52 protein-coding genes, 3 pseudogenes and 1 riboswitch (1 of these 56 running past the window's edge) are annotated in these 57,671 nt (G+C 37.2%); of the genes and pseudogenes, 3 read left to right on the plus strand and 52 right to left on the minus strand.

The annotated features are described in order from the left end of the window. Positions 1 to 532: 532 nt before the first annotated feature. From O3793_RS03905 to uxuA, 11 genes are read right to left on the minus strand one after another with little or no spacing between them, the layout of a single operon-like run. The gene (locus O3793_RS03905) at positions 533 to 1,153 is read right to left on the minus strand and encodes a bifunctional 4-hydroxy-2-oxoglutarate aldolase/2-dehydro-3-deoxy-phosphogluconate aldolase (protein ID WP_371445784.1); all 621 of its coding nucleotides are present in this window, start codon (positions 1,151 to 1,153) and stop codon (positions 533 to 535) included. Beyond that, complete coding sequence (locus tag O3793_RS03910) at positions 1,147 to 1,815, minus strand: HAD family hydrolase (protein ID WP_371445786.1); 669 nt, start codon at positions 1,813 to 1,815, stop codon at positions 1,147 to 1,149. Before O3793_RS03910 ends, O3793_RS03905 begins: the two co-directional genes overlap by 7 nt. Positions 1,816 to 1,826: 11 nt before the next feature. Further along, positions 1,827 to 2,264, minus strand: a complete 438-nt coding sequence (locus tag O3793_RS03915) for a PTS sugar transporter subunit IIA (protein WP_371445788.1) — start codon at positions 2,262 to 2,264, stop codon at positions 1,827 to 1,829. Then, positions 2,264 to 3,070 carry a hypothetical protein gene (locus O3793_RS03920; protein ID WP_371445790.1) on the minus strand — a complete coding sequence of 269 codons (807 nt, stop codon included), beginning with the start codon at positions 3,068 to 3,070 and terminating at the stop codon, positions 2,264 to 2,266. The genes O3793_RS03915 and O3793_RS03920 overlap by 1 nt, the downstream gene beginning before the upstream one ends. Before the next feature lie 11 nt (positions 3,071 to 3,081). After that, a complete protein-coding gene (locus tag O3793_RS03925; RefSeq protein WP_371445792.1) occupies positions 3,082 to 3,585 on the minus strand; it encodes a PTS system mannose/fructose/N-acetylgalactosamine-transporter subunit IIB in 504 nt (167 codons plus the stop codon). Positions 3,586 to 3,601: 16 nt separating this feature from the next. Then, positions 3,602 to 4,465: a PTS system mannose/fructose/sorbose family transporter subunit IID gene (locus tag O3793_RS03930; RefSeq protein ID WP_371445794.1), complete on the minus strand. Its 864-nt coding sequence runs from the start codon at positions 4,463 to 4,465 to the stop codon at positions 3,602 to 3,604. Positions 4,466 to 4,480: 15 nt separating this feature from the next. After that, complete coding sequence (locus O3793_RS03935; protein ID WP_371445795.1) at positions 4,481 to 5,314, minus strand: PTS mannose/fructose/sorbose/N-acetylgalactosamine transporter subunit IIC; 834 nt, start codon at positions 5,312 to 5,314, stop codon at positions 4,481 to 4,483. A 15-nt stretch (positions 5,315 to 5,329) separates the two neighbouring features. Next, positions 5,330 to 6,433 carry an iron-containing alcohol dehydrogenase family protein gene (locus O3793_RS03940; protein WP_371445797.1) on the minus strand — a complete coding sequence of 368 codons (1,104 nt, stop codon included), beginning with the start codon at positions 6,431 to 6,433 and terminating at the stop codon, positions 5,330 to 5,332. Next, positions 6,430 to 7,440 carry a D-isomer specific 2-hydroxyacid dehydrogenase family protein gene (locus O3793_RS03945; protein WP_371445800.1) on the minus strand — a complete coding sequence of 337 codons (1,011 nt, stop codon included), beginning with the start codon at positions 7,438 to 7,440 and terminating at the stop codon, positions 6,430 to 6,432. The genes O3793_RS03940 and O3793_RS03945 overlap by 4 nt, the downstream gene beginning before the upstream one ends. A gap of 15 nt (positions 7,441 to 7,455) precedes the next feature. Next, positions 7,456 to 8,382, minus strand: coding sequence for a phosphogluconate dehydrogenase (NAD(+)-dependent, decarboxylating) (gene gnd / locus O3793_RS03950; protein WP_371445939.1), 927 nt, complete (start codon positions 8,380 to 8,382; stop codon positions 7,456 to 7,458). Next, entirely contained in the window at positions 8,376 to 9,437 is a 1,062-nt protein-coding gene (gene uxuA, locus O3793_RS03955; RefSeq protein WP_371445801.1) for a mannonate dehydratase, read from the minus strand. Before uxuA ends, gnd begins: the two co-directional genes overlap by 7 nt. Positions 9,438 to 9,597: 160 nt before the next feature. On the opposite strand from uxuA, the gene O3793_RS03960 reads away from it, so the two are divergent. Beyond that, the gene (locus tag O3793_RS03960; protein ID WP_371445803.1) at positions 9,598 to 10,470 is read left to right on the plus strand and encodes a MurR/RpiR family transcriptional regulator; all 873 of its coding nucleotides are present in this window, start codon (positions 9,598 to 9,600) and stop codon (positions 10,468 to 10,470) included. Between the two features lie 117 nt (positions 10,471 to 10,587). Here O3793_RS03960 and O3793_RS03965 read toward each other — a convergent pair whose 3' ends face one another. The 17 genes and pseudogenes from O3793_RS03965 to O3793_RS04045 all read right to left on the minus strand — a co-directional run bounded on the left by O3793_RS03965 (position 10,588) and on the right by O3793_RS04045 (position 29,579). Then, entirely contained in the window at positions 10,588 to 11,127 is a 540-nt protein-coding gene (locus tag O3793_RS03965; protein ID WP_371445804.1) for an ECF-type riboflavin transporter substrate-binding protein, read from the minus strand. A 16-nt stretch (positions 11,128 to 11,143) separates the two neighbouring features. Then, positions 11,144 to 12,055, minus strand: coding sequence for a UDP-N-acetylmuramate dehydrogenase (gene murB, locus O3793_RS03970; protein ID WP_371445806.1), 912 nt, complete (start codon positions 12,053 to 12,055; stop codon positions 11,144 to 11,146). 77 nt (positions 12,056 to 12,132) lie between these two features. Continuing rightward, positions 12,133 to 12,831: a 5'-methylthioadenosine/adenosylhomocysteine nucleosidase gene (locus O3793_RS03975; RefSeq protein WP_371445809.1), complete on the minus strand. Its 699-nt coding sequence runs from the start codon at positions 12,829 to 12,831 to the stop codon at positions 12,133 to 12,135. A gap of 15 nt (positions 12,832 to 12,846) precedes the next feature. After that, complete coding sequence (locus O3793_RS03980; protein ID WP_371445811.1) at positions 12,847 to 13,371, minus strand: GNAT family N-acetyltransferase; 525 nt, start codon at positions 13,369 to 13,371, stop codon at positions 12,847 to 12,849. Next, positions 13,364 to 13,840, minus strand: coding sequence for a tRNA (adenosine(37)-N6)-threonylcarbamoyltransferase complex ATPase subunit type 1 TsaE (tsaE, locus tag O3793_RS03985; RefSeq protein WP_371445813.1), 477 nt, complete (start codon positions 13,838 to 13,840; stop codon positions 13,364 to 13,366). The genes O3793_RS03980 and tsaE overlap by 8 nt, the downstream gene beginning before the upstream one ends. An 87-nt stretch (positions 13,841 to 13,927) precedes the next feature. Beyond that, on the minus strand, positions 13,928 to 14,665 hold the full coding sequence (locus O3793_RS03990; protein ID WP_371445815.1) for an amino acid ABC transporter ATP-binding protein: 738 nt from the start codon (positions 14,663 to 14,665) through the stop codon (positions 13,928 to 13,930). Next, positions 14,665 to 15,429 (minus strand): annotated as a pseudogene (locus tag O3793_RS03995) (amino acid ABC transporter permease); the annotation flags it as partial. The pseudogene O3793_RS03995 and the gene O3793_RS03990, both read right to left, overlap by 1 nt. Positions 15,430 to 15,690: 261 nt before the next feature. Then, positions 15,691 to 16,515 carry a transporter substrate-binding domain-containing protein gene (locus tag O3793_RS04000; RefSeq protein WP_371445817.1) on the minus strand — a complete coding sequence of 275 codons (825 nt, stop codon included), beginning with the start codon at positions 16,513 to 16,515 and terminating at the stop codon, positions 15,691 to 15,693. 116 nt (positions 16,516 to 16,631) lie between these two features. Next, positions 16,632 to 16,775, minus strand: a riboswitch (Lysine riboswitch). Between the two features lie 669 nt (positions 16,776 to 17,444). Next, complete coding sequence (locus tag O3793_RS04005) at positions 17,445 to 19,814, minus strand: phosphoketolase (RefSeq protein ID WP_371445819.1); 2,370 nt, start codon at positions 19,812 to 19,814, stop codon at positions 17,445 to 17,447. A 393-nt stretch (positions 19,815 to 20,207) separates the two neighbouring features. Further along, positions 20,208 to 20,642 (minus strand): peptide-methionine (R)-S-oxide reductase MsrB, encoded by a 435-nt coding sequence (msrB, locus tag O3793_RS04010; protein WP_371445821.1) that lies wholly within the window; start codon positions 20,640 to 20,642, stop codon positions 20,208 to 20,210. Between the two features lie 11 nt (positions 20,643 to 20,653). After that, positions 20,654 to 22,564 (minus strand): DNA mismatch repair endonuclease MutL, encoded by a 1,911-nt coding sequence (gene mutL, locus O3793_RS04015; protein WP_371445823.1) that lies wholly within the window; start codon positions 22,562 to 22,564, stop codon positions 20,654 to 20,656. Positions 22,565 to 22,567: 3 nt separating this feature from the next. Beyond that, complete coding sequence (gene mutS, locus O3793_RS04020) at positions 22,568 to 25,123, minus strand: DNA mismatch repair protein MutS (RefSeq protein ID WP_371445825.1); 2,556 nt, start codon at positions 25,121 to 25,123, stop codon at positions 22,568 to 22,570. A 23-nt stretch (positions 25,124 to 25,146) separates the two neighbouring features. Beyond that, positions 25,147 to 25,944: a TIGR00282 family metallophosphoesterase gene (locus O3793_RS04025; protein WP_371445827.1), complete on the minus strand. Its 798-nt coding sequence runs from the start codon at positions 25,942 to 25,944 to the stop codon at positions 25,147 to 25,149. Positions 25,945 to 26,055: 111 nt separating this feature from the next. Further along, entirely contained in the window at positions 26,056 to 26,379 is a 324-nt protein-coding gene (locus O3793_RS04030) for a branched-chain amino acid transporter permease (protein ID WP_371445829.1), read from the minus strand. Continuing rightward, positions 26,372 to 27,070, minus strand: coding sequence for an AzlC family ABC transporter permease (locus O3793_RS04035; RefSeq protein ID WP_371445830.1), 699 nt, complete (start codon positions 27,068 to 27,070; stop codon positions 26,372 to 26,374). The genes O3793_RS04030 and O3793_RS04035 overlap by 8 nt, the downstream gene beginning before the upstream one ends. 74 nt (positions 27,071 to 27,144) lie before the next feature. Further along, entirely contained in the window at positions 27,145 to 29,139 is a 1,995-nt protein-coding gene (gene tkt / locus O3793_RS04040; RefSeq protein ID WP_371445832.1) for a transketolase, read from the minus strand. 191 nt (positions 29,140 to 29,330) lie between these two features. Continuing rightward, positions 29,331 to 29,579: a DUF896 family protein gene (locus O3793_RS04045; protein WP_371445834.1), complete on the minus strand. Its 249-nt coding sequence runs from the start codon at positions 29,577 to 29,579 to the stop codon at positions 29,331 to 29,333. A gap of 143 nt (positions 29,580 to 29,722) precedes the next feature. Here O3793_RS04045 and lexA point away from each other — a divergent pair, with 143 nt between their 5' ends. Continuing rightward, entirely contained in the window at positions 29,723 to 30,346 is a 624-nt protein-coding gene (lexA, locus tag O3793_RS04050) for a transcriptional repressor LexA (RefSeq protein WP_371445836.1), read from the plus strand. A 47-nt stretch (positions 30,347 to 30,393) separates the two neighbouring features. Here the strand turns inward: lexA and O3793_RS04055 are convergent, their stop codons facing one another. From O3793_RS04055 to O3793_RS04160, 22 genes and pseudogenes are all read right to left on the minus strand, one after another. Then, positions 30,394 to 30,888: a PTS glucose transporter subunit IIA gene (locus O3793_RS04055; protein ID WP_371445838.1), complete on the minus strand. Its 495-nt coding sequence runs from the start codon at positions 30,886 to 30,888 to the stop codon at positions 30,394 to 30,396. Positions 30,889 to 30,900: 12 nt separating this feature from the next. Continuing rightward, positions 30,901 to 31,716 carry a MurR/RpiR family transcriptional regulator gene (locus tag O3793_RS04060; RefSeq protein WP_371445840.1) on the minus strand — a complete coding sequence of 272 codons (816 nt, stop codon included), beginning with the start codon at positions 31,714 to 31,716 and terminating at the stop codon, positions 30,901 to 30,903. 128 nt (positions 31,717 to 31,844) lie between these two features. Then, entirely contained in the window at positions 31,845 to 33,350 is a 1,506-nt protein-coding gene (locus O3793_RS04065; protein ID WP_371445842.1) for a PTS transporter subunit EIIC, read from the minus strand. Positions 33,351 to 33,385: 35 nt separating this feature from the next. Continuing rightward, positions 33,386 to 34,078 (minus strand): N-acetylmannosamine-6-phosphate 2-epimerase, encoded by a 693-nt coding sequence (locus O3793_RS04070; RefSeq protein ID WP_371445941.1) that lies wholly within the window; start codon positions 34,076 to 34,078, stop codon positions 33,386 to 33,388. Between the two features lie 184 nt (positions 34,079 to 34,262). Continuing rightward, the gene (locus O3793_RS04075) at positions 34,263 to 34,898 is read right to left on the minus strand and encodes a response regulator (RefSeq protein ID WP_371445844.1); all 636 of its coding nucleotides are present in this window, start codon (positions 34,896 to 34,898) and stop codon (positions 34,263 to 34,265) included. Next, positions 34,898 to 35,959 (minus strand): sensor histidine kinase, encoded by a 1,062-nt coding sequence (locus O3793_RS04080; protein ID WP_371445846.1) that lies wholly within the window; start codon positions 35,957 to 35,959, stop codon positions 34,898 to 34,900. Before O3793_RS04080 ends, O3793_RS04075 begins: the two co-directional genes overlap by 1 nt. Then, positions 35,956 to 36,690, minus strand: coding sequence for a cell wall-active antibiotics response protein LiaF (gene liaF / locus O3793_RS04085; RefSeq protein WP_371445848.1), 735 nt, complete (start codon positions 36,688 to 36,690; stop codon positions 35,956 to 35,958). The genes O3793_RS04080 and liaF overlap by 4 nt, the downstream gene beginning before the upstream one ends. A 149-nt stretch (positions 36,691 to 36,839) precedes the next feature. Next, positions 36,840 to 37,319 (minus strand): transcription elongation factor GreA, encoded by a 480-nt coding sequence (gene greA, locus O3793_RS04090; protein WP_048710963.1) that lies wholly within the window; start codon positions 37,317 to 37,319, stop codon positions 36,840 to 36,842. 163 nt (positions 37,320 to 37,482) lie between these two features. Then, a complete protein-coding gene (udk, locus tag O3793_RS04095; protein ID WP_371445850.1) occupies positions 37,483 to 38,115 on the minus strand; it encodes a uridine kinase in 633 nt (210 codons plus the stop codon). Between the two features lie 3 nt (positions 38,116 to 38,118). After that, on the minus strand, positions 38,119 to 39,264 hold the full coding sequence (gene mltG, locus O3793_RS04100) for an endolytic transglycosylase MltG (protein WP_371445852.1): 1,146 nt from the start codon (positions 39,262 to 39,264) through the stop codon (positions 38,119 to 38,121). Between the two features lie 145 nt (positions 39,265 to 39,409). After that, positions 39,410 to 39,733, minus strand: coding sequence for a DUF1292 domain-containing protein (locus O3793_RS04105; RefSeq protein WP_048710966.1), 324 nt, complete (start codon positions 39,731 to 39,733; stop codon positions 39,410 to 39,412). Between the two features lie 20 nt (positions 39,734 to 39,753). Then, positions 39,754 to 40,179, minus strand: a complete 426-nt coding sequence (gene ruvX, locus O3793_RS04110; protein ID WP_048710967.1) for a Holliday junction resolvase RuvX — start codon at positions 40,177 to 40,179, stop codon at positions 39,754 to 39,756. 1 nt (position 40,180) lies between these two features. Continuing rightward, the gene (locus tag O3793_RS04115) at positions 40,181 to 40,447 is read right to left on the minus strand and encodes an IreB family regulatory phosphoprotein (RefSeq protein WP_048710968.1); all 267 of its coding nucleotides are present in this window, start codon (positions 40,445 to 40,447) and stop codon (positions 40,181 to 40,183) included. Positions 40,448 to 40,615: 168 nt separating this feature from the next. Further along, entirely contained in the window at positions 40,616 to 43,258 is a 2,643-nt protein-coding gene (gene alaS, locus O3793_RS04120; protein WP_371445855.1) for an alanine--tRNA ligase, read from the minus strand. A 262-nt stretch (positions 43,259 to 43,520) separates the two neighbouring features. Then, positions 43,521 to 45,215 (minus strand): sensor histidine kinase, encoded by a 1,695-nt coding sequence (locus tag O3793_RS04125; protein WP_371445857.1) that lies wholly within the window; start codon positions 45,213 to 45,215, stop codon positions 43,521 to 43,523. Then, complete coding sequence (locus O3793_RS04130; protein WP_371445858.1) at positions 45,212 to 45,958, minus strand: response regulator; 747 nt, start codon at positions 45,956 to 45,958, stop codon at positions 45,212 to 45,214. Before O3793_RS04130 ends, O3793_RS04125 begins: the two co-directional genes overlap by 4 nt. A 110-nt stretch (positions 45,959 to 46,068) precedes the next feature. Further along, positions 46,069 to 47,183, minus strand: a pseudogene (msrB, locus tag O3793_RS04135) (peptide-methionine (R)-S-oxide reductase MsrB). Positions 47,184 to 47,199: 16 nt separating this feature from the next. Next, the gene (locus tag O3793_RS04140; protein WP_371445860.1) at positions 47,200 to 47,811 is read right to left on the minus strand and encodes a redoxin family protein; all 612 of its coding nucleotides are present in this window, start codon (positions 47,809 to 47,811) and stop codon (positions 47,200 to 47,202) included. An 18-nt stretch (positions 47,812 to 47,829) separates the two neighbouring features. Then, positions 47,830 to 48,522, minus strand: coding sequence for a cytochrome c biogenesis CcdA family protein (locus O3793_RS04145; protein WP_371445861.1), 693 nt, complete (start codon positions 48,520 to 48,522; stop codon positions 47,830 to 47,832). A gap of 154 nt (positions 48,523 to 48,676) precedes the next feature. Then, entirely contained in the window at positions 48,677 to 50,398 is a 1,722-nt protein-coding gene (locus O3793_RS04150) for a septation ring formation regulator EzrA (RefSeq protein ID WP_371445862.1), read from the minus strand. Positions 50,399 to 50,518: 120 nt separating this feature from the next. Next, positions 50,519 to 52,117, minus strand: a complete 1,599-nt coding sequence (locus O3793_RS04155; RefSeq protein ID WP_371445863.1) for an ATP-binding cassette domain-containing protein — start codon at positions 52,115 to 52,117, stop codon at positions 50,519 to 50,521. A 381-nt stretch (positions 52,118 to 52,498) separates the two neighbouring features. Continuing rightward, positions 52,499 to 54,106 carry an ATP-binding cassette domain-containing protein gene (locus O3793_RS04160; protein ID WP_371445864.1) on the minus strand — a complete coding sequence of 536 codons (1,608 nt, stop codon included), beginning with the start codon at positions 54,104 to 54,106 and terminating at the stop codon, positions 52,499 to 52,501. Positions 54,107 to 54,477: 371 nt separating this feature from the next. On the opposite strand from O3793_RS04160, the pseudogene O3793_RS04165 reads away from it, so the two are divergent. Next, positions 54,478 to 54,648: pseudogene (locus tag O3793_RS04165) on the plus strand (transposase); the annotation flags it as partial. Between the two features lie 101 nt (positions 54,649 to 54,749). On the opposite strand, the gene O3793_RS04170 reads toward O3793_RS04165, so the two are convergent. Together O3793_RS04170 and pepV are read right to left on the minus strand one after the other, a co-directional pair. After that, entirely contained in the window at positions 54,750 to 56,306 is a 1,557-nt protein-coding gene (locus tag O3793_RS04170; protein WP_371445865.1) for an ATP-binding cassette domain-containing protein, read from the minus strand. Between the two features lie 210 nt (positions 56,307 to 56,516). Then, on the minus strand, positions 56,517 to 57,671 hold the 3' portion of the coding sequence (gene pepV, locus O3793_RS04175; RefSeq protein ID WP_371445866.1) for a dipeptidase PepV. It continues 255 nt past the right edge of the window; the window shows 1,155 of its 1,410 coding nt (coding positions 256-1,410); the start codon falls outside the window, past its right edge; the stop codon is at positions 56,517 to 56,519.

The raw sequence follows: 57,671 nt of genomic DNA on the forward strand, positions 1-57,671 counted from the left end.
GCATAAATAAAAAGACGAGTTCATAAGAACTCGTCATACACTTTAATTATTTTCCTGTCTACTTGACAGGGGGCACTTCACTGTAGCATATATGTTACTTTTTGCTTTTTTACTTAAGATTTTTGCACTAAAAAAACGCTATTCAAATAATGAATAACGTCTTTTAAAATTATATAATATTAGTTTTAAAAAGGAGCTGATAATGTACCACTGTTAAAAACTAAACTTTAATTTCTCAGTTTTAACACTTTTCTTCTACTTATCCAAACTAGCTCTGATTATTTGTCATCTTATAATTTATATGAAAACCGGTGTTTTCTATATACTAATTGTACAATTGAAGGAATTATTCTTATTTTCTATAGAAAAATTATTTTTAATTTTTTGAAGCTATTTTGTACCTACTAATCTGTATTCCCCCATATATAGTATGTCCACCGTACAAAAATCAAAATTTTTTCTTGAGTCGTATTCATACAAAAAAGGAATTAAGCAACATCAGTCACTTAACCCCTTCTAACAAAGCGTCGTTTTAATCTAAAGCTTTGATAAACTCTTGTGCTACGCGCGTTACACTTTCGTATCCTTCAGTTGCAACTTTAGCTGAAAGCGCACTACCGATACCTACCGCGCAGGCTCCAGCTTCTTTCCACTCTTTTACGTTTGAAGCTGAAACACCACCAGAAGGCATTAAATTCACTTCCGGAATTGGTCCGTGGATGGCTTGGATGAATCCTTTACCAATCGTTCCACCAGGGAATAGTTTTACGATTTTAGCACCAGCAGCAGTCGCGTTGACCACTTCTGTCACTGTTCCGCATCCTGGAGAATATTCAATGTCATTTTCCACTGCGTATTTTGCAATCTCTGGTGAAAAATGTGGACTCACTAAGAATTTTGCACCAGCAGCTTTTGCTAAAGCAGCATGATCTAAATTCATTACCGTTCCAGCGCCAACGATAACTTTGTTGTCATCTTTGAATTCTTCAATCAATTCCTTGATCACTTCATCTGCTTTTGGTGTTGAAAATGTAATTTCAATGTTATAAATGCCACCTTTAATCGCGTAACGTGCAATATTTTTGGCATCTTCTTTATCCTTCCCGCGAATAACCGCAAAGAAGTAGTTTTCCTTTAATTGTTCAACTAACATACTTGATTCGCCTCCAAAAATGTGTATGTTTCTTCTAAATCTCTGAATAAACCTAAACATTGATTATGCTCGAGTTTTAATTGTTGCCGATATAAGAGTTCACTAACTAGACAAACATCTATACCTGCTGTCACTGCAGCAGTTGCACCAACTATTGTATCTTCAAAAGCAATCGCATCTTTTGAATTAGTGTCAAAACAGTTTAGTGCCGCTAAATAGATATCAGGTGCTGGTTTGAGTTTTTGTACTTGATCTGCACATACGATTGCATCAAAAACGTCACAAGCATCATTTTTAGAAAGTAACTCATTTATTCTCTTTTTAGTTGATGAAGAAGCTAAAATCACTTTAAAACCTTTATCTTTTAAAATTTCAGCAAGCTCTTTAGCAAACTTTCCTAACTTAATTTCACTATTATTTAATTTTTCCTGATAATATTGTTCACGAACAACACGAATTTTTTTTGCTAACTCTGAATCATTTAACAAACTAATAATTTTTGCATCATTAGCCGCTGAACTTTGTCCCGTTAAAGACTCAACAAATCCTTCTGGGACTATAACTCCGTATTCTTTAAAGCCTTGTTTCCATCCTTCAGCATAAATACGCTCAGAATCCACAAATAGACCATCCATATCAAAAATTGCGACTTGCTTAGGCATAAAAATACCCCCTAAAAGTCGTCTTCGTCTGCTTCTTCAACGACAGATTTTTTCCATACATAATCATCAGAGATTGTATAGTTTTTCAATTCATTCACTGCAGCTTCTAAGTCGCTACCAAGGAGTTGTTGGTTAATCCCTTCAAGAACCATTGGTAAGCTTGCTCCAGCAATTAAGCGTACATTTTCAGCACGTTTTTCATCTAATTTATTTACAGAAAGCACTGATTGGTTGTATGGAGAAGCACTTAATAAATCCGCAATAATTAGTACTGATTCATTTTCGTCAAAACCTGCTAATGTAGCATAGATTTTTTCTCCAAATGCTTCTACAGATTCACCTGAGTGCAATCCGATTGTTGTGATTCCTTTGACTTCACCAAAAATCACTTCTGCTGCATCTTTAAATCCAGCAGCTAATTCACCATGCGTTACAATTAAAATTTGCATTATCGTTCCTCCAATATGGTTTCGATTTTTTGACGTTGACGAATTAAAAGTTCGTCATCTATCTTCTCTGAAAGAATAACATTACCTAAAGAATCTAGATCCGGATGGATTTTGAAACTCTTTTGGTTAGAATCTTCCGTCACTGTTAAGGTAGTGTTTGCTCCAACGCTATCTAATTCATAAATTTTTGATTGAGCCTTGACACTATTTCTTAATGCAACAAAACCGATTCCATTCGTGCAACCACCATCAACAACGGCAAAAGCTACTCGTTTATTCTTTTTGTATTTTTCAAGTAAACTCAACACTTCAATAATTGATGAAGTGTTTCTCACTTGCGTCTTGCTGCTAGGTCTACCTTTGACAATTCCATTAAACACATAGAAGAAAGCTAGCGCAAAAACAGTCAGAACTGTTGTGAGTAATGTTCCTTCGAACACTCGCATTAGGAAAAAGAAAATTCCTAAGCCAATACATAAACTAGCAACACTTTCAAAAGCAATTCGAGTCAACGTATTTCGTTTATTCTTTTCAGTATCCGTGAAAGAATAATCGCCAAATGAAACAATTGGCGTATCGAAATACGTAGTGATAATTTTATCCGCCTTAGAAACATCCCCAATATAAATATTGTGATATTTTCTTTTCTTCTCCTCAATTTCGATGACGTTGATATCATCTCGGATGTTCAAGACATCTGAGAGAAACGTTTGAATAAATTTATCCTTTTGTTTGTCAGTATTTCTCTTTTTCAAGAGAAATCCATAACGAACAATCCAATCGTTCATTTGGCGATTACTTTCCATGATTCTACCTCTTATAAACTAAATTTTTTAAGCACATCATCTAATGATGTCTTGCCTGCTGAAGGAGTAGCTTGGAAATAAATATCTTTAACTCCATAATTGTCGCGAAGATCTTTTAAAGTTTCAGCATCTGCTTTATTTAAATGCACAGATTTTGTTACTAACACATCTTCATCATTTTTCTTAGCAATACCACCAATATTTAATTCCTCTACTGGAACTCCATGTTTTACAAGGTTTGCAATTGTTCCTACTGTTTTCGCAATTAAAATACAGCTATAGTCTTTGAATTTGTATTCATCCCAATAGAATTTTGCTTTTTCTTCAGAAATCACAATTGTCTTTTGGCCAGTACGGTTTCCCGCACTCTTATATAAATCCTTCATAAACGGATCTTTTGCAACTACATCATCGACAACGAAGATTGAGTTTACTCCATTTCTTTGCGATAGTGTAATCATTACTTGTCCGTGGATTAAACGTTCATCCACACGTGCTAAATTAACTTTTCCCATTAAAGGCTCCTCCACATTATAGAATTCCAACAGATGCTAACACAATAAGAATTAATGTTAACCATAATAAAGCTTGTGTAACTTTGAGTCCCTTCTTAACGAAGTAATAATACACACCCATTACTACTGCTAATGGTAAAATACCAGGGACGATTTTATCCAGTAATTCTTGAATAACGAAGTTTTTACCAGAAAGTGTGAATTGTAGACTTGAAGTCACTTTGACGTAGTTACCAGCTAAAATCCCCATCATAAACAACCCTAAGATTGATAATAAACTAATCGCATCTTTTACACCTGAACTATGAACTAAGCTTGTTGCATTTCTACCTAAAGAGAAACCTTGACGAGCAAAGAATAATCCAACAAAAAGTTGATAAAGTGCAAAACAGATGAATGGGAATAATGCACCTAGTGCACTACCTTCTTGAGCCCAAGGAATAGCAATCGCAATAAAAATATATTGCATTGTACCTGAGTCAATTGCATCCCCGATACCAGCAAGAGCACCCATTAAACCAGCTTTAGTGTTATACATTAAGTCATCTGTCATTGTAATTTCTTCATTTTCATACTCTTGACGAGCTCTTTCTTTTTCCATTGAAGACATTAAACCAGTGATAACCCCACCACCCCAAGTTAATTGAGTGTTGAAGAAGAGTAATTGTCTCTTATAAGCTTCTTTTCTTTTTTCAGGATCTTTATATAATTTGTTTAAAATTGGCATCATTGCATATAGTAAAGATGCTGAAATATAACGGTCAAATGAGTGTGGAATTTCATTTGCAAAGTGCCATCTTAGATATGCTTTTGTAACGTCCTTTTGAGTAATTTCTTCAGGAGCTAACGCCACATTTTTTTGAGTTGTTTCAGTATTCATTATCTATTCCTCCAATTAAAAATCATCGTCGTCATCATCGTCAAATTGAGCAGTTGATGATCCAGCCGGGCTAGCAGCTACTGGTTGGTTGTTGTTTTTAGTTACCATTACGAAAATAGCAGCAACAAGTACACCAATAATTGCATAAGTTACCATTGTAACATTTAAAGGTTTTAAGATTACACTCATGAAGTATGCTAATAAGAAGAATACTAAGTAATCTTTACGTCCGATAACATAGATTGTTGTAGAGATACCGATTGCGGCTAAACCACCACCGACTACTTCTAACACGTGAAGAACTACTGTTTCTTTTAATTGACCGATAAGATCTGCAATCACTGGAGCACCCCAGTACAATGAAGCGAATACTAATGGTACGAATAGTAAGAATGAAGCAATTGTTGGATACCAAATGATTGAACGTTTGATAGCACCTTCATCCATTTTTTCTACAGCTTTATCTGTATATTTACCTAAAAATGTATTTAAGAAGAATCTGAATTGATATAAATAACTTCCTAATAATCCAACTGGAACTGCAACCCCAATAGCTGCTTCTGGTGTTAAATTCCCTAATAAAGCAACCGGTACGGCAATTGCTGCTGCAATTGCAGGTTCTGAAGGCATTGATCCACCAGGAGAGAACACTCCCATGTAGATTAATTGAAGAGCTGCTGTAACAATCATTGCATTACTAACATCTCCCATAATAATTCCGCAGACTAGACCAGTCATTAATGGCGAGAAGCGAAGTGTTAAGGTCGCACCACCACCAAGCCATCTTGACATAACAGCTGCTACCCATAGAGCAATTAATAAACTTTGTACTACTGATAATGTTTCCATTACCTTTTTCCTCCTTTATTTGTTAGAAATATATTCTTCTAACTCTAATAATTTTTCTTTTAAATAATTAAAATTAATTTCAATTGGTAACAAATGAACTTTAGCTTTGCTATCCACAAATCTAACAACATCATCTATCACAGTTTCATCTTCTGGGTAAATCCCCATATGATGTAAAGATTGAGGTAAATTTAATTCTTCATAATATGGAATCAATTCATCAATCACATTCCATTTATTTTCTAATGCTAATTGGTAGAAAATACCATAGGCTACTTTCTCACCATGTAAAAACTTATGACTTTCATGAATATATTTCGCAATTCCATCATGAATGGCATGAGCTGCTGCATTTCTTGCATATTTGTCACCTAAACCACCTACAAGACCTGCTACCGCAAACACTATTTCAGAACATTGAATAAATTCATCACTAAGGACTTGTTTTTTCATATCTTCGATAGCTTTGTTTCCTTTTTCCATTAATACGTCTTTGGAAATTTTTGCAGTATATCTAGCAAGCGATACGAAAGCTTCTGACTGTAAAAAGTCTTGAGAAGTAATTAAGTCAGATTCGTACCATTTAGCAAGAGTATCCGCAATACCTGCTACGAAATACTCTACTGGAGAATCTATTACTAATCTTGGATCTGTTATAAAGAAGCTTGCTTGTTGTAGAAAATGCTCTGTTTTCCCTTCTGAATCTCCATTTTCCTTGTACATTACAGAAAGTGGTGTCCATGGAGCACAGTTACTTGTCAAAGTAGGAATAACACCAAACGGTACATTTGCTACATTTGCAGCATAACCAACTAAATCAGTTAGTTTACCACCACCAACTCCGATAATAAAATCACAATTCTCGATTTTAACTTTATCTACAATTAAATCAGTTCCATAGTAACTACATTCACCTGTATATTGATGAAAAACAAAACGATACTTTTCTGAATCTAAAAAGGTTAAAAATTTCTTTGCTTTCTTCCATGAAATAGTTCCATGAACTACTAACACTGTTTTGGCCTTATGGGCATCCAAAACATTTACCACTTCATCAATTGCATTAACTGCATAACGATAATATTGTGGACCAACTTTCACTTTTAAATCGTCAATCATTTTACTTCTCCTTTCACATAACTACTTTTACTTTGTACAGATCTTACAGGAAGCTTTCCTTCCACAATCACCTCGCAATCTTCTACACATTTTTCTCCCATTGCCTCTAAACATTCCATGGTATATGCAGAAGTATGTGGAGTAACCACTACATTTTCAAATGCAAGATATGGATGGTTAGCGCGTCCTGGTTCAACTTCTAGCACGTCGGTTGCAAAACCAGCAATTTTACCAGATTTTAACCCCTCTACAATTGCTTTTTCATCAACTAACGCTCCTCTAGCTGAGTTGGAAATATACACATTTGGCTTCATCATTTCAATCTCTTTCTTTGAAATAAAATGATAATTCTCTTCAGTAAGGTTTGCACATAAACAAATAACGTCCGAATTACGAATTAAATCTTCAAATTCTACTTTTTCTGCACCATGCTGTTCGATTTCTAACTTAGTCTTATAAGGGTCATAGGCGAGAACTCTACATCTGAATCCGAATTTTAGTGTTTCAGCAACACAACCCCCAGTATTTCCGATTCCGATAACACCAACTACTTTGTTATAAAGTGAATGGCCAATAAATGACGCTCTTCTTTCCCATTGATTTTCTTCAACAGCGTCTAAAGCACCAACTGTTCTTCTCATAACAGCTAATAAGTTCGTGATGTTATTACCCGCAACAGCATCACGTTCTACAAGCGCGGGGATAATTGAAACAATTGTGTTATGTTTTCTCGCTGCTTCTAAATTAACATTATTAAATCCAATACCATGTCTTGATATCAAAAGTAATTCATCTTTATGTTCAAAGAATTCAGTATCAAAAAATGGTGTTACACTTGCGATGATGATGTCATAGCCTTTCAAATTTTCCGCTAGTTCCTTCCCAGGAATTTCTTGTGGAAAATTGAAATACTCAACTTCACCAATATTTCTTAATCTTTCTAAGTGGTTGGGGAAGATTCTTCCGAAACTACTCGAATTGACAATAGCGATTTTATGATGACTCATGAAATTGCCTCCTCGTTATTTCATCTTCATTTCGTGTCCGCCAAACCCATTTCTTAAAGAAGAAACAAGTTTATTAGAAAATTCATCTGCACCGCAGCTACTATTTCGAACAAATAATGAGTCTGCGATAACTGGAGTTGGAACTCCTAGGCGAAGTGCTTCTTCTAATGTCCATTTAGCTTCACCATTGCTTCCGATGACTCCTTCAATTTTTTCAAGTTTAGGGTCTTTACGAAAGGCTTCTTGTGCCAATTCCATTAACCATGAACGGATGACTGAACCATTATTCCAAACTTTTGCGACTTTTTCGTTATCAAATGTGTATTCAGAATGCTCCAAAATATTGAAACCTTCTCCAATGGCTTGCATCATTCCGTATTCCACTCCATTGTGAACCATCTTCAAGTAATGTCCTGCAGAAGGTTGATCTACAAATAGACAACCATCTTCAATCGCGATTGCTTCGAAGAAGTCTTTCACTTGGTCGAAAGCTTCTTGGTCGCCACCAATCATTAGGCAGGCACCGTTTCTAGCTCCGCTCATTCCTCCAGAAGTTCCACAATCTAGGAAATAAATTTCTTTTTCTTTTAAAGTATGATAGTTATTCAAACTATCTTTATAGTTAGAGTTTCCGCTATCAATGACAATATCTCCTGCTTTTAAGAGATTTGACAATTCATTAACAACTCCATTTGTAATTTTTCCAGCTGGAAGACTAAGCATCACCACTCTGACATCGTCCAAGTTTCCAATCAATTCATCGATGGAATGATTAACAGGTAAACCTGCTTCATGAGCCTTTGCTACTGACTCAGTTGACACATCAAAACCTACGACGTCAAAAGCATGTTCTTTAGCATTAAGCGCTAAATTCAATCCCATTTTTCCGAGTCCAATTAATCCGATTTTCATGTTGCATAGCTTCCTTTCAAGCTTTAATATTGTTTTTCTACTGCTTCTTCAAGACCTTGTAAGTATGAAATACCAATTGCACGGTCATATAATCCGTAACCAGGTCTTGCAACTTCACCCCAGATAGTACGTCCGTGGTCTGGACGAGCGATGCCATCAAATCCGATGTCATGTAACGCCTTCACAATTGCATACATATCTAGTGAACCTTCTTTACTTAAGTGAGCTGATTCTAAGAAATGTTTATCTCCAAGAATTTGTACATTTCTTAAGTGTGCGAAATGGATTTTTCCTTTTAATGAGTGAATAATATCCACTAAATCATTTTCTGGATTTGCTCCAAGTGAACCAGTACATAAAGTTACTCCGTTGTAATCAGAATCAACGGCATTCACGATTTTTAGGATATCTTCTTTATTTTTAGTGATACGAGGAAGACCAAACATATCAAATGGTGGATCATCTGGGTGAATCGCCATCTTCACGCCATACTCCTCACAGACAGGAATCACTCTTTCTAAGAAGTAGCAAAGGTTTTCGAATAGTTTTTCTTCTGTAATTCCTTTGTACATATCTTCAAGTTTTTGGAATTTTGCAAGACGTTCAGGTTCCCAACCAGATAATTGGAATCCAGAAGTTTGTCCGCTAATTAATCCAAACATTTGCTTCGGTTCGATTTGTTGAACCACTTTATCATCATATTCAAGTGTATGAGATCCATCTGGAAGTTCGTACTCTAGATTTGTTTTTGCCCATCCAAAGATTGGTTTGAAACTGTAGCAAATCACGTTTACTCCAAGTTCTCCAAGATTTTTGATGTTTTCTTTATACACTTCAATATAGTGGTCACGTTCAGGTGTCCCAGCTTTAATCGAATCATGAATCGATACACTTTCAATACCTGCTAAAGTAAGCCCTTTTGCTTCTACTGCATTTTTCAGCGCAAGAATTTCTTCTTTAGTCCACAAGTCTCCTGGTAATTTTTTCACAAGAGTTCCAACAACACCGTGCATATTTGGGATTTGTCGAATGTGGTCTAATGTGATAGGGTCATTGTCTCCATACCATCTAAATGTCCATTTCAATTTTTTCACCTTCTGTATACTGTTCTAAAGTTAACTTATACTAAAAGTATAACATTAAATTTTATTTTGTAAACCCTTTTATAAAAAAATATTTTTTATTTACTTTTTTTATTCTCTATGTTATTATTTCTGTAAATAAAGGGAAACAGGGAGGCTTCTCATGCAAAACATTTATTTATTAAACATCATTAAACAAAATAAAAATAAATTTAGTTCCTCTGAAGATTCTCTAGTGGACTACTTTTTACAATTAAAAAACGATGAGCTCGTTAATAAAACCTTAGCTGATATGGCAAACGAAACAGATATTTCACAAACAACGATTTATAATTTCGTAAAAAAATTAGGTTTTAATGGATTTCAAGATTTCAAAATTAAACTAGCTTCTAATTCTATCATCCCTACTCAACCAGAACGTTTCGTAAACTATACTGAGATTGATCCTTCGGACTCTTATATAGAAGTTGCTAAGAAAACCATTCATTTTAATCAACAATCACTAGAAAACTTGATTAATTTTTTAGACGAAAAAACTTTACATCGCATAGTTCGTTTACTTGAAAAGAGTCATGACGTATACTTCTTTGGTCAAGGAGGTTCTTCCGTTATTGCATTAGACTCTTATCATAAGTTTCTTCGTACAAAACTAAATTGCCACTATGTTTCTGATTACCATATTCAATTGAGTATTTGTAGTAAATTATCAAAAAAAGATTGCGTATTTCTCTTCTCCCACTCAGGTGATTCGTTAGAAACGATTAATCTTGCTAAAATTTTACAAAAGAATGGTTGCCCAGTTATTTGTATTACAGGAAACCCTACTGGTAAAATTCTTAAACTTGCAACAGAATCCGTTATTGCTTTCTCACAAGAAGCAAAATACAGAACAGAGAGCCTGACTTCACGCCTACTATATCAAACTGTCATGGATATACTTTACACCATCATTATGTTCAAAGACGAAGAGGAAAATGAAAAGGTACTAAAGAGGATAAGAAGTGCAATCTCACTTTCAAAAACGAGTGAGGATTAATCTTCCACTAACAATGTTTGCCAAAAACGAAAGGACGGTAGATTTTCAACCGTCCTTTCCCTATATATACAAAAATCCCGAAATTCACTTATAAGTGAATTTCGGGATTTCGCATTTTTACTGTTTATTTTGTTTCAATTTATAGTTTGCATATAGCTTCAACGTAATCGTTCCAAAGATTGCTACTGTCAATAAGTTGATGATACTTGCAATCCAGCCTTGCGTAAATACAACTGCTGTGGAACTTTGATAGAACAATACATCTAACGTTGGCGCAATCAATCCGAAAATGGCAATATTTACGGCTGCTTGCACCACATTAAATCGTACCATATCGTGCTGTGAAAAGACTCCTTGACGTAAGCTGTTGCGACGAATCGCAAAGCCAAATACGAAGCCTAATGCTCCCGAACTTAGCGCCCAAGAAAGCCACAAGTGATCCGTATAGATTAAATCAAATAATACATGCCCAGTAAAACCGACAATGGCCGCTGGAATAGCGCCAGCAACACCTGCAAAGAGTGCAAGGTAGCCATATGCAAATTGAATATATACTCCCTCAAATGGTGTTGTAATCGACGTTAATGTCATTATCGTTGTCATAATTCCAATCCCAATAATGGTGTAGAGAATTGTTTTAAACAGTCCGTCTTTCACAATACCCCTCCTTTACCTATTTCGATGTTGGCTCTTCTCCAATAATACGTACTTCTGGTTCTAGCGCAACGCCGTCTTTTTCTAAAATCACTTTTTGAACATAACGGATTAAATCCATATAGTCCGTTGCTGTTCCGTTATCAATATTCACCATAAATCCAGCATGCTTTTTAGAGACTTGCACGCCACCGATTTGATGTCCTTGAAGTCCAGCGTCTTGAATTAGTTTTCCTGTAAAATGCCCCTCTGGACGTTTAAACACGCTCCCACAAGACGGATACTCAAGCGGTTGTTTGCTTTGGCGTAAATGGGTTAATTCTGCTACTTTTTGGTCAATCTCTTCTTGAACGCCTTTGGTTAGTCGGAATCCAACTTCAATCACAAGATCACCTGTTTTTTGAACATGGCTATGACGGTAGCTAAAGTCTAAATCTTCGTTTGTGTAAGTTTTGAATTCCCCATCTGGAGTAATCACTTCCACGTACTCAACGACTTCACTCACTTCACCGCCGTATGCTCCAGCGTTCATGAAAATCGCTCCGCCGACACTTCCTGGAATGCCACAAGCAAATTCTAAGCCTGTTAATCCATTTTTCGCAGCTTCTTTTGAGACATCAATTAAGGCTACTCCGCCTTCAGCGACGATTTGTGTATCCGATACAGTTAAATGAGACATATCGTTTAACATAATCACCGCACCGCTAATTCCGCCATCTTTAATAATGACGTTCGATGCGTTTCCTAAAATCGTCGTTGGAATATCTTTTTCGCGAAGCCAATGCATCACTGCGCTTGCTTCTTTTTTATCTTTTGGAAAAATCAGAATGGCAGCACGGCCACCTGTTTTTGTAAATGTATAATTTTTAAGTGGTTCGTTGTAAAAAACTTTTACATCCGGAAACTCTGTTGAAAATACAGTATAATCCATATTCTTCTCCTTATTCGTAATCCTTTTAATACTACTATTCTAATACGATTACGTCAACTATTAGGAAGTAGTCTTCCTTACGCATCCCATTCTTGTAATAGTTGATGGACCATTTGAGCTGATCGTTTTCCAGCTTGAACGATAAACGTATCAAAATCGACTGCAGATGTTCCGCGTTCTGGAATATCTGAGATGGCACGAATTACGATAAATGGCACTCCAAACGCGTGACAAGCTTGCGCAATCGCTGCCCCTTCCATTTCCGAAGCCATCACATCTGGGAAGTGTTTTAAAATATGTGTTCTTTGTTCACTAGTATGAATAAAGCTATCTGAAGAAACGATAAGTCCCGTATGGCTCTTTAAATCCACTTTAGCAATCGCTTGTTCAATGGACGGTGAAAAGTCTTGATTCATGGTAAAACGCGCTGGCATGCCCGGCATTTGCCCGTAAACGTAATTAAAGGCTGTCACGTCAGCATCACAATACGCAAGTTCTGTTCCAATGACAATATCTCCGATTTCTAGAGTTGTGTCAAAACCACCAGCAGACCCCGTATTAATGACCAAGTCTACTCCGAAACGGTCGATTAAGATTCCTGCAGCCAGTGCAGACATGACTTTTCCGATTCCTGATTGGACAAGGACAATCGACTTTTCTTCAAGTGTGCCTTCAATAAATTCCCAGTTGGCAACGGTTGTTCTCTTTTCAATCGTCATCTCTTCTTCAAGGAGACGCTTTTCTTCTTCCATTGCGGCAATAATTCCAAATTTCATTCTTTCACCTCATTATTATCGTTCGATCTGTTTCGCCATTAAGACGATATCTTCATATCCGTCACCGATTTTGACGCCGTTTTTAAGGCGACCTTCTTCTTCAAATCCACACTTCTCATAAAGTCGGCGTGCTTTCTTATTCACAGCTACGACCTCAAGTTCAACACGACCAAGCCTTGAGTATTCTGCCACCCAAGCCAGCATTTCTTCCATCATTACGGTCGCAATACCTTGCCCCCAGTAGGACTTCAATACGCTAATTCCTAATTCACCACGGTGTGAGAATTTAGGATGCAAACTTCCCGCAATCGAACCTACAGCAATAATTTCGTCCCCGTCTTTTGCTAGTAACATATATTGATTTTCATTCTCGTAGAGCGATTCAATAAACAACTCTTCTTGAGCCACAGAATACTTCAACCCTTCTGGTCCAAAGGAAAGAAAATCCGTTTCACTACCTACTTTTTTACTATAATCTAATAACGCTTTAGCATCGTCTTTTTCTGGAAGTGCAAATGTAATTTCTCGTTCTTTACTCATCTGTTGCCTCCTCCAATTTGTTGATAAATTCTTCGTACTCTTTTCCGTGTGGGACTAAACGAATCACACGTTCAGACTCTCCGTCTCCTACACGGTCGATTTGAATCTTTAAGAATGTCGAAGGAAGTTCATCTTCGATATACTGCGCCCATTCAACGACGCACACACCACCCGCATAGAAGTACTCTTCAAGGCCAACTTCGCTTGCGCCACCACTTTCTTCAATACGATACATATCCATATGAAATAGCGGTAAGCGGCCTTTACGGTACTCGCGAATCAATGTATACGTTGGGCTCTTAATGACACGGTCGATCCCTAAACCAAGGGCAATCCCTTTTGTAAGAGTCGTCTTTCCAGCGCCTAAATCTCCTTCGAGAATCACGCAGCTATTTTCAAATAACGCCTCGCCTAGACGCTGCCCTAGCGCCATTGTCTCCTCTTGTGATGATGTATGTCTAACAAACATGATGCTACTCCTTCAAACTTGTTTCTGTTGTCTGGCATAAAAAAAGAGCCAAGACAAACTGTCTTAGCTCATTATAGCATATTTCGCTTATTTTAGAACGCGTCCTAAAAATTCTTTCGTACGGTCCACTTGTGGGTTTTCAAAGATTTGTTCTGGAGTACCTTCTTCGGCGATAACTCCTTTATCCATGAAGACAACGCGGTCGCTGACTTCTTTGGCAAATCCCATTTCGTGTGTGACAACAATCATTGTTAGCCCTGTGTGCGCTAAGCTTTTCATTGTTTCTAACACTTCGTTTACCATTTCTGGGTCAAGTGCTGACGTTGGTTCGTCGAAAAGCAATACATCTGGTTCCATTGATAATGCACGTGCGATAGCTACACGTTGTTTTTGTCCACCTGATAATTGACGAGGTTTTGCATTAATGTACGCAGCCATTCCTACTTTTTCAAGGAATTCTTTTGCGATTTTCTCTGCTTCCTCTTTTGATTTTTTCAATACTTTCATAGGTCCAACAATACAGTTTTCTAACACGTTTAAGTTGTTAAATAAGTTAAATTGTTGGAAAACCATTCCTACGTGAGTACGGTATTCGTAAATACTCTTGTCATGTTCAAGAATATTTTGGCCATCGTAGTAGATTTCGCCTGAAGTTGGTTTTTCAAGTAAGTTTACACAACGTAAAAGTGTTGATTTACCAGAACCACTTGAACCGATAATCGTTACCACTTCCCCTCGTTTTACTTCAAAAGAAATATCTTTAAGAACTTCATTAGTACCGAAAGTTTTACTTAAGTTTTGAATGGAAATTACTGCTTCGCTCATTATGCATTTCCTTTCTGTCTAGTTTTTTCTTCGACTGCTGACATTGAGTTTGAGTTCAATGGATCTGAATAAATCACTTCATAGTTATCAGGACCATCTAATTTACGTTCGAAGTAACGTAAAATACGAGTCACTGTGAATGTCATGATGAAGTATAAAATTAATGTGACAAAGAATGTATCGAAGTAACGGAAGTTTTGTCCCGCAACTGTTTTTGTCGCAAAGTACAATTCTGATACAGAAATTACGTTCAATACAGAAGTATCTTTGATGTTGATAACGAACTCGTTTCCTACTGCTGGAAGGATGTTACGGAGTACTTGTGGGAAAACAACATAGCGCATTGTTTGCCAGTGCGTCATCCCGATAGCTTGGCTGGCTTCAAATTGTCCTTGGTCGATAGAGATAATTCCACCACGAACGATTTCTGACATATAAGCCCCTGTGTTAATTGATACGATGAAAATCGCAGCGAATGTCACATCTAAATTGATACCAAACATTAATGCTGTTCCGTAGTAAATTACCATCGCTTGTACGATCATTGGTGTTCCACGGAAGAATTCTGTATAGCAGTTTAAAATAATAACTGCAATTTTTAAAAGGATACGTTTAGGTCCTTTTTCTGGTAGTGGAATTGTTTTAACAAATCCAATGAACATCCCGATTAATGTCCCGATAATTGTACCAATAATTGAAATATATAGTGTAATCCAGGCACCTGTTAAGAACATTTGCCAGTTCTGTTGAATGATTTTTACAATCCAATCAATACTCATTTATTTTCCTACTTTCTGTATTTAATGTGTATGTATACGCCACACGAGGTGGCGGTGTGTTATGTTTGTTTTCTATATTCTGCGATTGCCTTGGCGCAGTGGTGAATTCAAGCTCACATTCTGTGTAGTTGAACTCGGGCTCACAGGACTGACGTCCACTTCCCGAAAAGTACGCAGAACGTTACACGTTCCTTCCGTCGTTTCGGTCCAGTGATTCAGTCCTGAGCGTTTGCCCTCGTATCCTTGTTATTCCGCTGCAGGTTGGTTTTTAATTGCTTCTTGCATGATTTGTTGACGTTCTTCGCTAGAGATTGTTTTTAATGCTTCATTGATTTGTTTTGTTAATGTGCTATCTTTTTTAACACCAACAGCTGTTTGTGTGTCTTCTGGTGATGTTTTGAAGCCATCTGTTAATTTAACCATTACGAAGTCGCTGTTTGCTGCTTGAGCAGAAATTGCTTCTGGTAATTCAGAAACGTAAGCGTCGATTGTTCCTGCTTGTAAAGCCACACGCATTGCTGGGAAGTTATCCATAGCAGCTTGTTTGTCAACACCTGTAATTTGGTCGATTACTGAGTAGTGGAAAGTGTTTAATTGAGCTGTTACTTTTGCACCAGCAAAATCTGCTAATGAAGTAGCGTTTGCATATTTAGAACCTTTTTTAACCACTAATACTAATTGTGAATCATAGTAAGAATCTGTAAAGTCGATTGTTGCTTTACGTTCTTCTGTAGGACTCATACCAGCAATGATCGCATCTATTTTACCTGAAACAAGCGCTGGTGTTAAGCCATCCCACTCAGTTTTTACAATTACTAATTCTTTTCCTAATTGTTTAGCCACACGTTTCGCGATTTCAACGTCGTAACCGCCAGCATATTGGTCAGTTCCTTGAATTTTCACAGCACCGTTTGAGTCATCTTTTTGAGTCCAGTTAAATGGTGGGTATCCTGCTTCCATCCCAACCACTAATTGGTTTTGGTTTGCTGTCCCTTGGCTAACAGGTGTGCCACACGCTGCTAATCCTACTGTCATTGCTAAAGCTGCAATTGCGCCTAAAATTTTTTTCATTTTCTTTCTCTCCTTCTCGATTATCAAACTGGTTCTCTCATAACACACAAAAAAGGAACCACGAACAAAAGCCGTGATTCCTCATAAAAAGTCATAAGTAGTCATTCTTTTGCCCGGTAATTGATTGCACTTCATGAGTATCTGGGCAGATATCATGACAGTGACTGACCTATTATGACCAGCCCCCAACGTTTTCACGTTTCGGCGAAATCCCCTTTCCAGTTTCCTGTACTCTTGTCATTCGCACCTCAGTTCAATAACCATTTGATTTAATTGATGAAAATAAATTAACATACATTTTCTTGAAAGTCAACACATATATTTTCATTTTTTTGAAAATGACTAACAAAAATATAATTAATATTATATTTCAAACGAGACTCGCTTACATACTTATACGCAGTAGCTGATTGGATAAAGCCTCATCACTCGTGATTTGCTTTATCCTAATCAGCCTTGCGGGGGTAAGACTACGAAGAAAATAGGACTCACACTGTGAGTCCTATTTTTTCTTCTGTCTTACTCCCAAAGGTGAGAGACTCATAGAGGCTCGAGCCGGTACAACATTACAGCTATTATAAAAAAATCCGCAAGGATTTGGAGTAATTACTTTCTCCTTTCCTCCTCCACTACCAGGTTGCCTTAGAAATGATCATTTTTCTGCACTAAAAAATAAATGATTACGAAGGAACTTCGAGTTTCTATAATCGCAGTGGTGGGGAATCGTATCAAATGCGAATTAGTAGGAGTTAGGAATTTATTCCATACTCTTACTTTGAGGCTTTGAAGGTGAGAGACTTCAGGCTCGAACCGGTACCCCACTACAGCGATTATAAAAGAAACCGAAGGTTCCGAAGTAATCATTTATAAAATATCTTTTTCTAAGCACAAAAAGAGTGCCTCATTTCTGAGGCACCCTGTTAGATGAATTATTTATTCACGTTTTCCCATTGCCAGTTCACAACTTCAGGAATATCTTCCCCGTGTTCACGGATGTAGCTGTGGTGGAATTCCACAGTTTCGTCCATTTTCGCAGCAAATTCGCTAGCTTTGTCGCCGTATACAGCAACTGCAGCGTCTTTAGCAACGTGGAAGCGGTCCATTTCAGATAATACACGCATATCGAATGGAGTTGTGATATCTCCGTTTTCACGGTATCCGTGGATATGAACGTTATGGTTGTGACGATCGAAGAATAAGTCACGAATCATACCTTCATAACCGTGGAAGCAGAATACGACTGGTTTGTCAGTAGTAAATAATTTGTCGAATTCTTCATCAGATAAACCACGAGGGTCCACTTTTGGAGAACGTAATTTCAAGATATCTACTACGTTGATGAAGCGAATCTTCAATTCTGGGAATTGTTTGTGCAAGATTGAAATACCTGCTAATGCTTCTAAGTTAGGTTCAGTACCTGCAGCAGCGATAACTACGTCTGGTTCTTCTCCTTCTTTCACTGTTGAAGCCCAATCAATTACTTTGTAACCTTCACGTACTAATTCTTTAGCTTCTTCTACTGAGTAGAATTGTGGACGTGGGTGTTTTGAAGAAACGATTAAGTTAATTTTATCTTCTGAACTTAAAGCTTCAGCCATAACAGCCATCAAGCTGTTTGTATCCGCTGGTAAGTATTCACGAACGAATTCAGGTTTTTTCTCAGCTAAGTGTGTTAATAAACCTGGATCTTGGTGAGTATATCCATTGTGGTCTTGTTGGAACACTGTTGATGTTGCAATCAAGTTTAATGATGGATAGTTTTTACGCCATGGAGCGTGAGTTTTAGCTTTACGTAACCATTTGAAGTGTTGAGTGATCATTGAGTCAACTACACGTAAGAATGATTCGTAAGATGCGAAGAATCCGTGACGACCTGTTAATACATACCCTTCTAAGAATCCTTCAGCTTGGTGTTCTGATAATTGTGAGTCGATAACACGACCAACTGGTGAAATCCATTCATCGTAGCTTTCGTCACGACGACCAACCCATTGACGGTTAGTTGCTTTGAAGACTTCGTTTAGACGGTTAGATTTAGTTTCGTCTGGTCCAAAGATACGGAAGTTATCTGGGTTAGCTTTTACTAAGTCAGCAGCAAATTTACCAAATTCAATCATATCTTGTTTTTGGATAGCACCTGGTTTAGATGTATCGATTGCATGTTTAGTCCAATCAGTAATTTCCATTGGTTTTACAACCCCTGCGTTAGTGATTGGGTTCATGCTCATACGACGTGGGCCTTTTGGAGAAATTTCAGCAATTTCTTCTACTAATTTACCATTTTCATCGAATAATTCTTCTGGACGGTATGATTTCAACCAGTCAACTAAAGCATCGATGTGTTCCATAGCTTCTCCAGATACTGGAATTGGAACTTGGTGAGCACGGAATCCGCCTTCGATTGGTTCATGGTTCCATTCTTTTGGACCTGTCCAACCTTTAGGAGTACGTACTACTAATACTGGCCAATGTGGCATTGTAGCTTCTTCGGCGCTCTTAGAACGAGCTTCTTTTTGAATCGCTTGGATTTTTTCAATAGCTTCATCTAATTTAGCAGCCATTAATGGGTGAACTTCTTTAGGATCTGTTCCTTCTACGAAGATTGGATCCCATCCTAAACCGTTGAAGTATTGAGTTAATTCTTCATCAGTACGACGAGCTAAAATAGTTGGGTTGTGGATTTTACCACCGTTTAAGTAAAGGATTGGTAATACTGCACCATCGTTTACTGGGTTGATGAATGTGTTTGAGAACCAACCAGCTGCTAAAGGACCAGTTTCTGCTTCTCCGTCACCGATAACTGCTGCTGCAATTACGTTAGGATTATCTAAAACAGCACCTGTAGCATGTGATAATGAGTAACCTAATTCTCCACCTTCGTGAATTGAACCAGGAGTTTCTGGAGCAGCGTGAGACGCAATTCCTCCAGGGAATGAGAAGATTTTACATAATTGTTTGAACCCTGCTTCATCTTGAGTGATTTGTGGGTATAACTCTGTGTAAGATCCATCTAAGTAAGAGTTAGAAACCATTACTTGTCCACCGTGACCTGGTCCTTCAATGTAGAACATATCTAAGTCATATTTATTAATAGCACGGTTTAAGTGTGCGTAAATAAAGTTTTGTCCTGCGATTGTTCCCCAGTGTCCGATTGGATGAAGTTTAACGTCTTCTTTTTGGATTGGACGACGTAAAAGTGGGTTATCTTTTAAGTACATTTGAGCTACTGAAATGTAGTTCGCTGCACGCCACCAAGCATCCACTTTTGCTAAGTATTCTGGTGTATCAAATTGTGTCATGTGTATTTGTCTTCCCTTCTTATTTTTGGCTTCTAAAGAAATTCGAAAATGGCGTTTCAAAAATCCTTCTTTTATTTACCGCAAAGTATTTACCATACCGAATTACGGGTGTCAAGAAGAATAACTAAAACGGTCATTGTTTTGATGTTTTTCGATTATCTTTAGGAAATATTCCTGTTTTTAGACCGTATTTCTACTAATCCAAAACGTTCATAATCACATTTATTTGACTATTTCAACTCGAATATTGATCATAACTCATCATCGAGTACTCTATTTTACCATTTTTTATGTTCATTCTGCAATAAAACGTTCATAAAAAGTCAGATAGGATCAAAAAAACCGAGGTGAAATTCCTCGGTTTTTCTATCTCAATAAGGCTCATTAAGATTTTTATTTAAAATATTGTAGAAATTCTCCGTATCCCTCTTCTTCCAACTTAGCAACTGGAATAAAGCGAAGAGATGCAGAATTGATGCAATAACGAAGGCCGCCTAATTCTTTTGGACCATCTTCGAAGACGTGTCCTAAATGCGAATCTGCTTGACCACTTCTCACTTCTGTTCTCTTACGGTTCAATTTGAAGTCTTCTTTTTCCGTTAGCGTTGTATTGTCAATTGGTTTTGAAAATGATGGCCAGCCGCAACCAGCATCAAATTTGTCTTTTGAACTGAAGAGCGGCTCTCCGCTAACGATATCTACATAGATTCCATCTTCATAGAAATCATCATATTCTCCTGAAAAAGGTCTTTCTGTGGCTTCATTTTGAGTCACTTCATATTGAATTTCTGTTAAACGTTTTTTTAGTTCTTCTTTTGAAAATTCCATCGTGGTTTCTCCTATTCAAATTGTTGTCGTTTCGACTGATGTGGATCTTGAATTCTCTTGAAGAGATGTTCCAAGTCCTTATTCGTTAAATGAACGAGTACGGGTCTTCCGTGCGGACAGTTATACGGATTGTTACATTTGGCTAAATCCACTAATAACTGACGTGCTTCCCATTCACTTAAATGATGGTTTGCCTTAATCGAACCTTTACAGCTCATCATAATCGCTGTAGCTTCTCTTAATTTAGCAACCGTAATTTTCTCGTCGGCCAAGATAAAATCGATAATTTCTTCGATAATCGCCTTTTCTTGCCCCTTCTTAATCCACGCTGGATGCGATTGAATTTGGAATGTGTTTTGCCCAAATGGCTCCATCTCGATTCCAAACTCTTCCACAAGCGATAATCGCTCTTCCAACTTCACGCTGTCCTTCTTCGAGAATTCTAGCAAAATTGGTACCATCAATGGCTGACTGACTCTACCGACTTGACCAATCTCCACCTTAAACTGCTCATACTTGATTCGTTCTTGAGCGGCATGTTGGTCAATCATATATAAGCCTTTTTCGTTTTGTGCAAATAAGTAAGTCCCATGCATTTGTCCAAAATAATGCAATTCTGGGAACTCTTTTTCAAATGATTGAGAGTTGATTTTCTCAGCCAACTTCAAGTAATCTGCATGGTCATCATGGCTATCCACGAGTTCTTCTTGCTCCACAGGTTCAACTGTCTGACTTACTTGAACCGGCGCATCATCGTTTGGAAGAACTTCGACTTCTTCTCTTACATTTTCAGTAAACGAAGGTTTTTCTATGCGATTAGATTCCGCAATAGGTGTCTTCAATTGCCACTCCAATGTTTGTTGGACTGGTTTTGGAGCCTCTACACGATTTTCTTTACGTTTGAAGGACAAGTCTTCAATCGATTCAGGAATGCGTTGGACGCCCTGTATTGCCTCTCTAATGGCTTTTTGAATCACCTGTGAGAGTTCTTGCTCTTTACTGATTCGCACTTCTTGTTTCGTTGGATGCACGTTCACATCAACAAGTTGCACGTCCATTTCAATCGAAATAATCGTAATCGGGAATCGTCCCACCATTAAGGTTGAGCCGTATCCAAGTGTAATAGCCTTTGCGATTGCCATATTGCGGATTGGTCGTCCATTAATGAAAATCGATAAGTAATTTCGGTTCGAACGTGTGAGTTCTGGGAGCGACGTATATCCTGACACTTTGAAATCTTCGTCTTCTCCACTGAAAGGTAACATCTTACGAGCGTTCACAGGACCAATATTTCCAGCGACTGCTTGAAGTAAATCCCCTTTTCCAGAAGTTTGTAACAACAGATTGCCGTCATTTTTTAACACAAAGGCAATTTCTGGGTGACTAAGAGACGCCTTACTCACGACATCGGTAATATGCGCTAATTCCGTTTGCAATGTACGAACGAATTTCAACCTAGCTGGTGTGTTATAAAATAAATCTTCAACAAGGAAAGTCGTTCCTTTTAATGGCGGAACAGTCTTCTCTTCTTTGATTTCACCAGATTCAATCTTCAACTCCACGCCGCTGTCTTCTCCGGTTGAAGTCGTCAGCGTCACTTTCGATACGGCTGTAATACTCGCCAAGGCTTCCCCACGGAACCCGAGTGTACGGATTCTAAAGAGTTGTTCCGGCGAATAGAGTTTACTCGTTGTATGACGTTTAATCGACATACGAGCATCCTCTTTCGTCATCCCGATTCCGTTATCTTGGATGCGAATCTTGCGAAGGCCACTCTCTTCGATGTCAATCTCGATTCGAGTACTTCCAGCGTCAATCGCGTTTTCGAGTAATTCCTTTACCACAGACGAAGGACGTTCGATGACTTCCCCTGCTGCAATCTGGTTTGTCAGTAATGTACTTAATTCTTTAATTGTTCCCATACACTACTCACCCTTTTCCATTTGTTGCCATTTATACAGGATGTTCATGGCATCCATTGGCGTCATGCTCATTAAGTTTAATCCTTTAAGTTCGTGAACCCATTCAGGAACCGTCGCTGTGTCTTCTTCAAAGAGCGACACTTGTTCTACAAAGGTGCTATTGTCACTTGCAGCCCCTTTAGCTTCTAAATGATTTAAAATCGTGCTGGCATTTTTCAATAGCTCTGTAGGAAGTCCAGCTAGTTTCGCCACATGAATCCCGTAACTCTTATCGGCTGGTCCTTCTAATACTTTATGCAAGAAGACCACTTCGCCATTTTCTTCAACGGCTCCCACATGCACATTGCGTAAATCTGCGTATTTTTCGCTAAGTCTTGTTAACTCGTGATAGTGTGTTGAGAATAATACTTTTGCAGATAAATGCTCGTGAATATACGTGATGATGGCTTCAGCAAGCGCCATTCCATCATACGTAGCTGTTCCACGTCCGATTTCGTCAAACAACAATAAGCTCGTTTCGTCTGCATTTCTGAGTGCGTGGTTTGTCTCCATCATCTCTACCATGAACGTACTTTGGCCAGAAATTAAATCATCGGCTGCCCCAATACGAGTAAAGATTTGCGTGAAGACTGGAATCGTTGCACTCTTTGCAGGTACAAAGCATCCGATTTGCGCCAAAATCACGCAGAGCGCCAATTGTCTCATGTAAGTTGATTTACCGGACATATTCGGCCCAGTAATCAGAAGAATATGTTCGTCTGGGCTCATTGAAATGCTATTTGGCACATACGTTGACTGTCCCATGACCTTTTCAACAACCGGATGGCGACCATCTTCAATCCAAAGTCTACGGTTCTTCATCGAAACCGTAGGCTTCACTAAGTGATAACGTTCGCTCACCACACTGAAGGCTTGTAAGACGTCGATGGTTGCGACAGTTTTAGCCAATTGTTGCAACTGGGCGGTATAGTGTTTCACCTGTTCACGCACTTCTACGAATAATTGATATTCGAGTGCACTTGATTTTTCTTCCGCTTCTAAAATCAGCGTTTCTTTTTCTTTTAATTCAGGCGTAATAAAACGTTCCGCATTCGCCAGCGTTTGTTTACGCTCATAGCGGCTGCTATCGAGTTTTGATAAATTCGATTTGGTCACTTCGATATAGTAGCCAAACACCTTGTTAAAACTAATCTTCAATGAACTAATGCCTGTTTGCTCACGTTCTTGTTGTTGGAGCGCGGCAATCCATTCTTTACCATGTTTCATGGTATCGCGATACGTATCGAGCGTCGCGTTATACCCTGAACGGATAATATTTCCATCTGAAATTGTAAGAGGTGCATCCTCGTCGATGGCACGGTCGATTAAATCATATAACTCAGGAATGTCGAATAAGTTTTCTCCAAGAGCACTCCATTCTTCTGAATCCAAGCTATCTACAATCGATTTAAAGATTGGCACTTGTCCAAGTGTTTGTTTGAGTTGCAAGAGGTCACGCGCATTGGCGGTTCCAAATGACACTTTCCCAACAATCCGTTCTAAGTCGTACACACGTTTCAATGTTTCAATAAAGTCTGTACGTTCAAAGTAATGTTGGTTCAATGTTTCCACAAGGGCATGGCGTTTTTGAATCGCTCCTTCTAATACAAGTGGTTTTTCAAGCCATTGTTTAAGGAGACGTCCCCCCATGGCTGTTTGCGTCTCGTCAAGGAACCAGAATAATGATCCATGTTTTTGATTGGCACGAATGGTTGTTGTTAACTCTAAGTTACGTTTTGTCTCATAATTCATTGAGAGATAGAACTCGCTTTGATACGCTTGCGCCTTTTGTAAGTGCGAGAAACTTCTCTTTTGAGTGAGTTTCAAGTAGCTGAGTAGATTTTGAACGCATCGGATAGAAGCTTCATCTTCTAGTTCTGAGACTAAGTCTGTGCAGTCTTCGCTGTCAATTTGGTCTTTTTCAATGGTTGAAATTAAGATTTGCATGCTTGTAAAGAGATGGCGAAGTTCTTCTGTTACATCACTATCGACAAGAACGACTTCACGACACATCAAGCTTGAGCATTCGCTACGCACTTCTTCCAAGTTCTCGAGTTGTGTCACTTTCAATTCCCCTGTAGACACATCCACATACGACAGTGCGAATCGTTTTCCAACAAGAGGTAAAATTGACACTAAATAATGGTTTTGATTTTGCGCTTGGTATTCTGTATACGTCCCTGGCGTCAAGACTTGAACAACGTCTCGCTTCACCATTCCCTTTGTCAGCTTTGGATCTTCCAACTGCTCACAAATGGCTACTTTCTTTCCAAGTTCAATCAGCGTTTTAATATATTCTTTTGCGGCATGATGAGGAACCCCACACATTGGAATTGGGTCCTCTGCATTTTTATTTCGACTTGTTAGTGTAATTTCGAGAAGTCTTGCTGCTTCAATCGCATCATCATAAAACAATTCATAGAAGTCACCTAGTCGATAGAACAATAAGCAATCAGGATACTTTTCTTTAATCGAAAAATACTGTTGCATCATCGGTGTGTGTTTCGTTTTTTGTGGCATTTCTGACTCTCTTTCTAATCTTTTTATTCAAAAAATGGTGCATCTGGAGTAATGCGAATCGGTTGAATCGATTTCGCTTTCCCCGTTTTGTCATCAATATCAATTAAACAAGCACTTAATTGGCCTTCATCGTCTTCAGCCACTTCAAATCGTGCTGGTAATTGATTGAGGAACTTCGTAATAATAATATCGCGTTCCATTCCGAGAATTCCGTTATACGGACCAGTCATTCCCACATCACAAAGGAAGGCTGTCCCCTGTGGAAGAACGCGGGCGTCATTTGTTGGGACATGCGTATGCGTTCCAACAACGGCTGATACTTTCCCGTCTAAGTACCAAGACAATGCTTGCTTTTCACTCGTTACTTCGGCATGGAAGTCGATAAAGATAATCGGTGTTCTCTTTTTAGCTTCTTCAACTACCTCAGTGATTTTGGCAAAAGGATCGTCCAACGGATTCATAAAGACACGGCCTTGCAAGTTAATCACTGCCACTTCTTTATCGTTACATTTTACATAAACGATTCCTTTTCCTGGAACTCCTGCTGGATAGTTCAGTGGTCGTACCATTTTTGTGGCATCTTCAATGAAATCAAAAATCGCTTTGTTATCAAAGGCATGATTTCCAAGTGTTACAACGTCTGCACCAGCCTGCAATAACTCCTTATAAATCTTCTCCGTAATCCCTTTTCCGTGGGCAGCATTTTCCCCATTAATGACGGTGATTTGTGGTTTATATTTTTTCTTTAATTTTGGGACGTATTGTGTGACCATCTCTCTTCCAAGAGAACCGACAACATCGCCAACGAATAATAATTTCATAAGAGTGCCTCTTTCTAAATCAATGTAGCTCTATTTTACCATAAAACAATGCTAGAAAATACCTAGATACAACCATGCACTAGATAGCTTAAATTAACATATATGTTAATTTCACATAACTTGTAATAAGACCATATAAATGACCGTTGGAACAAAGATGCTGAGCAGTGTATTCTCCTTCCACCATTGCAACAACACTACGATTGCGACTGCAATGATTTCTGGAATTCCAAAGGGTGCTTTTACAAACGAAATATCCTTTAGACAATAAACGACTAGAATTGTAATGATAGCTTGTGGAAGAACCGCAGAAATAAACTGCATGCGGTTCGATAAATTCGTTTGATTGCGGAGTACTAGAAATGGGAATAATCGAATCGCGAAAGTCACGACTCCACTCGTAACAAGAGCAAGAAAAATATACGTACTACTCATTTTCTTCCTCCTTCATTTGTAGTTTCTCACGTTCGAAGATTGCAATTAATCCAATCATCGTCGTGGCTAATGCGCACACAAGAAAATACTGTTTTCCAACAAAAATCAACCAGAAAATCGCACTCACTCCCCCAATGATAAATGGGAAATAGCGGTCTGCCTTTTTCAATTGGTTCACGAGAATCACCACAAAGAGTGCCGTCATAGAAAAATCGATGCCCTTTGTTGAAAACGGAAGGAATTCGCCGATAACAACTCCAATGACTGTGCCAAGAATCCAATAGAAATGGTTCAAGAGCCCAACATAGACCATAACGTTCTCATTGCCTTCAGTTTTTGTTTGTTTCATCCCCACTAATAACGAGAATGTTTCATCCGATAAGGCGAAGATTAAATAAAAAGCCTTCCACCCCAACTTTTTAAATTCCTCAATAAAGCTAACGCCGTAAAATAGCATTCTGGCATTAATAAATAAAGTCATTAAGGCAATCATCCAAAAACTCATCCCTGCACTCATAAATGAGACAAGGGCAAATTGCATGGAACCAGCATAAACAAATAGACTTGAAAAAATAGAAGCCCAAGCAGGAAATCCTTCTTGAGACATCAGAAGTGCAAATGCAATTCCTAAAAAGACATACCCGAAACAGATGGGTAAACTAATTGTAAATGCCTGTTTTAATTCTTTCATACATTCTCCTAAAAACAAAAAAAGATTGAAAGCCTGATATACCCAGACCTTCAATCTCTTATTTTAACTTATTTTTATAAAGATTTAAATGTATTCACTACATTTTCTACAGTGAATCCTAATGTTTCCATGACTTTGTTTCCGTTACCTGATAAACCGAAACGGTCGATTGTCACAGTTGCCCCATCAAGGCCAACGTATTGACCCCATCCGAAACTTGCGCCCATTTCAACGGCTACACGTTTACGAACATCGCTTGGTAATACTGATTCGCGATATTCTTTTGGTTGTTCTTCGAACAAGTTCATGGATGGCATTGATACAACAGATACATCAATCCCTTCTTCGGCAAGAACTTTTTGCGCTTCAATGGCAAGCGCCACTTCAGAACCTGTCGCAATCAAGATACCTTCTGGAGTATCGCATTTTTGTGGGCTAACCACATATGCCCCACGTTTCACACCTTCGTAAGCTAGTTCTTTTGAGTGTTCAAGAACTGGTAAGTTTTGACGTGAGAATACTAATACTGTTGGACGGTCTTTTGCTTCTACAGCTACTTTCCACGCAGCAGATACTTCGTTACCATCAGCAGGACGAATCACGTTTAAGTTTGGAGTTGCACGGAACGCTGCTAATTGTTCGATTGGTTCATGCGTTGGTCCATCTTCCCCAACCGCAATCGAGTCATGTGTATACACATAAATAGCTGGTAAGTGAGAGATTGCCGCAACACGCATTGCTGCTTTTAAGTAATCTGCGAATACGAAGAATGTACCTCCGTATACACGGTTACCACCATGAAGAAGCATACCGTTCATCGCAGCTCCCATTGCAAATTCACGAACCCCAAACCAGATGTTTCTTCCACCGTAATTTTCGTGTGAGAAGTCGCTGTCTGCTTTGTTCATTGTGTTGTTTGATGAAGAAAGGTCCGCAGATCCACCCCAGAAGAATGGAATGTGTTTTCCTAATTCTTGAATCGCAGCTTGACTTGTTACACGAGAAGCCATTGCTGGGCTACCAAATTCGTATGAAGGTAATACTTTTTCTAAGTCGACTTCGATGTTTTCTGCAAAGCTATCTTCGAATTCCTTTGCAAGTTCTGGATAAGCTTGTTTATAGTCGTCGAATAAAGTTTTCCATTCGTTGTAGTCATTTTCACCTGTTTGCACTAATAATTTGTCGAAACGGTGTTGCACTTCTTCTGGCACTTCAAATGGGCCATATTCCCATCCGTAGTTTGCTTTTGTAGAAGCAATGCCGTCAGGTCCTAAAGGAGCTCCGTGAACTTTATTTGTTCCTTGGTTTGGAGCACCGTAACCAATGATGGTTTTCACTTCGATAATCGTTGGTTTTTCTTTTTGGCATTGTGCTTCTTCGATAGCTTCAGCGATTTCGTCTAAATCATTTCCATCTTCAACACGGATATAATTCCAGCCTAAACCTTTGAAGCGTTTCTTCACGTCTTCAGTGAACACTTTATTTAATGGACCATCTAAGCAGATGTCATTTGAATCGTATAACACGATTAATTTGTTTAATTTCAATGTTCCAGCTAAAGATGCTGCCTCATAAGAAATACCTTCCATTAAGTCCCCGTCACCACATAATACATAAGTGTGGTGGTCAACTACTGGGTAGCCTTCACGGTTGAATTTTGCAGCTAGGTGCGCTTCAGCCATGGCCATCCCAACAGCATTAGCGAACCCTTGGCCAAGGGGACCCGTTGTTGCATCTACCCCATCCGTGTCATGTACTTCTGGGTGTCCAGGTGTTTTACTTCCAAGTTGACGGAAGTTTTTCACATCTTCAATCGATAAATCATAGCCTGATAAATATAATAAGGCATATAACATTGCAGATCCATGACCTGCTGATAATACAAAGCGATCGCGATCGACCCAAGTAGAACGTTTTGGGTTAACTTTCAAATATTTAGACCAAAGTACATAAGCCATTGGTGCCGCACCCATTGGAAGACCAGGGTGTCCTGAATTCGCAGCTTGAATCGCATCCATACTTAGTGTACGAATCGTATTCACTGCTAGTTGATCGGTTTTATCAAACATACAATCACTCCTTAAATATTTTTTCCTTAATCGGAACTTACTCTTCTATTTTACTAATCCAAGACTGCTTTTGCAACCGTTATTTTTATGATAAGGAAAACATAGTAACCCCTTGCAAAACACATATTTCTTTCATGGTTTTAGCATATTTTGCAAAAATAAAAAGGCTGAAATTTTCAGCCTTCTCTCGTCTATTCTTCGTCTCGGTTATGCAATCCTTTTTCTTTTTGAATCGCTTTTAGTTTATCTGGAGTCACGTCATTTCCTTCTTCATCAACAATTTTCAATCCTTCGATATGGTTACGCATTCCACCACGAAAAGCTTCCAAATACTCTTGGCGTAAAAGTTGTTGTTCCTTTTCTTCCGTTGGAGTCAATTTTCCTTCTTTTTTCTTTTTCGCTAATTCATTAATACGGTTTAATTTTTCTTCTGATAACATTTTTGTCATTCCTTTCCTTGGCTTCGTCTCCTAGTGTAGCACGAGACGACATTTTTTCCTAAAAATCTGACTACCATGCGAACATTTGTTTGATTTCTGTTTACAAAGTGTGTTACACTAGTCTCAAAGAAGGAGATGTTCCGATGACAAATTTAAAAGATTCTAGACAATTAGATGTATTACAGTTTATTTATAAAGAAGTTCAAGAGCACGGTTATCCGCCAACAGTGCGTGAAATTTGTAACGCCGTTCAACTTTCTTCGACTTCAACCGTTCATGGTCACTTATCAAGACTTGAGAAAAACGGCTTAATTCAACGTGACCCAAGTAAGCCACGTGCCATCGAATTAACAATGGCAGGTCTAAAGGCCATTGGTGCTAAATCAACGGCGATTCCAATGCTTGGTGTGGTAACAGCCGGTGAACCAATTCTTGCTGTAGAAGAAGCAAGTGACTTCTTCCCAATCCCACCAGAATTACAAAACGATGCAGACGATTTATTCATGCTTCGTATTAAAGGAGACAGTATGATTAATGCCGGTATCTTTGATGGCGATTCCGTCATTGTCCGTAAACAATCAACTGCCTCAAACGGTGAAATCGTCATTGCGATGACCGAAGAAGACACTGCAACTTGTAAGAGATTCTATCTCGAAAGCGACCATGTGCGCCTAGAGCCAGAAAATGACACGATGGACCCTATCATCTTACCGAACTGTACGATTTTAGGAAAAGTGGTAAGCTTATACCGCAGTCGTATTTTCTAAACCAAATGAAAATCTCCGCTCAAATTTGAGCGGAGATTCTTTTTTTATTAAGCTTTTAATGTTACTTTCCCTACTTCTGTTTTTCCTTCAACAGTTCCTTCTGTAGCTATCACAATTGATTCCACTTTATCCATATTCGTAAAGAGAACCATCATTGCAGTATCCTTACCAGCTTCTTTTAACGCTTCTAGGTTCACTGTAGATAACACGGTATGTTCATCTACCTTTTGGCCAACTGTTACTGTCGTTTCAAAAGGTCCCCCTTTTAATTCAACGGTATCAATTCCCATATGCACGAGTACTTCTAATCCGCCAGCAGTTTGAATGCCTACAGCGTGAAGTGTTGGAAAGACATTCACCACTTCCCCTTTTACTGGAGAAGTAATCACACCACTTGAAGGAATAATTGCAAATCCGTCACCCATCATCTTACCTGCGAACACTGGATCATTCACTTGTGTAATGGGAACAATTTCTCCACCAGCTAGTGCAAATACTGGCACTTCTTTTTCTACTTGATTCTTTTTAAAAAATCCAAACATTTTATCGTCTCCTTATTCTGGTTGAATGGCATGTAATGTATTTGAGAAAATCGAGCGTTTGCGTTCCTTATCGATTTCCTTGTAGTAACTATATAAAATATCGACAATGACAAGAACTGGGAATTGCGGTGTAATGGTCGTTCCTTGCTCTAAGGCATTCTTCATCGCGATGAGCACTAATTCGTCACAATCCTGTTGCAACTCTTCACTCTTCTTGGAGGTAATTAGAACGGTTTTCGCTCCTTGAAGTTTTGCGATATTCACGGCATTCACAACACTTTCGTTGGCCGATACCGTAATCCCAATCACAAGACAATCTTCATCGACTAATACGCGGTTCATCAGCATCGTATGTAAATCCGTAATCGCCTCGCAAATCATCCCGAGTCGCATGAATCTGAATTTCATCTCCAGCGCTGCTAACCCGGAACTTCCTTGTCCGTATATATACACGCGTTTGGCCTTACTGAGCATGTCGCACACATGAATCAGCTGGGCTTCATTAATGAGCGAGAAGGATTTCGTTAAGAGGTCTGCATAATCGTCTAACACAATTTTGGTTAAATCATTATGCAAGTTTGTCTCTTCTTGCTTTCCCTTTTGATAATCATAAATGAACTGTCGATATCCTTTATAGCCACACTTTTGAGCAAATCGTGTTAAGGATGGAATCGATACGAATAATCTTTTAGATACTTCTTGTGCGGATAACGATTCATTTTCCGGAATCACACCCAAGAAATATTTCGCAATCGTTTTTTCAATCGGTGTCAACGTATCATAAATCGATTCAATCATCGGTGCTACTTTTTTCTCAAATGACAACATCTGCTTTTCCCCTTTGCATTGTTACATTCATTATAGCACAGGTTTCTAAAAAGATTTTGCCTTTTTTCAAAAAATAAAAGATGGACTAATCGTTAAGACTAGTCCATCTTTTGAGTGAGTTTAAACGACTAATCGTCTACACCTAAAATTTCATTAATATTGTTCTTGTAAAGAATTGCTTTCGCACCGTAAATGGCTTGAATACCACCTTTTACTTCAAGAACATCTACTGCCCCGATTTCTTTCAAGGTTGCTTTGTTGACTTTATCAACTTCTTTAACAGCAACACGTAGACGAGTGATACAAGCATCCACGTCTTCGATATTTTCTGCTCCACCTAGAGCTTCAATAATACGAACGCTGTCTTGTTTCAAGCTATCGCGTGTTTCAACAACTGGTTTGTCATCTGATAACATATCATCTTCAATACGTCCTGGAGTTGCTACGTTAAATTGAGTGATAAACCATCTGAATACTACATAGTATAGACCACTCCAGATTAAACCAAATGGAATTTGTAATAACCAGTTTGTCTTATCGTTACCTTGTAATACCCCGAATAATGTGAAGTCAATAACCCCACCAGAGAATGTATTACCGATTGAGATATTAAGAATATCCGCAATGAAGAAACTTACCCCATCAAGGAATGCGTGAACAACATATAATACTGGACTTACGAATAAGAACATGAATTCGATTGGTTCTGTAATCCCTGTAATGAATGAAGTTAATGCAACCCCTAAGAATAAACCTGCATATTTTTTACGACGATCTTTTGGTACACAGTGATACATTGCTAAGCAGGCAGCTGGAAGACCGAACATCATTGTTGAGAAACGACCAGCGAAGAAACGAGTTCCTTCAGTAAATAGACCTACGTGGTTAGGATCTGCTAATTGAGCAAAGAAGATTTTTTGTGCCCCTGCAACTGTTTGACCAGCTACAACTTCAACACCACCTAGTTCAGTAAACCAGAACATTGGATAAATCATATGGTGTAATCCAACCGCTCCACATAGACGCATTAAGAATCCATATAAGAATGTACCCACAGGACCCGCTTGTGAGATATATCCACCAGTTGAAACTAGTAATTGTTGGAATGGTGGCCATACTACGAAGAAGATAGCTCCAACAAAGATAGCTGCAAATGAAGTAATGATTGGTACAAAACGGCTACCACCAAAGAATCCTAATACTTGTGGTAACTGAATATTGTTATAACGGTTATGTAACCAAACAGCGATGGCCCCTACTACAACAGCTCCGATAACCCCTGTATCAATCGAAGCATCTTTACCCATATATAATCCTACAAGAGCTTTGATTGTTGCAGTCATTACTAAGTAACCAGTCACCCCAGCAAGTGCTGCAGTTCCTTTGTCACGTTTTGCTAAACCGATACATAAGCCCACACAGAGAAGAAGTGAAAGGTTTGCAAAGACAACTTCCCCTGCTTGGCTCATTACTTTAAAGATAGCTTGTAATACGTCGTTATTTAATACAGGATATGTTGCCACAGTTACTGGGTTGGATAAAGCTCCACCAATCCCTAATAACAAACCTGCTGCCGGTAAAATGGCAATCGGCAACATAAAGGCCTTCCCAATTTTTTGTAAAAATTTAAACATGTGGTTTTCCCCCTTAAACTATAAATAAGTGATGTTTAATCTTTTTCTAATTGTTGAATCGCATCAACAAATTTTTTCGTGATGAGTTGCGGACGAGTAATCGCTGATCCTACAACGACACTATACGCGCCTAACTCAAGCACACGTTTCACCTTTTCAGGTGTATCAATATTGCCTTCTGCAATAAGTGGATGTTTGATTCGTTCTAAAACTGTTCTCAAGATTTCAAAGTCATTTTCTTCAATTTTGTCGCCTTTACTTTGTTTGGTATAACCTACTAAAGTACTTCCGATAAAATCAAAGCCGAGTTCATCAGCATGAATCATTTCTTCTACCGTTGAACAGTCTGCCATCAGTAATTGGTCTGGATATTTCGCTCTGATTTCATGGTAGAAATCATCAAGCGTTTGTCCATTTGGACGAGTAGATGTAGTGGCATCGAGAGCAATAATCTCTGGTTTCACCGTCATCAATTCGTCAATTTCTTTCATCGTAGCGGTAATAAAGACGTCGGCATCATCATAATCACGTTTAATAATTCCAATAACTGGTAAATCGACAGCCTCTTTAATCGCTTTGATGTCAATCACTGAATTGGCACGAATTCCTTTCGCTCCTCCTTCCTGTGCAGCAACTGCCATACGAGCCATAATATAATCACTATGTAATGGTTCATGCGGCAATGCTTGGCATGATACAATTAATTGACCTTGTAATCTCATAAACAGCCTCCTTCTATTTTTAGTAAACCCTTACATTTTTAGTATACCTACCTTAGAAAACATTTTCAACATTACAACTATTTTTAGTAACTACTTTCAAGATAAGGTGAAAAACACGACTCCCTCAACCCTTTATAGAAATTACTTTCATCAAAAAAGCCACTCTTGCAAGAACAAGAATGGCTTTCCGTTACATTTTAATCAATTGATGTTTGAACGCGTAAATTGTTGCTTGCGTTCTATCTTCTACTTCTAATTTCGAGAGAATATTTGAGACGTGCGTTTTCACTGTCTTTAATGTGATAAACAACTCGTCGGCGATTTCCTGATTCGATTTTCCTTGAGCGATTAAGAGTAACACTTCTAATTCACGCTGTGTTAAATCTTCATGCAAGAAATGTTGTTGCTTCATTTGGATACGGTTCACGAGTTTATCCGTTACTTGCGGTTCAAATACCCCATCCCCTTGATAGGTATCTCGAATGGCTTTTGCGATTTGAGAAGCAGAAGCCGTCTTTAAGATATAGCTCTTTGCTCCGGCGTTAATAGCTGGAAAGACTTTCTCATCATCAATAAAGCTTGTTAGGATGATGATTTTTGCTTGCGGCCACTTGTCAAGAATTTCTTTTGTCGCTTCGATTCCGTCCATCTCTGGCATCACAAGGTCCATTAGAATGATATCTGGTTTTAATGCGAGTGCTTTCTCAACACCCTCACGACCATTCTTAGCTTCATCAATCACTTCGATATCATCTTGCATCGATAGATAGGAAGACACACCAAGTCGTACCATCTCATGATCGTCTACTAGTAATACATGTATCATTATTCACCCTCCATGTTACGACTGAGCGGAATCTTAATTTCAATTGTCGTCCCTTGATTTGGGAAGCTGACAATTTTCACTTGTCCACCGAGTCCTTGCACTCTTTCTTTCATATTATTAATTCCATAGCTTCCTGGAAGAATTTCCTCCGTATTAAATCCTACTCCATTATCTTCTATTTTAAAGAGAACATTGGAGTCTGTTTGACGTAAGTACACTTCTAATGTGGTTGCGTGCGAATGACGCAATGTATTCGATAGAAGTTCCTGTGCGATTCTAAAGAGATGATCCTCGACCCCTTCTGGTAGTTGAACGTCTTCGATATCCCAATGAATTTTCATCTGTACTTTCGTTTGCAATTCAACGAGTAATCCTTCAATACCTGCTTTCAATGATTTATTTTCCAGTGAAATCGGTCTTAAGTGTAGAAGCAATGCTCTCATCTCCGCTTGCGCTTGTGAGAGTACATGTTCAATCATCTTCAGTTGCTTTTGTTCTTTCTCATCAAACTTGTCTGCACGTTCATTTAACGCAGAAATCATCATCATTGCTGCAAACAACTGTTGACTCACAGAATCATGTAACTCACGAGCGATACGGCGTCTTTCTTGTTCAATGACCTGCTCTTTCGTTTCAGTCCCTAAGAACTGTGGTTTACTACCTAATTGTTGCAATTCGAGAGATAAGTTTTCTAAGCGTTCTGAAATAGCCGCTGTCTGTTCATAAAAGACATTTAAATCTACAACAGTTGCTTCATTAATCCAGTTGGGTTGTTCTTCTTCTTTTACTAATGAATATTTTGCTCTTTGAATCATGAGTAATTGCTCACCCATTTTACGTTCTGCTTGACGATTCAAAATCATCATTGCACTAGCTGTAATCAAACCGAGGAATAAGATTAATAATAAATACAACGTCATCGTCCCAAGAATCTCTTGAATACTCAGTGTCTCAACTAATTCATAGCGAATCCATTTTCGAAACAGGAATAGGAAAATGGTACTAACGAAGCTATACACTGCTGAATAGAGCATCCAGCTTTTAAAGAGGCGTTGCTTCATGCTTCAATCACCTCAACCTTCCCTGCGACGATGGTTGTATAAATCTTAACCCGTTTCGTACTGCGATTATAACCTGCACTATACAGTTGAATCGATTCATTACTTAGTGTATAGGTTTGATTCTCAAATTCAACTTGTCCACCAAAGCCATGATGATGAATCATCACCCCAACACCATACGGAACAAGAATTCGAACACGACCAAATCCTTTTCTGATGACGATCACATTTTCCTTGGCAGGAAGAATCGTATTTCCTAAGTCGATAATCGTATCTCCAGCAAATTGTCCCGCATTAATGTCATTCCATTCGTACGGCTCGTCTCCTATCACTTGAGAACCAAGCCAGTCATAACGATGTATTGAGCCAGGTTCAGGAGTGTCTTCACGCGAATCTACAAAAATATACTCTTGCTTCTGTCTCTTTGAAAATAAGCCCGAAATGGAAGACATCGAGAAATCATTTTTATCAAATAGTACTACGAGTAATGCTCCAATCATTCCAAGCCAAATTCCAGAAGTCGAAAGTAAGGGTAAGAGAATAAATAATGCTCCAAAGCACATTCCACTATTTCTTAAAAATTTAACGCGTTTAAAAACAACAAAACTAGATAGAGTAATTGCCACACCAATTGCAAAGAAGATGAATAGGCCGATTCTAGATGTAATCTCTAAAGCAGATACAATAGTCCCGATTAATAAAATAATTAGGATTAGTTTAATTTTCCTCATCTTCTCACCTCCATTACAGGTATTAGTATACCATCTTCTCACGTTCAATCCTATCATGAATTCAAAACTCGTCCATCAGACTTAAGGATGAAATCCAACAAAAAAGAGCTAGGACATTTCCTAGCTCTTCTCTATTTCAAATGAATAGATTACGCAGATTGAATATCAATAATTCTGATCTTCATTTCTCCGCCTGGTGTTGGAATCACCACTTCTTCATTTAATTTTTTACCAATAATTCCTTTGGCAATTGGAGAGTCATTTGAAATCTTACCTTCAACTGGGTTTGCTTCTGCACTACCCACGATTGTGTAAGTTTCTTCGTCTCCATCTGGTAATTCGATAAACGTAATTTTTCTTCCTAGTGAAACAACATCTTTTTCTACATTGTTATCATCGATGATTTCCGCAAAACGAATCATTTTTTCTAACGTTGAAATACGTCCTTCTACGAAAGCTTGTTCATCTTTAGCTGATTCATATTCAGAGTTTTCAGATAAGTCACCGTAACTACGAGCAATTTTGATACGCTCTACGATTTCTTTACGTTTAACGACTTTTAATTCTTCTAATTCTGCTTCAAGTTTTGCTTTCCCTTCAAGCGTCATTGGAAATACTTTTTCAGTCATACGATTCTCCCCTATATCGTTTTTTTAGATTATCTAAATCTACAATGCTAAAACTTTAACATTTTATAACCGAGATTGCAAGTCTTAATTTGAAATTTAATTCGATTTTAAAATTTTATTCCATAAAAATCCCCTAGGATAAGCTTTCCTAGGGGTTAACAATTTAATTTAAATGAGATAAAATTGAAGCAATTTTCGTAGTCATTAAGTCAATCGCAACTGTATTTGAACCACCTTCTGGGATAATAATATCCGCAAATTTTTTCGTTGGTTCAATAAATTGGTGGTGCATCGGTTTTACAACGGACATATATTGGTTGATGATGGAATCGAGCGTTCTACCACGTTCTACCATGTCTCGTTTAATACGGCGAATAATACGAATATCATCGTCTGTATCCACATACACCTTGATGTCCATTAAATCACGTAACCGTTCATCTTCAAGAATTAAAATCCCTTCAATTAAGATGACATCTTTTGGTTCTTGATGGATGGTTTTATCACTTCTTGTATGATTTTCGTAATCATATACTGGTTCTTCAATCGATTCAAAATTGATTAATTTATTCATATGTTCAATTAATAAATCTGTATCGAATGCAAATGGATGGTCATAGTTTGTTTTTAAACGTTCTTCAAACGGCATATGACTTTGATCTTTATAATAGTAATCTTGATCAATTTTACAAATCGTTAAATCTGGAAAGTTCGCCAAAATTTTACGACTCACACTTGTTTTCCCACTCCCAGAACCACCTGTAACTCCAATGACGATTGGCTTTTTCTTTTCCATGACCTACTCCTTATTATCAATATACTTAGCTTTTAACTCTAAATGTTCCTCATACGTCTTCGCATAATAGATTTCTTTTGTCTTAATATCTGCTAGGAAGTATAAGTAGTCTGTTTTCTCTGGTTCTAATGCTGCGACGATTGCATCTTCACTTGGACTGTTATAAGGTCCAGGTCCTACGCCATAGTTTTGATATAAGTTATATGGAGAATCTACTTCTAAATCTTCTAAAGAAAGAGCTTCTTTGTGTTCGCCTAACGCGTATTGAACAGATACGTCTGTTTGAAGCTTCATATTTTCTTTAATACGGTTATGGAATACGCTAGAGATTTTCTTACGGTCTTCTAGTTTAGTCCCTTCTTTTTCGATTAAAGAAGCCATTGCCATAATTTCTTGCAATGTATAGTCACTTGCTAAAATCTTATCGTAGTATTTCGACATGACTTCATCTGTTTTAGCAACCATTTCTGTAATTAACATTTGAAGTGTTTTTGAGTCATTCATATCGTATGTCGCTGGGAATAAGTATCCTTCAAGCACATATTTTACTTGGTAACCGTTATATGATTGAGTCAATAATTTCGGAAATTTTTGAACTAAATAACGTAAGAAGTCTTCGTCTTGAACTTTTGCCATGAAATCTTCGGCAGAGTATTTTGTAGATTTCTCAACTTCTTTCGCAATTTCTGTTAATTGTTCCCCTTCACGAATCAGAACTTTAGTCGCGTTTTGATCTTTATCTTTTCCTTGACCAGAAAGTTCCGCGATAATTTCGTCGAGTGTCATACTCTTAGAAACATGGTACAATCCTGATTTAAATCCAGAAACGTTTTTGAATTTCAAATAGAAATTAAAGAGTTTCGAATTACGGATAATCCCTTCTTTTTCAAGTGCTTTTGATACTTCTTTGACAGATGCGCCTTGTTCAATTTCAAATGAAACAAGTTCTGTTTGAGCTGTATCAACTGGTTGTGTTTCTCCTTTAATGTAATTCCAAGTAAAGAATCCCCCTACTAGGACAATTACTAAAAGTGCAATCATAAAATATTTCATTATCTTTTTGATAATAGAAGTTTCCTTTTTACGAATATCGCGTTTCGTATCCGTATCAGAAATTAAGGAATGTTTTTTATGTTCTTCTTGAGACATTGTCTTCCCCCTTAAATTGGCATCAAATGATACCCATAGTTGTAGTTATTATACCTCATTCTTATTGAAAAATGAAGAAAGTCTATCATAAAGAGTGCTATTATAACAAAAAAAGCTTGAGGTTTCCCCCAAGCTCTATTGTTGATTATAAATCTTCTTCAGCTAAGAATGTGTTTAATACTTCTTCAACCATATCCCATTCAGCTTCTGTTTCGATTGGGTTTAATTGGCCGTCAGTACCATCTTCGCCTTCAACATATGAGAATGCTTGTAATTCTACTTCTTCTCCTTCAGGAATTCCTGCTGGATAGCATAATACATATGATTTATTGAAATCATCTGATTCGAAAGTGAATAATACTTCGTGTAAAATTTCGTTTCCTTCTTCGTCGATGATTGTAATATGTTCGTGACCTTCGTGGCCTTCTAAGTGATCATGTTCATGATCGTGATCGTGATGTTCTGTCATTTTCTTTCCTCTTTCCTTTGTTATTGATTTCCATTTAAATCTAAATAGTTTTGCAAAATCATGACTGCAGCTAGCATATCAATGACTTGTTTGCGTTTCTTTCTTGAAACATTACCCTCTTCGACAAGCATTCGTTCCGCCTGCATCGTCGTGAGTCTTTCGTCATGATAGACGATTGGAATTTCTAGTCGTTTCTCTAGGCTTGCACCATAACGACGGGACGCCTCTACACGTGGTCCTTCCGTATTATTCATGTTCTTTGGTAGACCGATGACAATTTTTTCAACGCCATACTCTTCCACTAACTCGACAACACGTTTGAACCCGAATTCTGAAGCATTCTCATTAATCGGAATTGTTTCAACCCCTTGAGCAGTCCAGCCCATTAAATCACTAACGGCAACGCCCACAGTTTTACTTCCGACATCTAATCCCATTAATCTCATACTAGGCATCTCTTCCTGTTGAGCGGATATAATGTCTAATGAGTTCTTCCAAAATCTCATCTCTTTCGTGGCGACGAATTAGGTTACGTGCATCACGATGTCTTGGAATATAAGCTGGGTCTCCAGATAACAAATATCCTACGATTTGATTAATCGAACTATATCCCTTCTCATTCAACGCATCATAAACGATGGTTAATGTTTCTTGAACGGTTTTTTCGTCCTTTTCATTAAATTTAAATAGGACTGTTTCATCTATTGAACTCATAGCGACACCTCATTTCTATATATATACTTATTTTACAGGATTTTGGGTGAAACTACAATCGATACTTACCGATTCTTAATATTTAGAAAGCCTTTCCTTTGCTTATAAAACAAAAACCTTCCTTAAAACTCACTCAGGAGTCTAAGGAAGGTTTCATCATTTCCATCATTATTTAGCTAAATATTCTTTAAGCAATTCGAATGCTTGTGGAATACCTGCAGGGTTCTTACCACCTGCTTGCGCCATATCAGGACGGCCTCCGCCTCCACCTTGGATTGCTGGAGCAATTGCCTTAATGATATCGCCTGCTTTTAATCCTTTTGCATTTGCATCTTTCGATACGGCTACTAAAAGATTTGCTTTATCCGCAGAGGAGGTACCGACTACAAAGATATCGCTGGCACCTTTTTGTCTCCATGTATCTGCTAATTGACGTAATTCATCCATCTCTTTATTTTCAAGAGCTACAGTGATAAATGAAGTTCCGTTCACTTCTTCAACATTATTGAAGACATCTGCTACTTCAGATTTCATGATTTTAGCTTTTAGTTTTGCAATTTCGCCGTTTGCTTCTTTCAATTCTTGGCCTAAAGTCGCAACGCGTTCTACAACAGTATCTAATTGAACAGCTTTTACTTCACCAGCTACTTGTTTTAGTAAGCTTTCGTGATGGCTTAATAAGTCAAAGGCTTCTTTACTTGTAACAGCCTCGATACGACGAACGCCAGCACCGATACCAGATTCAGAAACAATCTTGAATAATCCGATTTCTTGAGTGTTTCCAACATGGATACCACCACAGAGTTCGATTGACCAGTCCCCAATGTTCACCATACGAACTAAGTTGCCGTATTTCTCACCAAAGAGCGCCATTGCCCCACGGCTCTTCGCATCTTCTAGTGTCGTTTCAATCGTAACCACTTCTAAACCAGCCCAGATTTTCTCATTTACGATACGTTCCATTTCAGCTAATTCTTCAGTAGTAACTTGTCCAAAGTGACTGAAGTCGAAACGTAATCCAGTTGGTGTTACAAGAGAACCTGCTTGGTTTGCGTGAGTTCCTAGAACATCTTTTAATGCTTGGTGTAATAAGTGAGTTGCTGTATGGTTTTTAATGATTTTCGCACGTTCAGATGGATCTACCACTAATGTGTAAGTTGCGTTTACTTGTAAGTCGCCTAACACTTCAACTGTGTGTAATGGTTGTCCGTTAGGAGCTTTCTTCACTTGTAAGACATTCGCTACAACTGTACCATTCGCATCTTGGATTGTACCATGGTCTGCTAATTGTCCACCCATTTCAGCATAGAAAGGTGTACGGTCGAATACTAATTGAGCATGCGCATCTTTATGTGCAGATTCAACTAATTCATCATCCACAACAATCGCTTTTAACACGCCTTCTTCTGTTGTTGAAGCATATCCAACGAATTCACTTTCTACAGTGATATCACGTAATACTGCAGATTGTACGTTCATTGATGTTTCTGTATTACGAGCAGCACGCGCACGGTCTTTTTGTGCTTGCATTTCTGCTTGGAATCCTTCTTCATCGACTGTGAAACCATTGTCGCTTGCGTATTCTAATGTTAATTCATATGGGAATCCGTAAGTATCATATAATTTAAACGCATTTTCGCCAGAAAGTGTTGTTTCGTTTGCTTCTTTCATATCCGCAAAAATAGTTTCTAAGATGGCTAAACCATCGTGGATTGTTTCTTGGAAACGATCCTCTTCGTTGGCAATCACTTTTTGAATGAATTCCATGTTTTCAGTTACTTCTGGATAGTAGCTGTGCATAATTTGAGCCACTGTTGGAACTAATTTAGTTAAGAATGATCCTTGAATTCCTAAACGTTGTCCGTGCATTACTGAACGACGGATTAAACGACGGATGATATATCCACGACCTTCGTTTGAAGGAAGCGCGCCATCGCCAATCGCAAAGCTTACTGCACGAATGTGGTCAGCGATAACTTTGAATGATACATCCGTTTCTTTAGATTCATTGTATTTCTTACCAGCGCTTAAGCTTTCTAATTGCTTAATAATTGGCATAAATAAGTCTGTTTCGAAGTTTGTTGGTGTATCTTGGATAACAGAAACGACACGTTCAAGACCCATCCCCGTATCGACGTTCTTATGTGGTAATGGTGGATAAGTTCCGTCTGGCATATGGTTGAATTGAGAGAATACTAAGTTCCAAATTTCTAAGTAACGTTCGTTTTCTCCTCCAGGATAGTTTTCTGGATCATCTTCTGCTAAGTTATTATATTTTTCTCCACGGTCGTAGAAAATCTCAGTATCCGGACCACATGGACCTGCACCGATATCCCAGAAGTTATCTTCTACTGGAATGATGTGATCTTCAGGAAGACCTACTTTATCCATCCATAATGCTTTTGTTTCTGGATCTTTTGGATAGTAAGTTACATATAGACGGTCTGGATCAAGTCCTAACCATTTTTCGCTTGTTAAGAATTCCCATGCCCATGGAATTACTTCTTCTTTGAAGTAATCCCCGATTGAGAAGTTCCCCATCATTTCGAATAATGTATGGTGACGAGCTGTGTGCCCTACGTTTTCGATATCGTTTGTACGAATACTCTTTTGAGCATTTGTAATACGTGGAACTTCTGGCGTTTCAGTTCCATCGAAGTATTTCTTAAGAGTGGCAACCCCTGAGTTAATCCATAATAATGTTGGATCGTTTACAGGAATTAAGCTCGCACTTGGATGCACCTTATGTCCTTTTTCTTGGAAGAAATCAAGGTACATTTGACGAATTTCGCTACTTGATAATTTTTTCATCTTCATTCTCCTTCTTTTTGTAAATAAAAAAACTGCCCCATTGCTGCAAGGGCGTCCTACCGCGGTACCACCTTGCTTACAATGAAACAGCTGTTCATTCATCTCTAATTCCGATAACGCTGGAAGGGCGTTTGTATTTCTACAAAGTTTTCAATCGGGAGCACGATTTTGATGGCTATTTTCACCAGACAAGCCTCTCTAATAAGTAAAATCTCAATCCGATTGCTTACCTTTAGAAGTATACGAAAAGCGTCTAGTTTTGTCAACTATTCGCATGTCCTTCTTCTTTTAATGGAAGGTGTAAATACACTTTCGTATATGCATTAGGCTCAGATTCAATTTCCATCGAAAAAGCTTCTCCGAAAAAGAGCATCAATCGTTCTTTGATATTCTTAATACCAACTCCACCAAGTTCTTTTGTACTCGTTGTATTTTCTTTTATTCCTACCCCATTATCCGCAATACAAATATCTATAAAAGTATCTCTTTTAGACACAGTAATCGTAATTTTTCCAGGGCGTTCTGACTCTTTAATGCCGTGATAGATTGCATTTTCTACGAGTGGCTGCAAAACGATTTTTGGAAGCTTGATATCAGGAATATCATCAGGTTCGAAAATAGTATATTCCAATTTGTCTCCATATCGTTCCTTTTGAATAAACAAATATTGACGGACATGCTCGATTTCTTGGCGTAAGGTCACTATTTCTTCTCCAGCATTCAAGGAAAGTCTAAAGTAATTAGAGAGCGCCTTCGTAATGTCTACTACCTTTTGATGGTCTTGAAACTCTGCCATCCAAATAATGGTATCCAGCGTGTTATACAAGAAGTGCGGATTAATTTGACTCGTTAACGCCTTTAATTCATAGATGCGGGTCAATGCTTCTTGCTCTTTTTCATCCTTCATTAAAGTCTCGATTCTCTCGAGCATCTGATTAAAGGTTCCTGCTAGCGCTTGGAATTCTTGAGCACCTTTTTGTTCTGCTCGAATGGTCGTATCGCCTTCTTCTACTCGTTTCATCACTTGCCCTAGTTTTTTTACAGGTAGTAATTGATAACGTATCAATGTAAAAATACCCAACATACAAATAAGTAAGCTAAGCACTCCAACAACACTGACAATCCCAAGGAGTTTTACAGAGTCTTCTTTAAACCGACTAAATGAGCTAACACCCACTAAGATCCAATCGCTATTTTCAATAGGGCTTTTATGAACAAAAAAATCATCAGACACCATTGAATCCATCGGACTATTTGATATCTCTTGTACCGACATTTGCTTATCAACTGACTCGAAAGCCTCCGAATCCGGATGATAAATAAGTGTACCGTCCTTTTGAATGACAAAGGCATACCCATTTTCCCCAAGAGAAAGTTCTTTCACATATTTTTCTAGTTCGTGGTAATCCACATCTAAGCGTATAACGCCAAGATTTTCTCCTGCGTTGCTTTTCACTTCCTGACTAATAGAAATCACGATTTGATTATTTTGATTCTTGATAGACTGAATGATTGGGACATTCGAGTGTTCTAGAGCATCTTGATACCATTTTTGGGCCATCATATCCGCTGAAGTCACCATTTCCTCTTCCATTCCGGTCGTAATTAATCTTCCATCTTTGGTGACCAATCGTATCGATAAGAAATCCGGATGACTCTTCAACATTGTCTCAAGCCATTCATGGATTGCCGCTTCATTTTCTGCTGTTGTTTGACTGGCAAAGTCCTTAATCGCCTGCGACTGTGATAAAGATCTTGAAGTAGATTTTAAATTCGAAACGTACTGTTCGATATATTTGGAACTTGTATCAATCTCATGAATGGTATGGTCTTCTACTTCACGATGAAAAACTTCGCTACTTTTTATAAAATAGAAGCTTCCAATTAAAACGACCATGGCAAAAAGCATGATACTTAAATAGGCAAATAATCTTGTTGCAAGGGACTGTTTTTTCATATTTTGGCCCCACTTCTAAAGCTTTTAGGGGAAACGCCGACAATCGACTTAAATCGATAAGAGAAATAGTTCATATCTTCTATTCCAACGGCTAAAGCCACCTCATAAATCTTCATGTCGGTTGATAATAAGAGACGCTTTGCTCTTTGAATCCGTTGCTGAGTCACATACTCTTGAAAGGACGTTCCAAGTTCTTTTTTGATTAAAAGGCTAAGGTAGTTCGTACTGAATCCTAATTGCTTTGCAAGTTCACCTAGCGCTAAATTTGGATTAGATAATTGCTCTAAAATCAGCTTCTCGAAATGCTGAGTTCCCGAAGAGGAGTCCTCTTCACTTGCTAATGCCAATAGTTCTCGTTGGCGCTTTTCTTCGTTGAGTTTGGCAACCACTTTCACCAATAAAGCTTCGATTTCTGATTTCGTTACTGGCTTTAAAATATAATCTTCTACTCCAATTTTCACTGCAGATAATAAATAATCTACATAATCATACCCCGTTAAGAAGATAATTCTCATTTGCGGATATTCTGTTCTAACCAACTGCGCAAGAGTAATGCCATCCATTTTCGGCATATTAATATCTGTCAGTAAAATATCCGGCGCTTCTTCTCGTATTTTTTCCAGTGCTTGCTCCCCATTTTCTACTTCCTGAACCGTTGAAATGCCCAGTGATTTAAAATCAATTAAAGAAGCAATCCCTCTACGAATAATTGGTTCATCTTCAACTATTAAGATTGAATACATCTTATTCCCCTCCTTTCTCTATTATACTTCTATTTATAACGGTTTTAAATCCATTTTTCACTAAAAAAGTGCTTCTCTAAAGGAGAATAACTTAGAGAAGCACTGAGTGGTTATTTGACGAAATCGACTAAATAACCATATCCCTTTGCTCCATCTCATTGAGTGGGATGAATTTGATGGAAGCACTATTGATACAAAAACGAAGTCCACCTTTTTCTTTTGGACCATCTTCAAAAACATGTCCAAGGTGTGAATCGGCTACCCTACTTCGAACTTCAACACGTTTCATATTGAAACTATTATCCTCATGATAGGTCACAACTTCTGAAGAAATTGGTTTTGAAAAACTTGGCCAGCCGCAGCCAGAATCAAATTTATCTTTGGAAGAAAAGAGCGGTTCTCCGGTAACTACATCTACATAAATTCCTTGTTCATGATTATCCCAGTATTCATTTGAGAATGCTCTTTCCGTTTTATTTTCACGAGTAACTGCGTATTGTTCCTTCGTAAGTGTTGCTTTTAGAGTCTCTTCGTCAGGTAGTGGATAAAGACTAGCATCAATTACAGGGTCACTCGCCTTTTTAACGTCAATGTGGCAATATCCATTTGGATTCTTCTTCAAGTAATCTTGATGATAATCCTCTGCTACCACAAAATTTTTCAAAGGTTCCGTCTCAACGGCTAATTTCTTACCAAAAGATTCTTCTTTTTCCTTCATGACTTGTTGAATAATGGCGCTATCTGCCTCATCAACATAGTAAATACCCGTACGATATTGTCTTCCTGTATCATTTCCTTGTTTATTCACAGAAAATGGATCAATGACTCTAAAGTAATACAATAATAACTCGCGAAGTGAAATTTTATCAGCATCATAAGTAACATGAATCGTTTCCGCATGGTCTGTATCATGAATGAGCTTATAATTGGTCGTTTCGACCTTTCCATTCGCGTATCCACTCACAACATCAATAACACCATTAATTCTAGAAAAGTATTCTTCTAATCCCCAAAAACATCCGCCTGCTAAATATATCTCCTTCATATGTTCACCTTCCTTTTTCATTTCACTAGTAGTGCTATCTGTTTCCATTAATTTTGTTACCTTGTTTGAGATTTCATCAGCTTTTGAATCCTTTGCAAGGGTACCTCCTTTGGCAAAATAAAGCACTCCTAAAAGAATGATGACTACGGCAAAGAGTGTCACCACTAATTTTTTATCCATAGAAAACTCTCCTTTCTTATAGGCTTTCTAGCGTTTTTACGATATCGTCATTAGAAACGTGACCGGGTTGAACTCTGACAACTTTTCCATTAGCATCGATAAATGCTGACGTTGGATAGCCAACAACTCCAAGTTTCTTCAAGAATTGACCGTCTTTATCTACGAGTACTGGTAATGAATGGTAGTCTACCCCGTCAAACCATTTTTTGAAGTCCTCTAAAGATTTCTCGCGATTCACACCAGGTGCAATGACAGTTAGGATCACTGAATCTTTTGGTGGCATTTCAGAAAGTTGTGTGATGTCCGCTAGTCCAGATAGACAAATTGGACACCATGAAGCCCAAAACTTCAAATATACTTTTTTCCCTTTATAATCTGCTAATGAAACTTCTTTCCCCTCTAATGTTGTAAAGGTAGACTGTGTCATATCGTCCATTTCTCCCATCTTATTGTCCATCTTCTCATCTTTTGAACTCATGTTATCCATTTTATCCATTTTTTCACCACTCATCGTGCTCATCATTTCAGTGGTTTCTTTCATGTCTTTAGTATCCATGCCCATTTGTGAATTTTGACAAGCTCCTAAAAGCAATGTACTAAATAATGCAATCATCAATTTTGTTTTCATCTTTATTCCTCCTAATTTTTAATGGAAAACTTGTGACAGTTGAGAAAGGATAATCGATGCTCCCATCAAAACAATCACGAGTCCTCCGATTTTTTTAAGTAATAATAATCGTTTTTTTGCAAGGTTAAACCATTTAAACGCTACGGTTGAAGCAGCTGATAAGATTAAAAACGGAATGGCCAATCCTAATATATATAAGCAAAGTAAGAAAATACCATAAGTGATACTGGCTTGTTGCGTGGAGATAAGCGTTAGGACCGCACTTAGTACTGGTCCCACACAAGGTGTCCATCCGAAGCTGAAGCTGAGTCCTAATAAGTAACTACTCCATAGCGATTTTTTATCTTTGATTTCAAACTGAACTGTTTTTTGTTTTTGTAAAAATAGTAAATGGAACAGTTCCATTTGGTGCAATCCCAATAGCACAATCACGACTCCCAGTGTGATATTAAACCAAGGATTGTAAATCAGACTTCCTAATGCAGTTGCCGCAAATCCTAAGAAGAAAAAGACTGTTGAAATTCCAGCGATAAAGATGACTGTACGAATCATTGGCTTCCAATAGATCTCTAATTTACCAATCTTCAGGTGAGGTCCGTCCTGTTCACTCATTAAAACACCAAAATAGACTGGAAACAGCGGTAGCACGCACGGAGAAAAAAACGAGAATAAGCCCGCTAAAAATACGCTTCCCCATAATACAAAATCCATAAAATCCCTCCTTCATTTGTATCTTTAGTATACTTCTGGAAGAATCGTAAAAACATAGATTTTCCACACATAAAACTTGATTATGATACGATGATTCAAAAGAAAACAAAAAAGCCACGTGGGTTTTCACCCACGTGGCTAAATCATTTATCTATTAGAAGAATAAGCTATTATTCTTTTCTGATTGATAGTTTTGACGGACACGGTTACCAGCACCTGGTTCCACTTGTTCTAACGCTGACTCAATAATTTGTAATGATTCATCGTATTTGAATGTGTGGTTGAATAGGTCAAGCGCACGACCAATCGCTGTTTCGATTTCAGGATGTGATAAACGGTAACGGTTCGCATGTTGAATCATATACTCCGTTAATTGTGCATTATCAACAATTTGTTCTGTGAAGATATCTAATTTTTCAACATCTTCTTCAATCACGTTGTTTGCCGCGTTAATTTCAGTCATATCTAATTTCACACGGTTCATCTTTTGCCATAATTGTTCAATACGGTTACTTGTTGCAAAGAATAATTCTAAGTACTCTTTTGGAAGACCTGGTAAGTGGTACTTCTCAATCGTACGTTTCATATTACGTAAGTCTAATTCGAAGACATCTAATCCGTCGCGAATCGCTTTTTCTTGGCTACGTAAATCAGATAATGTGTTGACTAAATCAGTTTGATCTTCATCAATACTGTTTAATTTATCAAGAACGAGTTCGTAGTGTTCTTTGACTACTGAGTAAGGCACTTGATGATTTTCCATCGCCTTGCTGTAGTATTGGACTGCTTCTTGTTCTTTTTCTAATTGTTCCGCAAATTCTTGTACACGAACGAATTCGTTATTTGACAAGATATAGTTTTGAGATACACGGTCAACCTCGATATTCACATAGCGATTGCTTTGTAATACTTGGTTCAAGCGTTTTTCAACTTGCGCTTTGTTGCGGTATACAAATTCACGAGCTTCGATTTCAGCTTCCATCACATCATAAAGTTGGTCGATTTCACGAGCCACTTTATCTAATTGTTGACGAGCTTCTTCTAATTCTGTAGCAGCGATATGTCCGCGTGCCACTTCGATTGTTTTTTCAATCTTTTCAATTTCATCAGGAATTGAAATTTTAGAGAATTGGTAATGCTCTTCGACCATGCGAGCATATCCTTGTTTCAAGTCTTCTACTTGTTCATTGTACTCAGTTTCGATTTCTTTTAATAATTGAGGAACTTGTTCAACGATTGACTCAAATTCTTTCATTTCGTTTTCGATACGTCCAAGTACTTCTTTAGCTTCTAAGTGGTCGCCTTCGTTTGTTAATGTATTAAATTTCGCGAAGTCTAATTCTAAATAAGCTAAACGTTTTTCTAACGTTTCTAGCGCTTCGCCGAATGAGAAACTATGTGCTAATAAGTCTTTGCGCATTGAAGCATAGCGTTCTTGTAATAAGTCTAGCTCCGCGCGGTTTTGTTTTTCACTATCCAATAATTTTTGTAATGCTGAGTAAATTTTATCAACTTCAGCTTTTGTTTCTTCAATCAAGTTTTCAGCTTGTTGTGTTACTTGATTTCCTTTGATGAAGTTTAATTTTTGGATATATTGTTCTGCACTGACTAATGCAGCTTCGATTTCAGGGAATCGGAATCGTGTGATTGTTTGCCATGTAGCTTGCCATGTTTCATACGTTCTCTTTGTTTGTCCTGTTAAATTCAAGTTTTTCAAAGTATAGAACGTGTCCGCAATCGGCACTGCCATTAACTTATCCTTTTTCTCTGATAATTCTTCAATTACTTTAGTTTGTTTCTTTGTCATGAATATTGCTGTTGCATAACCTGCGGCACCAAGTACCACAATTAGCAATAGAAAGATTACAAATCCCATGCTATAGCCTCCAAATATATATATTTACAGTTTTCACACATAATATCATTAGTAGTATAGCATGTTTTATAGCGATTTAGCAAAAACTTCAAGGTTTCAAAGGGATTTTTTTATAAATGATTAGTGTATTAATCGACCAGACTCCAAAGTGTAACGCTTATTGTATAAGTCAATATCTTTTGGCACCCTATGTGCTATCTCTACAAATGGAATGTTATCATTAATGAGAAGCTTCCTAATCATCATCGTTGTATCTTCATCAATAGCAGAAGAAAACTCATCCAGTAACAGCAATTGGTATTTTCTAAGTAATAGACGTGCTAGACAGATTCTAGCTTTTTCTCCTCCGGAAAGTGATTCATCAAGATTTACTTCTGCGTTATGTAGCCCTATTCTATCGACTAAGTAACCTAGCCCTACTTTTTGAAGAACAGACGTAACTTCACTATCAGAATACTCTTCTCCTAGAGAAATATTAAATTTCAGCGACTCATAGAATATCCTTGATTCCTGAGTAAAGAATCCAATGTGTTTCTTTAAATCATCTCCTGAAACTAATTGTCTCTGAATTCCATTATACTTTTGAACTCCATCTTTAGATACATAGAGTCCGTATATTAATTCCAAGAGTGTAGATTTTCCAGAGCCTGATGGTCCCATAATCAGTACTCTATCATTCTCATTAATTTCTAAATCAATTTTGTCTAATATAGTCATTTTTTCAATTTGAACATTACACTGCTGTAACTCAATCGGAAATACTGTACGAATACTAGATTGACTTTCAGAATTATCACATTCAAACTCTGTATACTTTTCTACTCTTTCAATTACAGGAATAATTGAATTAAATCTTTGATAATAATCGATTGCATTGAGTAAAGGTGTAACAATACGATCGCTAGCTAAATAAATTGCAATAACGGTGGCTAATTTAGTCTCACCAATAATAACTAAATATACCCCAATAGCTAACGGCACAAATGAACTTAATCCTGAAAGTAAGTTTGCTAATAACTTCGATGCAAATCGAACATGATTCATTTGAAAATAGGCTTCTTCTGTTTGATTCAATGTTCCCATCAACTTATTCAAGAAGATTTTTTCTACAAAAAAGTTTTTAATGATCGACTTACTTTTCAAATATTCTTGTTGTTGCAAGATACTTAATTGGTTCACTTCAGCCCATCTCTTTGAGTGCTTTCGAATAGATTTAGCAAATAATTTTGGAACTAATATCGGTAAGAACGATAACGTAATAAAGAGTGCTGCTAACTGTAAATCTATAGCAGATACATACAACAAGGTAACCAGCGCAAATACGAGGCAATAGAAAAATCCCATGATAGACTTGATTCCCTGTTCTTCTAATAGTTTTAATTCACTAAGCACTATTGACTCTACTTCTTGTTGGTTAAACTTTCCGTAAAAGAATGCTGTAATGATTTTTTCTTTAAGCGTTAATGTTAATTGTTTTATCATCCTTTGTTGAGAATCTTCCCATATAAATAATCCAAGTCGAATAAGTGAATAACTAAGAATACCTATGATTGAAATTTTTACTAAATCCTCAACTTTTTGAGTGGATGAAACATCTATTAAACCTGAGATAAAGGAAGGAATAATAATACCGTCTAAAGCCGTTAAAGACATACCAATGGCAATTAATACTAAGTATTTACGTGGTAACCACTTCAAAATTTTCTTCATATAATCCATCATTTCACTTCCCTACCTACAAGATTCTAATCAAATTTATGAGTTATTCTTATACTCTCAACTATCATTCATATTCATTATTAACTTCAGTATAGGATATTTGTGAAAAAATCAATAACTAAAACGATTGAAGTCCCCGAAATACATTCTTTTTTTGGATAAATGCCCGATTTTTTATACCTGCTTAGTTTTTATCTAGAAAAAGTATTTTTTATTTAGATAGACAAGATATATGGGTTCTATAATTTATAGGGTTGATGGAGAAAATCCACCAACCCTATAAATTATAGAACCATTTGATCACCATCAGGATTTTTTGTATGCAATAAAATCAGTTCTTCCAATCACAAAAATTATCTAATTACACTATTTAACTATTAATTACTCTACTAACATATTATTTATAACTAGATGATTGTCCTTGATAGTAATGATTTTATCATATCCAACCATCATTTCCTCTGAAATGTGATGTTCTATATCAATAACTGCTCCAGAATAAGTTTTTATCAAATCATTCAAAATTTTTGAACTCTCATCATCCAGCCCTGATAAAGCTTCGTCAACAAGTAAGCATGGTTTTTCAAATAATAATGCTCTTGCTAACTCTAACCGTTTTAATTCTCCACCAGACAGAGAATGTAATTGTTTATCCATTTTAGTATGTAACATCTCTTTTGTTGCTAAATGTTTCATTCCTACTCTTCTTAAAACTTCAATGACTCTTCTTTCATCGATTGGACTATCAAACGTCAGATTAAACAGCAATGTTTCGTCAAAGAGAAATGGGTTTTGAGAAACAACAGAAAAAAGTTCAATTCCTTGTTCTTGCCCATAATTGATAGTACCAGATAATACCTTCGTTTCCCCTAAAATAGTTTTTAAAAAAGTACTCTTTCCTGAACCTGAAGGTGCTTTGAATAATATCTTATCACAACTTCCAAGTGAAAAATCAATATTTTTAATCAATTCATTATCTTGATATCCTACTGTAGCTTGTTTAAATTCTAAGATAACTTCTGTATTTGTTGGTAACTCTAGCAGTTGCTCATATTCTTCGGCTTTACTATTAAGAGTTAGCACTTTATTCAATACTGGATCAATTGATTGAATCACATTATATGTAGAAGCAACAGTTATTAATGGAGATACAACCCTATCAGCTGCCATATAAATAGTAAGCAAACTCCCTACTGTCATATATCCATTTTGAACAGAACTTATTCCCAGCATTAATGCTATCAATAATGAGCACACATATAATAAACTAATAACGGTATTAGCGATATTCTGATTAAAATCCATCTTAAAATAATTTTTTTCAGATACTCCTAACTTCTCATTCAGCTTTTTTAGTACATTATTTACCACACCAAATCTTTTCATCAACGGGCGTGCCTCTAAAAAATCTGTTAAAAATCCTATATATTGATCATTGGCTTCTTGCCAACGTATAGTTCCTTTCTTTAACCATTTTTTAGTTAACTTAGGAATTAGAGCAGGTATAGCTCCCAAACTAACAAAAAGTAAACCCACTAACATATTGATATTCATCAAAAATACAAATGTAACAACACCTTGAAGTGTACACAAAATCATAGTAAATACATTATTGATAAATTTTTGTTCAATTTGCTGGACTTCACTAGTAATACTAGTTATGTAAGAACTTGGTGATTGCTGTAAATTCTCTTTTCTAACAGAATTTACTGCATGTATATTTTTTAACTGATAATTTACATTTTGAATAAACTTTCCTTTAAAGAAACTAAATAGAAATTGTGATAAAACAATTAACAGTAAAAAAATCAGCCATAAAAATACTGTATGTATACTGCTATTAAAATCACTTTTGTTCATATAATCTGTAAATTTCCCTAAAAAATACGGCGCACCAATTCCATCAAGAGATAGTAAAGCTAAAAATAACACAGCACATATAAATATTCGCTTATTACCTACTAGTATGAATCTTAAGTATCGAAACATTCTAATTCCAGCCTCTCTAATTTAGAAAATTTAAATTCAATAATGCAAGTTACGTTTTTCGCAAAAAAACATTAAAAAATGATTAACTTTCAATTAAATTTTAAACAACTCCGATAATTTTGTCAATATATATTTTTACGGAATCGTTTACGCTGTCTAGGGGAATCATTTATGCTGTACAAGAAGTACCTTCACTTAAACCAGGATATGAAACAGTACATCAATTAAGAGAAGCTTTTAAGGAGCGAAATTTCAATGATTTCAAAGAAGAATTGATGAGTGTACAAACGAGACATCTGTCAGATGGATTAAATCGTGTTCTACAAATATTTATGAAGTTTTTACCGTATTTATAAAATACTTGTGAGTATCCAACTCTTTCAAATGGACCTATTGAAGGGATTAACAACAAGATTAAAGTACTTAAAAGAAACGCTTATGGCTACACTAGTTTCACTCATTTTAGAAATAGAATTCTACTAATGTCTAAACTATTTGCTCGAACAACTAAAAAAGGAATTAAGCAATCTGACGCCGCTTAATTCCTTCACTAAAATTCTTCATCAACACTATTTGACAAAGAGCCATTTTTTATCGTCCTTTAAATACATTATCAAAATTGGTATTTTTCAAAAGATTATTATTACTTATTTGAGTTAAGTATATCTATTGTCTCATACTCTATATCTTCTAGTTCTTGCGTACGATGAGTTATCATAATAACCGTTGTATTTTCTAATTTAGACAAATTGTCTAAAATCATTTTTGAGCTGGCAATATCGATACTTGAAAAACTTTCATCTAATAAAATAATCGGATTGGGATTTACCAGCAACCTAGCAATCGCAACTTTTTGCTTTTCTCCACCTGATAAATCAGCTATAGATTTAGTTAAGTCAATATCTAACTGTTTAATAATCTCCTTAAAATTATCAGACTCATTTTTTCCTAGTAAAATATTTTCCTTGATACTTGTGTCGAACATATATCCCTGTTGCCTTAAATAACTAAATAATTTGTCTGTGTTGTATTGCGTCATATTAATACCATCAATCAAAATGACACCTTTTTGGGGCTCTAGTTGTTGTAATAACAGCTTGAATAGTGTGGACTTTCCTGTACCGGAAGCCCCGCTCAGTACGTACCATTTTCCTTTATCTAACTGTAAGTTAACGTTGCTAAATAACATGCGATCTGTTGTATACCCGAATTCTAAATCTGAAATAGATACACTATTCCACGATAATAAAACAGGTTTTTCAACAGTTTTATCATTACTTGCTTCCAATTTATCAATTTTATCTAACAGTTGAACTGAGGAATGGATAATAGTCATATATTGATTAATCGCAGAAATTGAATCAAATAACTTCATTGCTAAATCGGTTGTAGACAGGATTGCACCCACTAAAATCAACTTATTGAGTATCAATAAACCTGTTACAAAAATGACAGCTAATTGACTAATTACATTTAGTAGAAAAATAATAAATGTGACCTTGCTCGTTTCTTTAGCAAGTAGCACTCGACTATTCTTAATTTTCAATAACTCTTGACTAAATGTATCCTGATAAAAATTTAATCCTCCAAATTCTTTTAGAACATCAATCCCTTTCATCATGTTATTAATTTTATTCAAGTAACTTTTATTCGCCTCAGAAACTTGATTTCCCGCATTGGACACCATTTTCTTTGTCAGCAAAGGAATAAAATATAATATAATCGACAAAATCAGACCAACTACGAATAACAAGTAATGGATGTAAAATAAAGCAATTAAAGATAAAATGGCACGCAACATAAATCGTATCATACCAAAAATACTTCTTAGCACTTTATTTTCAATCATATTTACATCGTTTTGAAGAAAGGACTCAATTTCCTTTTGTTCTTGATTATCAATATAATTAGCTTTTATATTCCATGAAGCATATGACATATCACTACGCATATAATTACATATGTTTTGAATAACTATTTCTTGATAGACTGTCTGATAGTATGAAATGATTAAACTAATAATCCATAATCCCAAAATAATGAATACTTCACTCATAAATGCGCTTACATTTTGTTGGATAATATATTCAGCAACCTTCGTCATACGTAAAGCAGCATATACTTGTAGCCCCGACACAGTAAATAACCCTGCTATATTTAATATAATCCCCAACATCTCTTTTCTTAAATATTTAATCATTTCTATCCTCCTCCAAAGAACCCAAAGTCAAGTGGGTTATATTTTTTTGACAGTTATCTGAAGAAAATATGTATTCAGAAATAGTGTTCATCCTTCTTTAAATTCATACTAATCTTATCCGATTTTATTTTCTTTGTAAAAACATTCATATTGATAACGCTCTAAAAAAGAAAAAGGAGAACGGAAATCCGTTCTCCTAATCACTTACGCTTATTTAATTAATTCGTAAATCGCTTCTGCGTAAATTGCAGCTGAGCGGAATAAATCTTCTAACGCGAAGAATTCATTTGCTTGGTGCATTGTATCGATTGAGTCTGGGAATAGCGCACCATACGCTACACCACGTTCAAAGATACGTCCGTATGTTCCACCACCGATTGATTGTTCATGTGCAGGTAATCCTGTTTGACGGTGATATACGTCTAATAATGTTGATACTAATTTATCTTCTGGAGATACATAGTGAGGCACTTGTGCTTTACCGTGAGCTACTGTGAAGCCATAACCTGAAGCCACAACTTCTGTCTTAATTTCAAGACCTTCTGCAGTAACGCCTAATGGATAACGGAAGTTTACTACGGCTACCCCACCTAATTCTGGAGTGTAAGTGAAGATTCCGGCATTCGCTGTTAATGGTCCCATCACTTCATGGTTGTAGTCCACTTTCAAGTTTTTACCATCAGTGTCTTCATGTAATACTTCAGCAGCAAATGCTAAGTATTTCTTCGCGTTGCCTTTGAAGTTGAATTGGTTTAAGAATTTAGCTAAGTGTGTTCCGGCATTGATTCCTTTATGTGGAGTCGATCCGTGTGCTGATTTACCAACAACATCTAGGATAACTTTGCCGTCTAACACTTGAGCACTACCTTCAACAGGATTTGCAGCAACATATGCCAAGAAACGGTCAACCACTTCATCTGCATTTGGAACAACGATTTCCGCATGAGCATCTTGAGGAACCATGTTTTCACGTAAACCTGCGTCGAAGCTTAATAATTGGTAGTCGCCTTCAGCAGCTCCCCCAGGAATATCATAGTGTAATGAAAGAATTCCTTTTTCACCATTGATAATTGGGAATGTTGCGTCTGGTGAGAAACCAAAGTCTGGCATTTCTTCAGTTTGGAAGTAACGGTCCATACATTTCCAACCTGATTCTTCGTCTGTTCCGATAATGAAACGAACACGTCTTGAAACTGGTAATCCTAATTCTTTGATGATTTTTAATGCGTAATATGCTGCCATACTTGGTCCTTTGTCATCGCTTGACCCACGCGCATAAATACGATCATTAATAATTTGTGGTTCGAATGGATCTGTATCCCATCCAGTACCCACTGGAACAACGTCCACGTGACCTAATACACC

Origin of the sequence: Granulicatella sp. 20925_1_28, assembly GCF_041433575.1 — a bacterium.
In the GTDB taxonomy this organism is placed as follows: domain Bacteria; phylum Bacillota; class Bacilli; order Lactobacillales; family Aerococcaceae; genus Granulicatella.

Bases quoted from the DNA above. Each gene is read 5' to 3' on its own strand.
- O3793_RS04160 (WP_371445864.1), bottom strand. From the start codon at position 54,106: ATGTTTCGATACTTAAGATTCATACTAGTAGGTAATAAGCGAATATTT.
- msrB (WP_371445821.1), bottom strand. From the start codon at position 20,642: ATGGAATTTTCAAAAGAAGAACTAAAAAAACGTTTAACAGAAATTCAA.
- O3793_RS03940 (WP_371445797.1), bottom strand. From the start codon at position 6,433: ATGATTGACGATTTAAAAGTGAAAGTTGGTCCACAATATTATCGTTAT.
- O3793_RS04105 (WP_048710966.1), bottom strand. From the start codon at position 39,733: ATGACAGAACATCACGATCACGATCATGAACATGATCACTTAGAAGGC.
- O3793_RS03920 (WP_371445790.1), bottom strand. From the start codon at position 3,070: ATGGAAAGTAATCGCCAAATGAACGATTGGATTGTTCGTTATGGATTT.
- O3793_RS04005 (WP_371445819.1), bottom strand. From the start codon at position 19,814: ATGACACAATTTGATACACCAGAATACTTAGCAAAAGTGGATGCTTGG.
- O3793_RS04140 (WP_371445860.1), bottom strand. From the start codon at position 47,811: ATGAAAACAAAATTGATGATTGCATTATTTAGTACATTGCTTTTAGGA.
- O3793_RS04130 (WP_371445858.1), bottom strand. From the start codon at position 45,958: ATGTATTCAATCTTAATAGTTGAAGATGAACCAATTATTCGTAGAGGG.
- O3793_RS04115 (WP_048710968.1), bottom strand. From the start codon at position 40,447: ATGAGTTCAATAGATGAAACAGTCCTATTTAAATTTAATGAAAAGGAC.
- ruvX (WP_048710967.1), bottom strand. From the start codon at position 40,179: ATGAGATTAATGGGATTAGATGTCGGAAGTAAAACTGTGGGCGTTGCC.
- O3793_RS04155 (WP_371445863.1), bottom strand. From the start codon at position 52,117: ATGGATTATATGAAGAAAATTTTGAAGTGGTTACCACGTAAATACTTA.
- O3793_RS04060 (WP_371445840.1), bottom strand. From the start codon at position 31,716: ATGTTGTCATTTGAGAAAAAAGTAGCACCGATGATTGAATCGATTTAT.
- mutL (WP_371445823.1), bottom strand. From the start codon at position 22,564: ATGGGAACAATTAAAGAATTAAGTACATTACTGACAAACCAGATTGCA.
- O3793_RS04045 (WP_371445834.1), bottom strand. From the start codon at position 29,579: ATGTTATCAGAAGAAAAATTAAACCGTATTAATGAATTAGCGAAAAAG.
- alaS (WP_371445855.1), bottom strand. From the start codon at position 43,258: ATGAAAAAATTATCAAGTAGCGAAATTCGTCAAATGTACCTTGATTTC.
- udk (WP_371445850.1), bottom strand. From the start codon at position 38,115: ATGGAAAAGAAAAAGCCAATCGTCATTGGAGTTACAGGTGGTTCTGGG.
- O3793_RS03905 (WP_371445784.1), bottom strand. From the start codon at position 1,153: ATGTTAGTTGAACAATTAAAGGAAAACTACTTCTTTGCGGTTATTCGC.
- mutS (WP_371445825.1), bottom strand. From the start codon at position 25,123: ATGCCACAAAAAACGAAACACACACCGATGATGCAACAGTATTTTTCG.
- O3793_RS03930 (WP_371445794.1), bottom strand. From the start codon at position 4,465: ATGAATACTGAAACAACTCAAAAAAATGTGGCGTTAGCTCCTGAAGAA.
- O3793_RS04075 (WP_371445844.1), bottom strand. From the start codon at position 34,898: ATGATACATGTATTACTAGTAGACGATCATGAGATGGTACGACTTGGT.
- O3793_RS04145 (WP_371445861.1), bottom strand. From the start codon at position 48,522: ATGGATTTTGTATTATGGGGAAGCGTATTTTTAGCGGGCTTATTCTCG.
- murB (WP_371445806.1), bottom strand. From the start codon at position 12,055: ATGGATTATACTGTATTTTCAACAGAGTTTCCGGATGTAAAAGTTTTT.
- O3793_RS03935 (WP_371445795.1), bottom strand. From the start codon at position 5,314: ATGGAAACATTATCAGTAGTACAAAGTTTATTAATTGCTCTATGGGTA.
- O3793_RS03990 (WP_371445815.1), bottom strand. From the start codon at position 14,665: ATGAGCGAAGCAGTAATTTCCATTCAAAACTTAAGTAAAACTTTCGGT.
- O3793_RS04025 (WP_371445827.1), bottom strand. From the start codon at position 25,944: ATGAAATTATTATTCGTTGGCGATGTTGTCGGTTCTCTTGGAAGAGAG.
- O3793_RS03960 (WP_371445803.1), top strand. From the start codon at position 9,598: ATGCAAAACATTTATTTATTAAACATCATTAAACAAAATAAAAATAAA.
- O3793_RS04150 (WP_371445862.1), bottom strand. From the start codon at position 50,398: ATGGGATTTGTAATCTTTCTATTGCTAATTGTGGTACTTGGTGCCGCA.
- O3793_RS03915 (WP_371445788.1), bottom strand. From the start codon at position 2,264: ATGCAAATTTTAATTGTAACGCATGGTGAATTAGCTGCTGGATTTAAA.
- O3793_RS03910 (WP_371445786.1), bottom strand. From the start codon at position 1,815: ATGCCTAAGCAAGTCGCAATTTTTGATATGGATGGTCTATTTGTGGAT.
- O3793_RS04125 (WP_371445857.1), bottom strand. From the start codon at position 45,215: ATGAAAAAACAGTCCCTTGCAACAAGATTATTTGCCTATTTAAGTATC.
- liaF (WP_371445848.1), bottom strand. From the start codon at position 36,690: ATGAGGAAAATTAAACTAATCCTAATTATTTTATTAATCGGGACTATT.
- O3793_RS03945 (WP_371445800.1), bottom strand. From the start codon at position 7,440: ATGAGTCATCATAAAATCGCTATTGTCAATTCGAGTAGTTTCGGAAGA.
- O3793_RS04080 (WP_371445846.1), bottom strand. From the start codon at position 35,959: ATGAAGCAACGCCTCTTTAAAAGCTGGATGCTCTATTCAGCAGTGTAT.
- O3793_RS04000 (WP_371445817.1), bottom strand. From the start codon at position 16,515: ATGAAAAAAATTTTAGGCGCAATTGCAGCTTTAGCAATGACAGTAGGA.
- O3793_RS03925 (WP_371445792.1), bottom strand. From the start codon at position 3,585: ATGGGAAAAGTTAATTTAGCACGTGTGGATGAACGTTTAATCCACGGA.
- tkt (WP_371445832.1), bottom strand. From the start codon at position 29,139: ATGTTTGATAAAACCGATCAACTAGCAGTGAATACGATTCGTACACTA.
- O3793_RS04035 (WP_371445830.1), bottom strand. From the start codon at position 27,070: ATGAAAGAATTAAAACAGGCATTTACAATTAGTTTACCCATCTGTTTC.
- O3793_RS04030 (WP_371445829.1), bottom strand. From the start codon at position 26,379: ATGAGTAGTACGTATATTTTTCTTGCTCTTGTTACGAGTGGAGTCGTG.
- O3793_RS03975 (WP_371445809.1), bottom strand. From the start codon at position 12,831: ATGAAATTTGGAATTATTGCCGCAATGGAAGAAGAAAAGCGTCTCCTT.
- greA (WP_048710963.1), bottom strand. From the start codon at position 37,319: ATGACTGAAAAAGTATTTCCAATGACGCTTGAAGGGAAAGCAAAACTT.
- lexA (WP_371445836.1), top strand. From the start codon at position 29,723: ATGACAAATTTAAAAGATTCTAGACAATTAGATGTATTACAGTTTATT.
- O3793_RS03980 (WP_371445811.1), bottom strand. From the start codon at position 13,371: ATGAGTAAAGAACGAGAAATTACATTTGCACTTCCAGAAAAAGACGAT.
- tsaE (WP_371445813.1), bottom strand. From the start codon at position 13,840: ATGTTTGTTAGACATACATCATCACAAGAGGAGACAATGGCGCTAGGG.
- O3793_RS04065 (WP_371445842.1), bottom strand. From the start codon at position 33,350: ATGTTTAAATTTTTACAAAAAATTGGGAAGGCCTTTATGTTGCCGATT.
- mltG (WP_371445852.1), bottom strand. From the start codon at position 39,264: ATGTCTCAAGAAGAACATAAAAAACATTCCTTAATTTCTGATACGGAT.
- O3793_RS04170 (WP_371445865.1), bottom strand. From the start codon at position 56,306: ATGATTAAATATTTAAGAAAAGAGATGTTGGGGATTATATTAAATATA.
- O3793_RS04055 (WP_371445838.1), bottom strand. From the start codon at position 30,888: ATGTTTGGATTTTTTAAAAAGAATCAAGTAGAAAAAGAAGTGCCAGTA.